This window comes from Salibacter sp. (assembly GCF_031581065.1).
Taxonomy (GTDB): domain Bacteria; phylum Bacteroidota; class Bacteroidia; order Flavobacteriales_G; family Salibacteraceae; genus Salibacter.
This window is the reverse complement of record NZ_JAVLBN010000015.1, coordinates 1-48,226: the sequence shown is the minus strand read 5'-3', so window position 1 is coordinate 48,226 and position 48,226 is coordinate 1. Positions and strand designations below refer to the sequence as shown.

At 41.0% G+C, this 48,226-nt stretch carries 51 protein-coding genes and 1 tRNA gene; 23 read left to right on the top strand and 29 right to left on the bottom strand.

All coding sequences use genetic code 11. The annotated features are described in order from the left end of the window. Window positions 1–1,303: transglycosylase SLT domain-containing protein (locus tag RI557_RS05705; RefSeq protein WP_310682665.1), on the bottom strand; the 1,303-nt coding region annotated here is incomplete at its 3' end. Between the two features lie 173 nt (window positions 1,304–1,476). Here RI557_RS05705 and RI557_RS05700 point away from each other — a divergent pair. Both RI557_RS05700 and RI557_RS05695 read left to right on the top strand, forming a co-directional pair. Further along, a complete protein-coding gene (locus RI557_RS05700) occupies window positions 1,477–2,367 on the top strand; it encodes a hypothetical protein (protein WP_310667595.1) in 891 nt (296 codons plus the stop codon). A 15-nt stretch (window positions 2,368–2,382) separates the two neighbouring features. After that, complete coding sequence (locus tag RI557_RS05695; RefSeq protein ID WP_310667596.1) at window positions 2,383–3,450, top strand: M42 family metallopeptidase; 1,068 nt, start codon at window positions 2,383–2,385, stop codon at window positions 3,448–3,450. Between the two features lie 143 nt (window positions 3,451–3,593). On the opposite strand, the gene RI557_RS05690 is transcribed toward RI557_RS05695, so the two are convergent. From RI557_RS05690 to RI557_RS05615, 16 genes are all read right to left on the bottom strand, one after another. Continuing rightward, window positions 3,594–3,866 (bottom strand): HU family DNA-binding protein, encoded by a 273-nt coding sequence (locus RI557_RS05690; protein ID WP_310682663.1) that lies wholly within the window; start codon window positions 3,864–3,866, stop codon window positions 3,594–3,596. A gap of 168 nt (window positions 3,867–4,034) precedes the next feature. Then, window positions 4,035–4,454: a cupin domain-containing protein gene (locus tag RI557_RS05685; RefSeq protein WP_310682661.1), complete on the bottom strand. Its 420-nt coding sequence runs from the start codon at window positions 4,452–4,454 to the stop codon at window positions 4,035–4,037. 1 nt (window position 4,455) lies between these two features. Continuing rightward, complete coding sequence (gene fmt / locus RI557_RS05680; RefSeq protein WP_310682659.1) at window positions 4,456–5,418, bottom strand: methionyl-tRNA formyltransferase; 963 nt, start codon at window positions 5,416–5,418, stop codon at window positions 4,456–4,458. Window positions 5,419–5,453: 35 nt separating this feature from the next. Next, window positions 5,454–5,849, bottom strand: coding sequence for a S4 domain-containing protein (locus tag RI557_RS05675; RefSeq protein WP_310682657.1), 396 nt, complete (start codon window positions 5,847–5,849; stop codon window positions 5,454–5,456). 262 nt (window positions 5,850–6,111) lie between these two features. After that, on the bottom strand, window positions 6,112–8,004 hold the full coding sequence (locus RI557_RS05670; protein WP_310667860.1) for an ATP-dependent DNA helicase RecQ: 1,893 nt from the start codon (window positions 8,002–8,004) through the stop codon (window positions 6,112–6,114). Between the two features lie 44 nt (window positions 8,005–8,048). Beyond that, entirely contained in the window at window positions 8,049–9,134 is a 1,086-nt protein-coding gene (locus RI557_RS05665) for an efflux RND transporter periplasmic adaptor subunit (RefSeq protein ID WP_310667859.1), read from the bottom strand. Between the two features lie 2 nt (window positions 9,135–9,136). Continuing rightward, window positions 9,137–10,384 carry an ABC transporter permease gene (locus tag RI557_RS05660; protein WP_310667858.1) on the bottom strand — a complete coding sequence of 416 codons (1,248 nt, stop codon included), beginning with the start codon at window positions 10,382–10,384 and terminating at the stop codon, window positions 9,137–9,139. After that, window positions 10,384–11,613, bottom strand: coding sequence for an ABC transporter permease (locus RI557_RS05655; RefSeq protein WP_310667857.1), 1,230 nt, complete (start codon window positions 11,611–11,613; stop codon window positions 10,384–10,386). Before RI557_RS05655 ends, RI557_RS05660 begins: the two co-directional genes overlap by 1 nt. Beyond that, window positions 11,606–12,274, bottom strand: coding sequence for an ABC transporter ATP-binding protein (locus tag RI557_RS05650; RefSeq protein ID WP_310667856.1), 669 nt, complete (start codon window positions 12,272–12,274; stop codon window positions 11,606–11,608). Before RI557_RS05650 ends, RI557_RS05655 begins: the two co-directional genes overlap by 8 nt. Before the next feature lie 84 nt (window positions 12,275–12,358). Then, window positions 12,359–13,477 (bottom strand): endonuclease/exonuclease/phosphatase family protein, encoded by a 1,119-nt coding sequence (locus RI557_RS05645; protein ID WP_310667855.1) that lies wholly within the window; start codon window positions 13,475–13,477, stop codon window positions 12,359–12,361. A gap of 10 nt (window positions 13,478–13,487) precedes the next feature. Next, window positions 13,488–14,396 carry a rhomboid family intramembrane serine protease gene (locus tag RI557_RS05640; RefSeq protein WP_310667854.1) on the bottom strand — a complete coding sequence of 303 codons (909 nt, stop codon included), beginning with the start codon at window positions 14,394–14,396 and terminating at the stop codon, window positions 13,488–13,490. Between the two features lie 20 nt (window positions 14,397–14,416). After that, window positions 14,417–14,602, bottom strand: coding sequence for a hypothetical protein (locus tag RI557_RS05635; protein ID WP_310667853.1), 186 nt, complete (start codon window positions 14,600–14,602; stop codon window positions 14,417–14,419). Beyond that, window positions 14,599–15,165 (bottom strand): zeta toxin family protein, encoded by a 567-nt coding sequence (locus RI557_RS05630; RefSeq protein WP_310667852.1) that lies wholly within the window; start codon window positions 15,163–15,165, stop codon window positions 14,599–14,601. The genes RI557_RS05635 and RI557_RS05630 overlap by 4 nt, the downstream gene beginning before the upstream one ends. A 22-nt stretch (window positions 15,166–15,187) precedes the next feature. After that, the gene (locus RI557_RS05625; RefSeq protein WP_310682655.1) at window positions 15,188–16,066 is read right to left on the bottom strand and encodes a rhomboid family intramembrane serine protease; all 879 of its coding nucleotides are present in this window, start codon (window positions 16,064–16,066) and stop codon (window positions 15,188–15,190) included. After that, the gene (gene mutL, locus RI557_RS05620) at window positions 16,066–17,940 is read right to left on the bottom strand and encodes a DNA mismatch repair endonuclease MutL (protein WP_310667850.1); all 1,875 of its coding nucleotides are present in this window, start codon (window positions 17,938–17,940) and stop codon (window positions 16,066–16,068) included. The genes RI557_RS05625 and mutL overlap by 1 nt, the downstream gene beginning before the upstream one ends. Window positions 17,941–17,963: 23 nt before the next feature. Continuing rightward, window positions 17,964–18,269 (bottom strand): hypothetical protein, encoded by a 306-nt coding sequence (locus RI557_RS05615; RefSeq protein ID WP_310667849.1) that lies wholly within the window; start codon window positions 18,267–18,269, stop codon window positions 17,964–17,966. Between the two features lie 138 nt (window positions 18,270–18,407). On the opposite strand from RI557_RS05615, the gene RI557_RS05610 reads away from it, so the two are divergent. Together RI557_RS05610 and bshA are read left to right on the top strand one after the other, a co-directional pair. After that, complete coding sequence (locus tag RI557_RS05610; RefSeq protein ID WP_310682653.1) at window positions 18,408–21,359, top strand: glycoside hydrolase family 3 N-terminal domain-containing protein; 2,952 nt, start codon at window positions 18,408–18,410, stop codon at window positions 21,357–21,359. Between the two features lie 11 nt (window positions 21,360–21,370). After that, entirely contained in the window at window positions 21,371–22,516 is a 1,146-nt protein-coding gene (bshA, locus tag RI557_RS05605) for an N-acetyl-alpha-D-glucosaminyl L-malate synthase BshA (RefSeq protein ID WP_310667847.1), read from the top strand. On the opposite strand, the gene RI557_RS05600 is transcribed toward bshA, so the two are convergent. Further along, a complete protein-coding gene (locus tag RI557_RS05600; protein WP_310682645.1) occupies window positions 22,491–22,919 on the bottom strand; it encodes a DUF6265 family protein in 429 nt (142 codons plus the stop codon). The genes bshA and RI557_RS05600 overlap by 26 nt on opposite strands. A gap of 88 nt (window positions 22,920–23,007) precedes the next feature. Here RI557_RS05600 and RI557_RS05595 point away from each other — a divergent pair, with 88 nt between their 5' ends. After that, window positions 23,008–23,217: a hypothetical protein gene (locus tag RI557_RS05595; RefSeq protein WP_310682643.1), complete on the top strand. Its 210-nt coding sequence runs from the start codon at window positions 23,008–23,010 to the stop codon at window positions 23,215–23,217. Here RI557_RS05595 and RI557_RS05590 read toward each other — a convergent pair. The 3 genes from RI557_RS05590 to RI557_RS05580 all read right to left on the bottom strand — a co-directional run bounded on the left by RI557_RS05590 (window position 23,214) and on the right by RI557_RS05580 (window position 25,855). Continuing rightward, on the bottom strand, window positions 23,214–23,561 hold the full coding sequence (locus tag RI557_RS05590; RefSeq protein WP_310667844.1) for a translation initiation factor: 348 nt from the start codon (window positions 23,559–23,561) through the stop codon (window positions 23,214–23,216). The genes RI557_RS05595 and RI557_RS05590 overlap by 4 nt on opposite strands. A gap of 69 nt (window positions 23,562–23,630) precedes the next feature. After that, window positions 23,631–23,987, bottom strand: coding sequence for a DUF3276 family protein (locus RI557_RS05585; protein ID WP_409079680.1), 357 nt, complete (start codon window positions 23,985–23,987; stop codon window positions 23,631–23,633). 77 nt (window positions 23,988–24,064) lie between these two features. Then, window positions 24,065–25,855 (bottom strand): ABC transporter ATP-binding protein, encoded by a 1,791-nt coding sequence (locus tag RI557_RS05580; RefSeq protein ID WP_310667842.1) that lies wholly within the window; start codon window positions 25,853–25,855, stop codon window positions 24,065–24,067. Between the two features lie 122 nt (window positions 25,856–25,977). On the opposite strand from RI557_RS05580, the gene RI557_RS05575 reads away from it, so the two are divergent. The 8 genes from RI557_RS05575 to RI557_RS05540 are packed head-to-tail and all read left to right on the top strand — an operon-like array spanning window position 25,978 to window position 32,472. Then, entirely contained in the window at window positions 25,978–27,084 is a 1,107-nt protein-coding gene (locus RI557_RS05575) for a Glu/Leu/Phe/Val dehydrogenase (RefSeq protein ID WP_310682641.1), read from the top strand. Next, window positions 27,084–28,043, top strand: coding sequence for a transcription antitermination factor NusB (gene nusB, locus RI557_RS05570; RefSeq protein WP_310667840.1), 960 nt, complete (start codon window positions 27,084–27,086; stop codon window positions 28,041–28,043). The genes RI557_RS05575 and nusB overlap by 1 nt, the downstream gene beginning before the upstream one ends. Before the next feature lie 9 nt (window positions 28,044–28,052). Beyond that, entirely contained in the window at window positions 28,053–28,517 is a 465-nt protein-coding gene (locus tag RI557_RS05565; RefSeq protein WP_310667839.1) for a DUF1573 domain-containing protein, read from the top strand. A gap of 14 nt (window positions 28,518–28,531) precedes the next feature. Next, on the top strand, window positions 28,532–28,843 hold the full coding sequence (yajC, locus tag RI557_RS05560; RefSeq protein WP_310667838.1) for a preprotein translocase subunit YajC: 312 nt from the start codon (window positions 28,532–28,534) through the stop codon (window positions 28,841–28,843). 33 nt (window positions 28,844–28,876) lie between these two features. Then, entirely contained in the window at window positions 28,877–29,848 is a 972-nt protein-coding gene (locus RI557_RS05555; RefSeq protein WP_310682639.1) for a YbbR-like domain-containing protein, read from the top strand. Further along, a complete protein-coding gene (gene coaE, locus RI557_RS05550) occupies window positions 29,845–30,441 on the top strand; it encodes a dephospho-CoA kinase (protein WP_310682637.1) in 597 nt (198 codons plus the stop codon). The genes RI557_RS05555 and coaE overlap by 4 nt, the downstream gene beginning before the upstream one ends. After that, the gene (locus RI557_RS05545; protein ID WP_310682635.1) at window positions 30,438–31,937 is read left to right on the top strand and encodes an NAD(P)H-hydrate dehydratase; all 1,500 of its coding nucleotides are present in this window, start codon (window positions 30,438–30,440) and stop codon (window positions 31,935–31,937) included. The genes coaE and RI557_RS05545 overlap by 4 nt, the downstream gene beginning before the upstream one ends. After that, entirely contained in the window at window positions 31,930–32,472 is a 543-nt protein-coding gene (locus tag RI557_RS05540; protein ID WP_310667834.1) for a DUF4136 domain-containing protein, read from the top strand. Before RI557_RS05545 ends, RI557_RS05540 begins: the two co-directional genes overlap by 8 nt. 18 nt (window positions 32,473–32,490) lie before the next feature. On the opposite strand, the gene RI557_RS05535 is transcribed toward RI557_RS05540, so the two are convergent. The 3 genes from RI557_RS05535 to RI557_RS05525 are packed head-to-tail and all read right to left on the bottom strand — an operon-like array spanning window position 32,491 to window position 35,755. Next, window positions 32,491–34,479: a TonB-dependent receptor plug domain-containing protein gene (locus tag RI557_RS05535; RefSeq protein WP_310667833.1), complete on the bottom strand. Its 1,989-nt coding sequence runs from the start codon at window positions 34,477–34,479 to the stop codon at window positions 32,491–32,493. A 21-nt stretch (window positions 34,480–34,500) separates the two neighbouring features. Then, entirely contained in the window at window positions 34,501–35,334 is an 834-nt protein-coding gene (locus RI557_RS05530) for a FixH family protein (RefSeq protein ID WP_310667832.1), read from the bottom strand. A gap of 52 nt (window positions 35,335–35,386) precedes the next feature. Then, on the bottom strand, window positions 35,387–35,755 hold the full coding sequence (locus tag RI557_RS05525) for a hypothetical protein (RefSeq protein ID WP_310682634.1): 369 nt from the start codon (window positions 35,753–35,755) through the stop codon (window positions 35,387–35,389). Between the two features lie 191 nt (window positions 35,756–35,946). Here RI557_RS05525 and RI557_RS05520 point away from each other — a divergent pair, with 191 nt between their 5' ends. The 3 genes from RI557_RS05520 to RI557_RS05510 all read left to right on the top strand — a co-directional run bounded on the left by RI557_RS05520 (window position 35,947) and on the right by RI557_RS05510 (window position 37,621). Then, complete coding sequence (locus tag RI557_RS05520; RefSeq protein WP_310667830.1) at window positions 35,947–36,306, top strand: hypothetical protein; 360 nt, start codon at window positions 35,947–35,949, stop codon at window positions 36,304–36,306. Between the two features lie 66 nt (window positions 36,307–36,372). Continuing rightward, window positions 36,373–36,777: a hypothetical protein gene (locus tag RI557_RS05515; RefSeq protein WP_310682632.1), complete on the top strand. Its 405-nt coding sequence runs from the start codon at window positions 36,373–36,375 to the stop codon at window positions 36,775–36,777. After that, window positions 36,761–37,621 carry a lipase family protein gene (locus RI557_RS05510; RefSeq protein WP_310667828.1) on the top strand — a complete coding sequence of 287 codons (861 nt, stop codon included), beginning with the start codon at window positions 36,761–36,763 and terminating at the stop codon, window positions 37,619–37,621. The genes RI557_RS05515 and RI557_RS05510 overlap by 17 nt, the downstream gene beginning before the upstream one ends. Here the strand turns inward: RI557_RS05510 and RI557_RS05505 are convergent. From RI557_RS05505 to RI557_RS05495, 3 genes are all read right to left on the bottom strand, one after another. After that, window positions 37,594–38,133 (bottom strand): hypothetical protein, encoded by a 540-nt coding sequence (locus tag RI557_RS05505; RefSeq protein ID WP_310682630.1) that lies wholly within the window; start codon window positions 38,131–38,133, stop codon window positions 37,594–37,596. The two genes, RI557_RS05510 and RI557_RS05505, sit on opposite strands and share 28 nt — an antisense overlap. Then, on the bottom strand, window positions 38,130–38,576 hold the full coding sequence (gene thpR, locus RI557_RS05500; RefSeq protein ID WP_310682628.1) for an RNA 2',3'-cyclic phosphodiesterase: 447 nt from the start codon (window positions 38,574–38,576) through the stop codon (window positions 38,130–38,132). Before thpR ends, RI557_RS05505 begins: the two co-directional genes overlap by 4 nt. Window positions 38,577–38,666: 90 nt before the next feature. Further along, window positions 38,667–39,002: a DUF6150 family protein gene (locus RI557_RS05495; protein ID WP_310667825.1), complete on the bottom strand. Its 336-nt coding sequence runs from the start codon at window positions 39,000–39,002 to the stop codon at window positions 38,667–38,669. Window positions 39,003–39,134: 132 nt separating this feature from the next. On the opposite strand from RI557_RS05495, the gene RI557_RS05490 reads away from it, so the two are divergent. Continuing rightward, window positions 39,135–39,947 carry an enoyl-ACP reductase gene (locus RI557_RS05490; protein ID WP_151167301.1) on the top strand — a complete coding sequence of 271 codons (813 nt, stop codon included), beginning with the start codon at window positions 39,135–39,137 and terminating at the stop codon, window positions 39,945–39,947. A 44-nt stretch (window positions 39,948–39,991) separates the two neighbouring features. Further along, entirely contained in the window at window positions 39,992–40,768 is a 777-nt protein-coding gene (locus RI557_RS05485; RefSeq protein WP_310682626.1) for a class I SAM-dependent methyltransferase, read from the top strand. Here RI557_RS05485 and RI557_RS05480 read toward each other — a convergent pair. Then, complete coding sequence (locus tag RI557_RS05480; RefSeq protein ID WP_310667823.1) at window positions 40,765–42,240, bottom strand: redoxin domain-containing protein; 1,476 nt, start codon at window positions 42,238–42,240, stop codon at window positions 40,765–40,767. The two genes, RI557_RS05485 and RI557_RS05480, sit on opposite strands and share 4 nt — an antisense overlap. A 227-nt stretch (window positions 42,241–42,467) precedes the next feature. Here RI557_RS05480 and RI557_RS05475 point away from each other — a divergent pair, with 227 nt between their 5' ends. From RI557_RS05475 to RI557_RS05465, 3 genes are all read left to right on the top strand, one after another. Further along, window positions 42,468–43,253: an MbnP family protein gene (locus RI557_RS05475; protein WP_310667822.1), complete on the top strand. Its 786-nt coding sequence runs from the start codon at window positions 42,468–42,470 to the stop codon at window positions 43,251–43,253. Between the two features lie 19 nt (window positions 43,254–43,272). Then, entirely contained in the window at window positions 43,273–44,253 is a 981-nt protein-coding gene (locus RI557_RS05470; protein ID WP_310682624.1) for a cytochrome c peroxidase, read from the top strand. Window positions 44,254–44,318: 65 nt separating this feature from the next. Further along, window positions 44,319–45,611, top strand: a complete 1,293-nt coding sequence (locus RI557_RS05465; RefSeq protein ID WP_310682622.1) for an oligosaccharide flippase family protein — start codon at window positions 44,319–44,321, stop codon at window positions 45,609–45,611. Between the two features lies 1 nt (window position 45,612). On the opposite strand, the gene RI557_RS05460 is transcribed toward RI557_RS05465, so the two are convergent. Beyond that, window positions 45,613–47,076 (bottom strand): GWxTD domain-containing protein, encoded by a 1,464-nt coding sequence (locus RI557_RS05460; RefSeq protein WP_310667819.1) that lies wholly within the window; start codon window positions 47,074–47,076, stop codon window positions 45,613–45,615. A gap of 77 nt (window positions 47,077–47,153) precedes the next feature. On the opposite strand from RI557_RS05460, the gene RI557_RS05455 reads away from it, so the two are divergent. Further along, the gene (locus RI557_RS05455) at window positions 47,154–47,906 is read left to right on the top strand and encodes an SDR family oxidoreductase (RefSeq protein WP_310667818.1); all 753 of its coding nucleotides are present in this window, start codon (window positions 47,154–47,156) and stop codon (window positions 47,904–47,906) included. A gap of 86 nt (window positions 47,907–47,992) precedes the next feature. Beyond that, window positions 47,993–48,080: transfer RNA gene (locus RI557_RS05450), tRNA-Ser, on the top strand. The last annotated feature ends 146 nt before the right edge of the window (window positions 48,081–48,226 follow it).

The following is a 48,226-nucleotide window of genomic DNA, read 5'->3' as shown; positions in this document are numbered from 1 at the left end:
CGTATTTCACCGCCAGTCTGCGAGCGTCTATTACGTGTCCTAAACCAACGTTATAAGAGGCAAGCGTAAATTTGATGACATCGGTTGTATCATCGAGTTCACGTTTCCAGTAATTTTCAATCCAATCCATGTATTGAGTTCCGGCAAAAATATTGGGTTCGGGCATGGCCAGTTGATGCGAGTCAACACCGTACTGAATGGCAGTTGCGGGTAATACCTGCATCAGTCCAACAGCCCCGGCCCACGATTTAACATTAGGATTAAAGTTACTTTCCTGCTTCACGACTGAAGCGAGTAGTGGCCAGTGCCAGTTGATCTTATTCGCATATTGTTTAATCACATTGTCGTAAGGAGAAATCATACCACCACCTTTTAAACTATACGAACTCTCAGCCTGTCTGCTTTTTTTACTCCATTTAAAATACTTGTTGTAGATGTAGGCGTAATCACTGGTGCTTTGCTCAGCAGTGATCCACTTATTTACGGTGTCTAGGAGTTTGTTTCCATTTTGAGGTAAAGCCCATGCGATATTCTGACTAAAAGAAACGGGCGTTTCAATATCCACATTTGGGTAAAATGGTTGAAAGAAACGAGCTACATTTTCATCCTCAATAGAGTATTTTATTTGTCCGCTACTCACCATTGCCAGGATACTATCGGCTTCAACAACACCTGCAAGCTTACCCACGTGAATGGTATCACCAATTTCATCACTTAAATTTATTAATCTCTCATAAAAGGAAGTTCCGGTTCTTACGTAAACCGTTTCATTGGCTAATTCAACGGGGTCGCGAATGAGTTCTCTCTCAACCTGGTTGCGCGTGAGTCTGCGAAAATCTTCTGGCATTCTCTGGATCAGAACCTGTTTGGTTCTTAGGTGAGGTTCTGAAAATAAAAAACGGTTTTTACGCGATGATGTCACCGTTAAGTTTGCTGCTGCAATGTGACCTTTTCCGGCATCCAAACTGTCGAGCAAGGCATCGATATCATCGACCACTTTTATTTCTAGATCTACATCTAGATATTTTGCAAAGAGATCGAGTAATTCGTACTCGTATCCCATTGGCTGACCTCTGTAAATAAAGTAGCTTGTAGCACTATTATCAGTTAGGGCGATGAGTTTATCCTTTTCCAGAATATCCTTTAGAACATTATTCTGTTCTTCCTGAGTTTTAGCTTCCTGTTCTTCCTCAATCGAATTATTACACCCTGTAAAAGCAAAAACGAAAAAGGCTATCCAAATAGCTTTACGGTTAAATAAAATATTCCAAAAATGATGACTATTACGAGTAAAAGTTTCCATGTTCCTTTAAAATATGCAGGTGTTCGTTTAAAATCTTTTCTATATGCCAGGCCGATGAAGATAATAAAAATTACGAACACCGCAACGGCAAATACGAGTTGACTATCTGAAAAGTTCATTATTAAACATTTTGGGCAAAACTATCTTTAATTTGCATAATTCTTTACAAGTGGATGAAAAATGCAGTACTTTGCAAGATTGATGGCATGAAATATACCGGTTACATAACGAGTTTGTACATGTTGTTGTTTTTGCTTTCCTGCGAGACAGAACAACCCGATATTCCGCAAACTGAAACGAACCCCAAAAGGGTGGGAACAAATATTGTGCTGAGCCTTCAATTTGCTGAATTGTTGAATGATATTGCATTTGAAGCTGCCACATCGCTGGTGGTTGATTCATCAAAAATTGAGCACGAGGGTAAATACATTGCTGCATGTTCTGACACAAACCTTACCCAAAAGGGAAATGGCCAAACAGAAATTGAAATCCAGTTTCATTCTTGCACGCTGGAAGGATCAATCAATCTCGATGGTCAACTCGTTGTAGAGGTGAGAGGAAACACACTTGAACAGGGAGCATTTTTCACGGTCAGAGCCGAAGACCTCAGAGTTGACGACTACGTATTGAGCGGATCGATGGATATTCAACATGCTGGCTACACTCAAGATGAAACAATGATTTTTAAAACCCGGGTTAAAGATCTCAAATACATGGGAATTGTAGGATATGGTGTTACATTCTCAGGTGAGTTTGACCGCGAGTTTAAAAGCGGCTATCATGACAATATCTTTTATGATGGTGAGGCTGCTTACGAAAACGATGAATTCGGCTTAACCGGAGGAGGTGAGATATTTGGTGCAGACTTTGATTCAACCATGGTTTTGATCGATAAAGAATTGGAAAAACGAAACGAATGTGTTTATTTTTCCAGAGGTGTTATCACGCTAACTACAAAAGGAAAACCCTCTCGCACACTCAACTGGGGAGATGGATCATGTGATAATAAAGTGAAAATGACAACCAACAAAGGAGAGTACGAAATAGAATTAATGAATCTTTAAAAACTTTGATAATCAATGGACAAAAAAGCACTTGAATTTCTTGAAAAGTATGTGAATACTGCTTCACCAACAGGATTTGAATCGCCCGGACAAGAAATGTGGCTCGATTATCTCAAGCCGCATGTTGATGAGTATTTTACTGACAATTTTGGATCGGCAGTTGGAGTTATTAACCCTGAAGCTGAATACAAAGTTGTTATTGAAGCACATGCTGATGAAATCAGTTGGTTTATTCACTATATCTCTGATGATGGTTTTCTTTATGTTCGTAGAAATGGCGGATCTGACCACATGATTGCGCCATCTAAACGCGTGAATATCCAGGGCGAAAAAGGAGTTGTAAAAGGTGTGTTTGGCTGGCCGGCAATTCACACACGCAAGAGCAAGGAGCAGTATCCTAAAGTTGATAATATCTTTATCGATTGCGGTTGTACCTCAAAAGAAGAAGTAGAAAAGCTCGGTATTCATGTTGGCAGCGTAGTGACGTTTGAAGATGAGTTTATGGAGCTCAACGATCGTTATTACGTTGGTAGAGCACTGGACAACCGAGTTGGCGGATTCATGATTGCTGAAGTCGCTCGTAGGTTAAAAGAGAACGGAGATGAGCTGCCTTTTGGGCTTTATGTTGCAAATGCAGTGCAGGAAGAGATAGGAACTCGTGGAGCTGAAATGCTCGTTGAGCGTATTAAACCTGATGTAGCGATTGTAACTGATGTTTGTCACGATACGCAAACACCGCTAATCAACAAGAAAACTGAAGGTGATCTTTCAGCTGGAAAAGGTCCGGTGCTCAGTTATGCGCCTGCGGTTCAAAACAATTTGCTCAAGTTGATCATTGATACGGCAAACAAGAACAAAATTCCTTTCCAGAGATTGGCAGCATCTCGTTTTACCGGAACCGATACTGATGCTTTTGCTTATGGAAATGGAGGAGTAGTAGCTGCATTGATTTCACTTCCATTGCGCTATATGCACACAACTGTAGAAATGGTTCATAAAAAAGATGTGGAACAGGTAATTGACCTGATTTATCACGCAGTTAAGTCGATCAAAAACAATCAGGATTTTCGATATATTAAGTAGTGAGTTCATAATAATTGAACTCTTTAGCCCTCATTAATTTTTAGTGAGGGCTTTTTTGTTGATCAATTTCTAGTTAAGTTTCTACCAAAAAAGAAAGCCCCTCGAAATTCGAGAGGCTTTACCAGCATGATATAAAAAAGTCCTTAGTTCACTGAATCTGATAATTCAGCACCAGCTTTGAACTTCACAACATTTTTTGCAGGAATTTGAATTTCTTTACCCGTTTGTGGGTTACGTCCTGTTCTCGCACTTCTTTTAGAGATTGAGAAAGAACCAAAACCTACTAGCGAAAGGCGATCACCTTTTTTTAGGGTTTTAGTAGTTGTGTCGATAAAAGCGTCAAGCGCTTTTTTAGCATCTGCTTTTGTGATTCCAGCACCATCTGAAATCGAGTCGATTAAATCTGCTTTGTTCATTTTGAATTAAAATTAGGATTAAACAATAAATTAATTTCAAATCGCTATCAAATTTATGGGAATAGCCAAGCTAGACAAGGGTTTAGACGAAAAACAGGCTTTTTTGTTAATAAATCGTGTGGTTTGTTAATAACTGGGCTTAAATTCAACCTCATTGCGGGTTTTAGCTCATTTTGGCGGCCAATTTTCCAATTCAACGAAATTCCGGTCCTTATTGAAAAATTCAGGTGACTGTATGCTGATTACTTTGAGTGGAATTTTGGATAGTGTTTTGACAGCGTGAACTACATTGGGCGGAATGGCTATTATATCTCCTGCTCTTACTTCTTTAAGTTCATCACCCAGCAGCATGGTTCCGTATCCTTCTATCAGATAAACATGCTCTACATGATTGCCGTGGAGATGAGGTTTAACTTCATTCTTTACCCAAATAACGAATGAGCTTACTTCTTCACTTGTATGCATCTTTTGAACATGTACGTTATCGTATTCTTCATTTGGAACTATGTCAGCCGCACTTTTCCAGAATTGACCAAAACCGATCTTGACAATAGAGATTAATAGAACACTGATGAATAATTGTTTCATATCAATTGAGTTTAAGGTTTTCTTTATCGTGTAAGCCTCGTAGGAAATCATTCGCTTTCATGCGTTTTTTTCCTTCTATTTGAAGTTCCTTTAATAGAATAGGTATGGATCCGGTTCCAACGATGAATTGATCGTTTTCGGTCAGAACCCTACCGGGGGCGAGCTTTTCGTAGTCATTAGCCGGCTCTGACCAGTAAAGCTTTAATGTTTTCTCTTTATCGCTTACACCTGATATTTTTGTCCATGCAGTAGGATAGGGGCTCAATCCGCGTATTTTGTTGTGAATTGTTTCACCATCTTGACTCCAGTCGATTCGGCAGTAGGATTTGAATATTTTGGGAGCCTTCCTGGGTTCACCTTCTATTTTAACCTCGCTTTGAGGAGTAGGTTCCAGATTGTTTTCATTATAGCGGTCAACCGTTTCAATGAGTAGCTTAGCTCCGGCTTTCATCAGTTTATCGTGAAGAGAACCGGCATTATCCTCAGGTGTGATTGCAACCTCCTTTTGTAGCAGGATATTTCCGGTGTCAATCTCATGTTTGAGCAAGAATGTTGTGACACCGCTGTATTTCTCGCCATTCATAACGGCCCAGTTAATTGGCGCTGCACCACGATATTGCGGAAGGAGTGAAGCGTGAACATTGATGGTCCCCATCGGTGGCATATTCCAAACTACTTCCGGTAACATTCTAAAGGCAACAACAACCTGCAAATCTGCTTTGAGATCTTTCAGATCCTTTATAAAGTCTTCGTCTTTCAGGTTTTTTGGTTGTAGAACTGGAATGTCGTTATCCAAAGCAAACTGCTTTACAGGGGATGCTTTGAGCTTGTGTCCGCGACCTGCGGGTTTATCGGGCATCGTGACGACTCCCACAACTTCGTGATCTGACCGATAAAGCGCTTCTAATGATTCAACTGCAAAATCAGGTGTCCCCAGGAAAACGATGCGTAGCGATTTGCTCATAGTCGATTGTTTTGCACAAAGGTGGTATTTTTGAGCTAATCATCTTCCCACCCGTCCCAGTAAGATAGGAAATCATCGAGTTCTCTGCGTTCTTTTTTAGTTGGCCTACCGGTACCCTTTTCACGATCAAATTGAACACGAGTTTGAATAACCTGTAATTTCTCTTTTTCCTCAGGCGGAGTAATATCTTCGATGTAATCAGGGACGAGCTTAGCGCCAACACGCTTTTTCAGCAACTCAAGCACGCGGTAGCGGAACCAAACTCCGCGCTTTTTTACATCGACTTCATCACCTACTGTGATTTCTTTAGCGGGTTTTACCACTTCGCCATCCATCTTCACCTTGTTGTTTTTACAGGCTTTTGTGGCAATTGATCGTGTTTTGAAAATGCGCGTACTCCACAGAAACTTATCGACTCGTACTCCTGCCATTCTTTTTTGTGTTTAAACTCTAAAGTATAACAATTACTCAAGTGTCAAAAACCAACTCTAAATAATTGTATGACTTTATTTTCACAAAATATGAAAGTGTTGATTGACAGGTTGTATAGTTTGTTGTTATAGTTAAAGCTAATTAATCGAAAAGAATAAAATGATGGATTAAGTTTGTGACTGTGAGAATTTTACTTCTCATTAGTTAAACATTAATTACCCTGTGGGAATTCAAAAGCTCTGCAACTATGCAGAGCTTTTCTTATTTTTTCTTCAATCTAAAACTGTTTGTTTCAACCTCTTCAATCGTTTGTTCATCGATCAATAGTCTGAGGTTTTCCAGCAGCGAATCCTTCCCGATGTTTGGATAAGCCTGCTCCGCTTCTTCGAGCGTGAAAGTTTTGTGAAGTCTCACGTATTCATTCAAATTAGCATAAGCGATGCTCCCTTTTTTCTTTTTGATGCAGTAGTCACAAATTCCGCATTCTTCGGTTCGGTTCTGACCGAAATAATTCAGCAACATTACAGACCTGCAGGTTTCTTTATTGCTCACGAAGTTTTCCATCGATTTGAGGCGTTTTTGAGCCCTTTCTTTCAGATCACTGTATGTCTCTGGCTGTAATCGGAATGAGGATGTGGAAATACGTTCGCGAGTGTAGGTGACAATGCCACTTTCGCTCTGCTCAGTGTAATCGACTATTTCCAGCTTTTTGAGGTATTTGAGTCCGGCTACGACTTCGTAGCGAGTTGATTTGAGCTTTTGTGCAATGCGTGATTCAAAAATAGAGATGTAGTCATCAAAGTAACCTTCATAGGATCTCAGGATTGTATCGATGAGCGGAGCCATTTTGGGCGTTCGCAATTTGAAGTCGTAAAGTGTTCGGTTATCGACCAGGAACATAAAGCGGGAAGTGTAAAAACCCGATTCGTTATAGCTGATGAGTCCTTCGCGCTGAAGTATTTTCAATGCACTAAAAACCACGAGCGGTTGTAAATCAAAATTGCGGGAAAACTTTTGAATATCGAGTTCGTGTGAAGTTTCAAACCCGCCACCTTCAGCAATTTGAAAGTAATTTCCCATGGCCTGGTAAATACGCTTTATTTCGCTGATGGGAGGGAAGCTCAACTCAAACCTGCGTTGTAACTCATCAAAATCGCTTTTGTGAAAGAGTGTTATCGCAAAAGACTTTTCGCCATCTCTTCCGGCTCTTCCGGCTTCCTGGAAATACGATTCAAGGTTATCGGGCAAATCGAGATGAAAAACCGTGCGTACATCGGGTTTGTCGATTCCCATTCCAAATGCATTTGTAGCACAAATCACTCGCGTTTTTCCCTGAATCCAGTCTTGCTGAATTTTTTGCCGATCATCACTTCTCAAACCTGCGTGGTAATAATTTGCGCTTATTCCCTGCCTGTTGAGCCAATCGGAGTATTCTCGTGTTTTCCTGCGCGATTTAAAATAGATGACTGATGATCCCGGGTTTTTTTGCAACGCTTTTAACAGGAGAGGATCTTTCTTTTCTGTCTCGGTGATAAAATAGGAGAGGTTTTTACGAGCAAAATCACCTTTGATAATATTTGATTGCTCAAAATGGAGTTTTTCCTGAATATCATCAGCTACTTCAGGTGTGGCAGTTGCGGTCAGAGCCAAAACCGGCACATCGGGCAGTAGTTCCCTTATCGATGCTATTTCCAAATAGCTGGGCCTAAAGTCGTATCCCCATTGAGAAATACAGTGAGCTTCATCGATTGCAAGGAGTTTGACATCCATTCTTTTGAGTCGCTCCGTGAAAAGATCAGTTTTGAGTCGCTCGGGAGAGGCGAAAATGAACTGGTATTTGCCGTGAACAGCGTTGTCGAGGACAATATCGAGCTGACGATAGTTGAGCTCTGAAGTGAGCGCAATAGCTGAAATTCCTTTTTTCTTCAACCCATCAACCTGATCGTGCATCAGTGCGATGAGCGGAGAAATAACAACCGTTAATCCGCCAAGCGCAATACCCGGAACTTGATAGCATATTGATTTACCGCCTCCTGTTGGAAGAAGCGCCAGGGTATCTTTACCATCGAGTACGCTCTTAATGATAGGGCGTTGCATGGCTCTGAACGAGTCAAAACCCCAGTACTTATTCAGTATGTTTAAAGGACTTTCCATTGTGAAAAGGCCAAATTACGAGAACGAACTGAGTTGCTCAACGATTACCGTTTTTCTTTTCCGCGCAGTAAAGCGTTTTCATCAATTCCGTTGATCACCTCTGTTTGGATGCCATCACTTAATCCGAGTTTTACGGGAGTACGCTCAAATACTTGTGAATCCTGCTGAACATAAACGTAAGCTTTGCCTTCTTTATACTCGACAACCGATTCACTTATCGAGAGAACATCTTTGCGTTCAGCAAGTGTAATTGATGCATTGGCAGAGTATCCTGCTCTTATGAAAGTTGAATCATCCTGTAATACTTCAGCCTTGATTTTAAACTGGATAGCTCCGTTTTTATCTTCGCCTTTTGGCGAAATGTGTTCCAGCTTGGCATCAATAGTTTTATTTTGAAGTGCGCCAATTGTGAGCGAAATATCCATTCCTTCCTGAACTTTTCCCACTTCAGCTTCATCCAAAAAACCTTCAAAGATCATTTCGCCCATATCGGCAACTGATGCGATGGTTGTTCCTTCATTAAAAGTGTTGGCTTCAATAACCTGGAAGCCGCGTTCTACTGGAACGTCTAATACCATTCCCGAAATAGTTGAACGCACAATTGTATTTGACGCTTCTTGTGAAGAGCTGTTAATTCCTTTTTGAATGATGGAAAGATTGTCTTTTGCTGCTTGTAGCTCGAGTTTAGCGTTTTCGTAAGCGATTTCAACTGGTTGAAAATCTGCTTTTGAAATTACGCCCTGGTCGTAGAGCTGCTGGTTGCGATCAAAATCCTGTTTGGCGTTATTGAGCTGAATTTCCGCCTGTTTAACGCGGTTTTGTGCATTGTTGAGATTCACCATGTCTGGGATGATCTTAATGCGTGCAATGCGATCGTTTTCGGTTACTCTGTCACCCGGTTCAACGTAGAGTTCATCGATGATTCCTGATACTACTGGTTTGATGAGAATCTCGTTGCGTGGAGTCACTGAGCCGGCTGCCACGGTTTGTTGCTTGATGGTTCTGACCGATGGCTTTACCGTTTCGTAAACTGTTGCAGGCTCCTGGTTTTTGTTGTAGAGGTAAAAAAGGGTGTACCCAAATCCTCCTAAAACTGCGAGTAACAAGATGGTGCGAATTGCTGTCTTCATATTTATTCAGTTCTTAATGCTTCAATTGGTTTAATTCTAACTGCTCGCGATGCGGGCATGATTCCGGCAAATACTCCTGAAATGATCAAAATCAATAGTGCCGTAACGGCTATTGTAAAATCGACTTCAGGGTTTGCGAAAAACTTGTGTTGTATGAGTTGGCTCGTTTGTTCCAGCAGGAAAACTCCTGCAATAAACCCTAAAATACCGGCTATCGTGGTCAGAACCATAGATTCTAAAATGATTTGCTGGATGATGTTGAGTGGAGTTGCACCCATTGCTCTGCGAACGCCAATTTCCTTTGTACGCTCTTTTACGATGACGAGCATGATATTTGATATGCCGATTACTCCGGCCAGTAATGTGAGTGTACCAACTGTCCAGGAGAGAATTTGAATTCCGGAGAACATATTGAGGAAACGCGTCATTTCGCGTTCCATATTCCAGGCTCCGATTGCTCGCACATCACCAGGATGAACAGAGTGTGCTTTTTTTAGAACTTGTTTAGCTTTTTCCTCAACTGATGAGGCTGAAACACCATCATCTCCGGTTAGTACAAACCAGCCGACTTCATTTCCTTTGTTGAAAGTGCGCTGAAATGTAGTGAAAGGGATGTAGATACTGCGGTCTTCATTCTCAGCTCTATCACCACTGAGTGATGATTTGAACTGGCCAATTACTTTAAAATACACATCATTGATCTCGATGTATTTGTCGAGCGGATCTTCTCCTTTTTCAAATAGCTCCTCAGCTACAATATCACCAACCACGCAAACTTTTCGGTAATCGGTCATGTCGCGTTCGTTGAGGAAGCGGCCTTTAGGGATTTGAAGTAGTTTTACGTCTTTAGCTTCAGGAGTGTAGCCGTTAATCTCAAATGCTCCAATTTTATCTCCTCGCGATACATTGTTAGCTCCTCGCCAACCGCCAAGTTGCAAACCGGGCGAGATGAGGTTGATTTCAGGAACCTGAGTTCTGAGCAGTTCTATATCGTCATTGGTAAATTGAATTCTGCGACCTTCCTGGTAGCCGGCATAAGGTTTGCTCGTGAACATTGACCACATGAAAACGCTGTTTGCCACTCTGCCCGAGAACATTTGAAGAGTTCCGTTTTTGAGTCCCTGTCCGGCTCCCAACATGATAATGAGCATGAGAATTCCCCAGCTTACACCAAAGGCAGTGAGAGCCGTGCGAAGCTTGTTGCGCGACAATGTAGCGTATATTTCGTTCCACTGGTCTCTGTCAAACATTACTCATCTCTTAGTGCAACAATGGGTTTTACTTTAGCTGCGTTCATAGCAGGGAACAGACCGGCAATTCCGCCAGCTATTACCAATAGAATCACTGCCCAAATAGCAGCTTGAAAATTCACTTCAGGGTTTTGGAACATAGGAGCCTGAACGACTGAAGACAAATACTCCAGAAGGGCAACTCCGCTGATCAAGCCGATGTAACCTGCAATGGATGTAATAATCACAGATTCCATTAGAACCAAAATCACAATGGAAAATGGTGTAGCGCCTAATGCTTTTCTGATTCCAATTTCTTTTGTCCGTTCTTTCACTACAATCATCATGATGTTGCTCACACCAATCACTCCGGCTATAACGGTCATGATACCAATTACCCAAATGAAAAGGTTGATGCCAGTAAAGATACTGTTGATCATTTGGTATTCTTCAGCAAGATTTCTCACGCGTAGTGCTCGTGTATCTGTGGGGTCGAAGAGAAGTTTTTTTGAAAAGTAATCGGTTACGCGTTCAGTCATGGAGTTTACTTCTTCGAGTGAAGCATCGCCAGTTGAGAAGATGATGCGCTGGAGTTGGTTCTGACCGTTATAAATTTTTTGAGCAACATTGACCGGGACGTAAACGGTGTTTTCCTCGCCTGATGAACCTTCATCAGTGAAGACACCAATCACTTTGAACATCGTGCCTGCCATTTGAAGATTTTCACCAACGGGATTGGGTCTGGTTGGAAAGAGTTCTTGCTGAACCTTACGGCCAATAACGATGACTTTTCGTTCATCATCGAGGTCTTTTTGGTTGATGTATCTGCCGCTTTCCACAATGGTGTTTTCCAGGAACTTGTGATCTGGATGGACAGAGCGAAGCGAGAAAGAGCCACTGTATTTCTCAGAGGAGACTTGTTCGCTCCATCTCATGAACCGGCCGGTAATGTGCTCAACACCGTCAATGTTGTTTTTGATGTACTCGTAATCTTCGTTCTTGAAAACGATATTCCGATTGGGCTGCATGCCCTTGTAAGCTTTGGAAGTACTTCCGGGAGTAATAAATACAGAATTAACCGCATCATCTTTAAAATCTTTTTCTACTCCGTTTTGTAAACCTTTACCTGAGCCGAGTAAAATAATAAGCATGAAAATGCCCCACGCCACGCTGAATCCCGTGAGAAAAGTACGCAGTTTATTTGTGCGTATGGTTTGTGCTATTTCAGCGAAGCTGTCGCGGTCAAACATTTTTTTCTATTCTGCCATCTTTTAAACGAATAATACGATCGGTCATTTCAGCAATGTCGTTCTCGTGCGTTACGATCACAACAGTATTACCCTGACTGTGAATTTCCTTGAGCATGTCCATCACGCTGTGTGATGTAGTTGTATCGAGTGCTCCTGTAGGCTCATCAGCCAATATAACTTTAGGGTTCGTAATGAGCGCCCTGGCTATTGCAACACGTTGTTTTTGTCCGCCCGAAAGTTCATTTGGCAAATGGTGAGCCCATTCTTTTAATCCAACTTTTTCGAGATATTCCATTGCCTTTTGATTTCGTTTTTTGCGCGATACTTTTTGGTAATAGAGTGGAAGAGCTACATTTTCAAGAGCAGACTTAAAACTTACGAGATTGAACGATTGAAAAATAAACCCGATAAAATGATTGCGGTATTTAGCTGCTTTTGTTTCGTTCAGATCCTTGATGAGCATGTCATCGAGCAGGTACTTGCCCGTGTCGTAATTATCCAGTATTCCGAGAATATTCAAAAGCGTAGATTTCCCACTTCCTGAAGAACCCATAATGGAAACCAACTCACCTTCTTTGATGTGCAGATCAATTCCTTTCAAAACCTTGAGCGAGTTAGCACCAGTCTTGTAGGATTTTTCGATATTCTCGAGTTTAATCATAAAAGCAAAAATAGCTTTTGAATTGGTACAGGAAACACATTTTTTGTCGGGCGGAAGCTTTGCGTGACAAGTGGCTGTATCGGTTTAATTGACCGTGAAAGTTGCACTGATAGGTCGGTGATCTGAAAAGCTTACAGAATGGGTACGGAAATTCTTAAACTGGACAGAATGACTGCCGTAGATATAGTCGATTCGCATACTGGGGATTGTTCCAAAACCTTCATAGGTTAGTCCAAAACCGTTTCCGGATTCTAAAAAGGCATCCTTCATGAGTTCACTCACTTGCTGAGTATTAAACGTAAAAGGCGTTTCATTGAAGTCTCCGGCAATGATCATAGGAAATGGACTTTCACTCATGTGCAGGAGCAATTCATCTACTTCTTGTGTTCGCCTTTCAGTAGCGAGGATCAACTTTTTCAAGATTGACTTTCCACCTTCAATGTTTTCGTTATTCGGTTTTTTGGATACATCTTTCAGGAACTCATAATCACGGTTGTTGAATCCGAGTGAACGTAAATGAACATTGTAAATACGAATAATTTTATTCCTGATTTTTATATCACTGAAAGTAGCATTAGCCTTAGAGTTTTGTTGGTCAGATCCGGGAACAACAACCCCCGATTTTACAATTGGGTACTTCGATAATGTAGAGAGCCCGAAAAAATAATTGGGCTTGTCGCCTTTGGTTTCCTGGTACTCAAAATAAGTATTGGTAGCATTGAGTCGTTTTGGTACGAGGTGGTAATTTTGAGTGTTTTCCCCTTTTTGACCGTGGTAAAACTCCTGTAAAAGATAAACATCAGCGTTTTGCCTACTCAAAAAACTCACAATACTGTCACGAGTTTTGAGGCTATCTTTCCAACTGTATTTATTGAAAAGACGAACATTATAACTGAGTAGCTTAATTTCATTTGAATTACCAGTTACACGAACTTCATCTTTGTTGTAAGCATATATTTCAAGAGGCTTAGGGAGTGTTCCCAAAATTGCCGCCAAGGGTAGTATAGCCAGCAATGGCTTAAAAAAGAGTGCAAGAATGATGAAAGTGAGATTAGCAAAAAGCAGGTAAGGGTAGAGCAGTCCTAAAACCTTGAACTCAGGAAGGAACTGTAAATCCACTTTAGCCGATAGATGGGATAGTAGAAGTACAAGAGCCAAAACGATACTGGCGATTAAAAAAATGGCGATAATTACTTTACGCATAACCGCAAAGTTAACGTTTGCTCATCTTAAAAAGGAAATCTTTTTCTTCAGAAGTTAAACTATCATAACCCGAGTGAGATATTTTATCGAGTATATCGTCTATTCTTTTCTGAACCTGATCATCAGTCATAGAAGAACGGTTAGAGCCTTTGGAAGCTGAAGCTTTGCGCTTCCCGGCCGACTTCTTTTTCGGGTTTTTGTGTACAACTTTCATCTTTGGTTTTGGTTGCAGCGCTTTCCAAATGTTTTCGAAGAAGTTGATTATCGGATCGGTGATTTCTTTTCCGTTTTTGAGTTGCATTCCGTAAAGCAATCCAAAACCGGCTCCACCAACGTGTGCTATTTTTCCTCCTGTATTGGCGTTTAGATCCAGGATTGTCGACAAAATGAACCCAACGAGAGCGAGGTATTTCAATTTGACGTTTCCAAAGAAAAGCAGCCTCAATTGAAAATCAGGAAGTAAAGTGGCAGTACCTATCATGACAGATAAAACTCCGCCCGATGCTCCTATCAAAAAGCTGGATTGAGGAATGATTGAAGGAAAAACTGAAGCGAGCACGTAGAGCAATCCGCCAGCTAAGCCACCAAAAATGTAGAGAATGAGGACACGGTTCTGACCGTAAATATCAGCTAAAATGCGGCCGAGCCAATAGAGCCACAACATGTTGAAGAGAAAGTGGAAAAAACCTTCATGCACAAACATGTAAGTGAAATACGTCCAAATGTGGATGAGTGAATTCAGGATTCCGGCCGGTAAACCAATAGCTCGCAAAATAGTCTCGTCAGTTGCCGGAGAGGCAATAGCCAACGCGATGTTGAGCACCAAAAATACAGCCGCGTTGATCAGTATCAATTTTGATAAATGATTGCGACCGTAAAGGACTTTCTTTAAATCTTCAACGATGAAATTATTTGTCATACGAATAAATCAGTGTTACCCTATCCTCTTTTATATTTAACCTTATCTGGTGCTTCGTAAGGATCGAGTTCAATTATCTTACCATTTTTTTCTATAATCAATGGACTGTTAATTTGTCGCTTGTATTTTACGAGTCTTTCGTAAGTGAGTTCAAGCCCCTTGACTATTTTGTCATTGACGTTATTTGATTTTTTTTCTTTTATCATATTGATGATATTATTTTATTCCACATTTCATCGATGTAGATATCTGTTTTTCCGCTTTGATTCTCAGCAATGACCTGGTGATTATTTCCTGAGTTATCGATAAAAATCCAATTATCTACTATTTTCTCATAAAATTCAAAAAAGTTGGCTATTCCGTTTTTGTAACATCTTTTGATAACATTTACCGGAATGTCGTGTCCGCCTTCTTTAACTCTTTGTTTCACGCGGCTAATTGCCAGCTCAGTAGATGATAACCAAAAAAAGATACAGGTTGTTTCATATCCTTCATCCTTAGCTCGTTTAATAATATTGAAATAGCTCTTTGTGGCTAAAGTGGATTCAAAAGAAAAACTGTTTCCGGCATCTATTAGGCTTTTAATCTTTTTCAACATTATTCTGCCAGCTTCAATTTTTGCTTTATCGGGATTGAAAGGAGATAAACCTCTCGCTATTTCATCAGCATTTATAAACTCTTCACAATCGAGAATATCAGGTAAAATAGTATATGAAGCAGTTGTTTTACCTGCTCCGTTACAACCTCCTATTATGTAGAGTTTTTTCATTTATATCAAAAACTTGATGAGCCTAATAATAATCGTTAAAAGAGTTGTTTTGGTTTCGGTTTTGCCAAATTTTAATCAAAATATAACCAAATAGCATTCCGCCAAGGTGAGCAAAGTGAGCTACATTATCACCCGGGCTATTCATAATTCCTGAAACAAATTCGATTAAACCATATCCAATAACAAAGTACTTGGCTTTTATTGGAATTGGAAGAAATATAAGAAATAGCCGAACGTTAGGGAACATCATTCCAAAAGCGAGTAACAACCCAAACAACGAGCCTGATGCACCTACCACATTTGGCAAATTGAGGAAATGCAAACGGTATTCATTCATGAATGTATAAGCCTTTTCCAGGTCTCTTTCAGAACCTACGCCATCAGCAACGCTTTGCAAACTTGGCTGAGCATTGCGAAACATATCGTACATATTTCCGTGAAATTGCTTGCTGATTTCAAACTTGTGCTCGGCAAGTAAGGCTCTGAGTGTATCTGATGAAGGATTGTTCAAAAACTGGTCGATTAAGCCAATTACCGGACCAATATCATTGAAGTATAGAATCACATAATGCAAGAATGCTGCACCAATCCCGGTAATGACGTAATATGTGAGAAATCGCTTAGATCCCCACGTGTTTTCGATGGCGCTACCAAACATCCACACGGCAAACATGTTGAAGAAAATATGTGAGAAACTACCGTGCATGAACATATAAGTCACTACTTGATAGATCTCGAACTTTTGAGAACCAACCCAGTGTAATCCCAGCATATCATTGAGGTTGATGCCGAATGAGGATTGCAACATCATTGTGGCCAGAAACATGAGTCCGTTTATGATCAGTAAGTTTTTAACTACGGGAGGCAACATTTGAAAGCCTCCAACTCTGTGTTGGTTCATCAATTAAATAGTTTGTCAAATTCTTCAATCGTAAAAGTATGAATAATAGGTCGGCCGCCCGGGGTGGTGTAGGGGTTTGAACAGGCAAAAAGCTCTTCGATCAAAACCAACATCTCGTCACGAGATAATTCTTTACCACCTCTAATGGCAGTTCGCTGCGCCAATGAGCGCGCAAAAGCTTCCTGCTTATCTAACTTTAATTCCTGTAAGTTGTTCTTGTAGTTCTCTAAAACAGTCTCCAATAATTCCTGAGGGTCCTGGTTGACAGCATAATCAGGCATTCCCTGAACAACAAATGTCGTTTTCCCAAATCCCGATAATTCAAATCCCAACATTTTCAATTCATCGCTCAATTCTTCAACCAATGTAGCATCCTGAGCTGAGAACTGAACTTGTTGCGGGAACAGTGATTGCTGCGAACTGGCCGGATTATCAGCCAAAAAATCAGTAAATCGCTCAAAGAGAATGCGTTCGTGAGCTCTCGACTGGTGAATCAAAACGGCACCAGACTTAATCGTTGAGAGAATGTATTTCTTGTGAAGTTGAATACACGGCATTTTGTGTTGTTCCTTTTCTTCAACTTCAAATGATTGTTGATGCGTATCACCGTGAGTTTCATTCTCCTGATCGAGGTGTTGAGCCGTCCATTTTGCCATTTCAGGATTAGCCTGAAAGAGCTTTTCGTAATTCTCTCGTTGCATCGCCTTTGATGCTTCAGAACCACTGAGTTTCTTTCGGTCAGAGCCGGGTTTCCCGCCAAACTGTTTGTTCTCTTCAAACGGATTGTAGCTCGTATCCACCTTAATTTGAGGAGGTGTAACCGGCTTATTTGTGGACGGACCATCAAAACTGGTTTCCTGTTCAAAATCGATGGTTGGTGTAATGTTGTACTGCCCGATTGCCTGCCTTACAGAGCTGCTCACAATTGCGTAAATAGCCCGTTCATCTTCAAATTTTATTTCAGTCTTTGTCGGGTGAATGTTGACATCGATAAAATCCGGTTCAACCTGAAGTTCGATGAAATAGGAAGGATGATAACCTTTTGGAATGAGCTCTTCCATTGCCTCACTAATAGCGTGATGCAAGTAGTGTGATTTGATGAAACGTCCGTTGACAAAGAAAAACTGCTCACCTCGAGTTTTGCGGGCAGACTCCGGTTTTCCAACAAATCCGCGCAAGTCCAAAATATTCGTCTTTTGCTCAACAGGTACCAGTCGTTCCCTGAACTTTTTCCCAAACACAGCTACAACCCGTTGCCTAAATGAACCCGGATCCAGGTGAAACAATTCGTTATCGTTGTGATGAAATGTAAACTTGATGTGCGGATTTGGCAATGCAACGCGTTCAAATTCATCGATGATATGGCGCAATTCAACCTGATCACTCTTGAGGAACTTTCTGCGTGCAGGAACATTGTAAAACAGGTTTTTAACAGCTATTGATGTTCCGTTTTTGGTTTGAGTGGGTTCTTGTTTTTTCACTTCAGATCCCTCCACTAAAACCTGAGAACCAAGGTCGTTATTGCGCTCTTTTGTTTTGATCTCAATATGTGAAATCGATGCGATTGAAGCGAGAGCTTCACCGCGAAATCCCATTGTTGTGATGGAAAAAAGATCATCTGAGCTGCGAATTTTGGATGTGGCATGGCGTTCTAGAGCCATCCTGGCATCTTCGTCACTCATTCCGCTACCGTTATCGATTACGCGAATGAGTGTTTTGCCGGCATCTTTCACAATGAGGTCAACCTCAGTTGCGTCAGCATCTACAGCATTTTCAAGTAGTTCTTTAACTACAGATGCGGGTCTTTGAATAACTTCACCCGCGGCTATTTGATTGGCAATGTTATCGGGTAACAGTTGAACGATATTCGCCATTCTGATTTTTTCTCAGTTTAGTGTTAAAATGGTAATTGGAAATCTGTAAAAATGAACAGATAGAAGAGGAGCACAAGTACTCCGGCTATGAGCGCGATCCTGAAGTTTGACTTCTTGTTGGCTCGTTTACGGCTCTGACCGTGACCCCATTGAGACTGAATCTTAGACCTGAGGTCACTGGCATCGGCATTTTTGCCTTCCTTCTCCAGTGCTACCTGCTTTTCAATTTCAGCTACGCGTGCATCGAGAGCTTCTTTCTCAGCATCGTAATAACGCGGTTTAAAGCCAAAGCCGCGCGGTTTATTTTGTTTGAAAATCGTATATCGCATACTGATGGCCAAAAATACAAAATGATTTTGTGACTATGTACGTTGTTATGCACATCGAATGTTGGGGAAATTCATCTGTAGGTTCATTTTTGTGAAATTGGATTGGCTAAATTCGCAACGTTAATTTCAATTTGATTTATGAATAAGCTACATCTGTCGATTACACTTGTGCTTGCGTTTTTTGCTGTCTCTTTTCACGACTGGCAAAAAGTACAGGTTGACCCTGATTTTGAAACTGCAAAATCTCCCTGGGCCGATAGTGTACTCAACGGGCTTACGCTGGAGGAAAAGATAGGCCAGCTATTCATGGTGGCCGCTTATTCCAACAAAGATGAACAGCACGCTGAAGAAATTGATAAGCTTATTGAAAAACACAACATTGGCGGACTCATCTTTTTTCAGGGAACTCCTTACAAACAAGCCAAACTGACGAATCGTTATCAAAAAAAGTCAACTATTCCATTGCTCATCGGGATGGACGCAGAATGGGGACTTTCAATGCGTTTGGACTCTGCCATGCGCTTCCCTCGCAGTATGATGGTTTCAGCGGCAGATAATGATTCGCTCACAACTGAACTGGGCCGTGCTATGGCGCAACAACTCAAGCGAATTGGTGTACATGTGAATTTTGCCCCAGTCGTTGATGTCAATAACAACCCCGATAATCCGGTGATCAATTCAAGATCGTTTGGTGAGGATAAGTTGAGAGTTGTTAGAATGGGGAAAGCACTTTCAAAAGGGTTACAGGATGAAGGTGTTATTGCTGTTGCCAAGCATTTTCCCGGTCATGGTGACACGAAGACAGATAGCCACAAGGAATTGCCGAAATTACCATTTGACCGTAATCGACTGGAAAGCCTGGAGTTATTTCCGTTTCAGGAGATGATCGATCATGGAGTTGGAGGGATTATGGTTGCTCATTTGAATGTACCGGCTTTGGTTGATGAACCAAATATTCCCACAACATTGAGCAAAAGTGTTGTGACCGATTTGCTCAAAAAAGAAATGAATTTCAATGGTCTCACATTTACCGATGCTCTCAACATGAATGGTGTTACCGAAGGCCGTGATGGTGCTGATGTCGCTCTTGAAGCTTTTTTAGCCGGGAATGATGTATTGCTGTTTCCTACTGAAATTCCGTCAGCTATCAAGGCGATAAAGAATGAAATAAAACGCAACGGTTCGCTCGAAAAGGATTTGAATGAACGAGTTCTGAAAATACTGAAAGCCAAAGAATGGACAGGCGCTACAAAGTTTGATTCAATCAATTTGAAAAATATCGGTCAGAGCCTCAACCAGCCAAATCACGTTCAACTTAATCGAGACCTGAACGCCAGAGCGCAAACTCTGGTTCACAACAATGGAAAAATTCTGCCTTTTGGAAGGTTAGACTCTCTCAACATTGCGAATCTTTACTTTGGTGAAAACGATCGTTTTGCTTTTCAGGATGAGTTACAACTCTACGGAAACATCAAAACTGTTTACAGCAATAAAAAACCAACTTCATTTGAACGAAAATTGATTCGGGAAGAGTTGCAAAGTGCTGATGTAGTAATTGCATCGCTACACAACACGCGACTTTATCCTACAGGTAATTTTGGAATAACGAATGAGTCGCTGTCCTTCATCAAAGAATTGGCAAAAGAGAAAGAAGTAATTCTCGTTCACTTTGGAAATCCTTATGCGTTGCGCAATTATGATGCTTTGGATTCACTATCTGCAATTCTCGTGAGTTATGAAGAGAGTGAGTTTGCACAGCATTATGCAGCAGAGGCACTTTTTGGAGCAGTTCCGGTTTCGGGTAAGCTGCCTGTAACAATTGATCAGCATTACATTGTGGGGAGTGGCGCTCGCACAAAAAAGATAAAGAGATTTACCTATTCAGAACCACAAACAGCAGGCTTGAATCCGCAGGTTTTGTCCAGAATTACCTCAATCGCCCAGCACGGCATTGATGAACAGGCGTATCCCGGTTGTCAAATTTTAGTAGCCAGGAAAGGGAAAGTCGTTTACCACAAGGCAATGGGTAAGCATACCTACGAAGACAATGCTCAACGCGTGGCTCTGACCGATATTTACGATCTCGCATCAATTACGAAGATAGCTGCTACAGTGAGTTCTCTAATGATACTAACTGATAGAGGAGAGCTCAATGTGAACAATACACTGGGAGATTTTATTCCGGAGTTTGTAGATGGTACGGATTATGAAAATCTCAAGATCAAAGATATTTTGACTCACCATGCTGGCTTAAAAACCTGGATTCCATTTTATAAATCTACACTGTCAAATGGCGTTCCGCGTTACGATGTTTACTCGGTTGTACAAAGTGAGATGTATCCGCATCGCGTAGCAGAGAATTTCTATATCGAAAAATCTTATCCTGATTCTATCATAAAACGAATTGTTGAAACTCCGCTCAGCAAAAATCAAGACTACTTATACAGTGATTTGGGCTATTATTTCATGCAACGGATTATTCAAAAGGTGACAGGTCAATCGCTCGATGAGTTTGCAACTGAAAATATCTACATGCCTATCGGAATGGGAACTACACGTTATCTGCCACGGGAGCATTTTGATTTGGATAGAATTGTACCAACAGAATACGATGTTTATTTTAGGCAACAACTTATTCACGGTGATGTGCACGATCCGGGAGCCGCAATGTTAGGTGGTGTAGGGGGACATGCCGGTTTGTTCAGCAATGCCAATGATTTGGCCAAGTTGATGCAAACCTTTTTGAACAATGGAAGCTACGGAGGCGTTAATATATTTTCTGATTCTGTTATCAAGAATTACACTGAGTGTTTATATTGTGAAGATCCTGAAGTTGAAAACAGGAGAGGAATTGGATTCGATAAACCTGTAAGAGATGATGATGGCGGACCAACTTGTCAATGCGTGAGCTACGCTAGCTTTGGTCACACCGGGTTTACGGGAACAATGGCCTGGGCAGATCCTGAACAAGACATTGTTTACGTGTTTTTATCGAATCGAATTTATCCTTCAGCAGCTAATAAAAAGCTGATCACAATGGATATCAGAACAGATATAATGCAGGTTATTTACGACTCAATTGAGTACTGATTTTTGAAATTATGAACATTGGAATCGTTTGTTACCCAACTTATGGTGGTAGTGGAGTAGTCGCTACCGAATTAGGAAATGCGCTTGCCAAAGAAGGCCATAAAGTACATTTCATTACTTACAGCCAGCCCGTTAGATTAGATATACTTGAAGAGAATATTTACTATCATGAAGTAAATGTTGAGGATTATCCTCTTTTTCATTATCAACCTTATGAACTCGCTTTGGCGAGCAAAATGGTGGACACAGTTAAAAATGAAAAGTTGGATATTTTGCATGTTCATTATGCCATTCCGCACGCTTTTGCTGCTTACATGGCTAAAAAGATTTTGATTGATGCGGGAATCAATGTGCCTGTCATCACGACACTTCACGGTACCGATATTACACTTGTTGGTAAGAACCCGAGCTACAAACCGGCTGTGAAGTTTAGTATTCAGCACAGTGACTATGTAACAAGCGTGTCAGAACACCTCAAAGAGGAGACAATTGAGTTTTTTGATTGCTCAACGCCTATTGAGGTGATTCCAAATTTCATCGATTTAACTCTCTATCAGAACCGCAAGAATTGCGAAAAAGCGAGACTTGCTGAAGATGGACAAATGCTTATTACACACATCTCTAACTTTAGAAAAGTAAAGCGCGTCCACGATGTTGTTCGCATTTTTAAAGGAATTCACGATCAGATCCCGGCTCGTTTGGCTTTGGTTGGTGACGGCCCCGAGCGTTCTAAAACGATTGATGAGGCAAGAGAACTCGGTTTGGGAAGAGATGTCATTTACCTCGGAAAAACAAAAGAGGTAGAACGCGTATTGTGTATGAGCGATTTGTTTTTACTTCCTTCAGAAACTGAGAGCTTTGGTTTGGCAGCTCTAGAAGCGATGGCTGCTAAAGTGCCTGTTATTTCATCGAATACCGGTGGTTTACCTGAGGTGAATATTGATGGCAAAAGCGGTTACACGAGTACGGTGGGAGATGTAGAGTCGATGATCGCCAATAGCCTTTCGGTTCTGACCGATAAAAATAAACACGAAAAATTCAAACAAGGAGCTTTTGATGTAGCTCAAACATTTGATATTCAAAAGATTTTGCCTCGCTATGAGGAACTCTACGAAAGAGCGATGAGAGAATCTAGTTCGAAAGGCGTCCAAACTTAAACGCAGCAGATTTTGGTATTTTACCAGCAGATCCATGAACGATTTTCACGAGAGAATCTCCTGAAGTGCGGTAGAGAATCTCTTTAGGGAATTGGTATTCAGGATTGTGGAAGATGATTGAAGTGTCGTTCTTTTTCTTGATCGTGAAGCGGTAAGGCTCTATCGTTTTGTCGTTTACGAGTTCGAGTGTCATGCCATCTTCTTTGTATATTTTTGAGAGCCACATGATTGAAGTGTCATTGCCATTCGAGTATTTTACTTCACCGTAAATCGTGTCGTTACGCAATTTCCAGGACTCCATTTGGTTCGTATTATTAAAACTGCGCTCCCAATCGCCAGTGAGCCAACTCAACTCTTTGAGATCATGGGATGAACAGCTCGAAAGAAAAAAGGTTATGAGCAAAGCGCAGGCAATAAATTTTACGGGTGAATGTTTTATTTGTGGCATTGAAGTTGTGATGCTTAAATTTGTAATCGAAAAATCAAAAGTGATGAAAAATATCTTTACATTCTTATTAGTAGCTTCTTTTTTTGGAATAATTGGCACATCATGCTCTAAGTGTTACGATTGCAGCCGATCAGTTGTGATTGAAGATTCGCAGGGTAATCCAATTGACACAACTAACTCTAGCGAAGAAGTGTGTACTGCTGATGAAGGTGAAATAGACAACCGCGAAGCTGAAGGGTATAGCTGTTCTTAACCACCGGCTTGCTTAGCGTTGTAGCCTTCTTTTTTAAGAACCTCCAGCACTTTATTGCGCATTTCGCCCTGAATAATGATTTCACCCTCTTTTGCAGAGCCACCTGTACCACATTTTGTTTTAACCGTTTTGGCCAGGTCTTTTAAATCATCTTCAGATCCGATAAATCCTTTTACCACAACAGCGGTTTTACCGCCTCGTCCTTTCTTTTCAATGCGCACTTTCAGGTTTTGCTCCTCAGGAGGAAGTGTTTCTTCCACACTTTCACCTTCGTAGTCGTATTCGTAATCAGGGTTTGTTGAATAGACTACATCAACACGTTTTTTCTTGTTCTTTTTGCTCATATCATCAAAAGTATAACAATAAAAAAACCGCTCATCAAGCGGTTTTTTCACAATGTAAGAGAAGTGAGTTTAGCTTTTTTCCTGTGGTTCACCGTTGTCGCCAAGTTCGTCAAAACTCACTTCAGTAAACTGGTTTTCAAATTTGTCGTTCAGGCGTTCGTTTTGTTCCTGCTTCAATTCAATAATTTTTTGGAAAGAATCGCTCAGCGCATCACTGAACTTTTCAAAATCCTCTTTGTAGAGAAAGATCTTGTGTTTTTTGTAGTGAACAGATCCGTCTTCGTTGAATTTTCGCTTACTTTCAGTAATCGTCAAAAAGTAATCGTTGCCTTTTGTAGAACGCACATCAAAAAAGTATGTACGCTTGCCTGCTCTCACTCTTTTAGCGTAAATCTCTTCTTGTTCAAAATCCTTGTTGTCTTCCATGGTCCGTTTAGCTTTAAATCTCATCAATAATAGAGATTTCAAATGTATTGAAAAAAGACCTACGGAAAAAAATGGGGTTAAGCTTCCTGTTCTTCTAAAAGTTGTTGTTCGTACAAGTCGCTGTAAACACCTTTTTGAGAGAGCAATTCAGCATGATTGCCACGCTCAACAATTTTGCCGTCATCCAGCACTATAATTTGGTCACAGTGCTTCACCGAAGACACCCTGTGAGAGATAATAACAGAAGATCTCCCTTTCATAATGCGTTTGAGATTCGTTAAAATACGCTCTTCAGTTTGAGTATCAACTGCTGACAAACAATCGTCAAAAATGAGAATATTGGGTTTTTTGATCAGAGCCCTTGCAATGGATAGCCTCTGTTTTTGTCCGCCAGATAAAGTGATACCGCGCTCACCAAGTTCAGTTTGAAAACCTTTAGGAAACTCAGCAATATTATGATAAACCTGTGCATCTTTAGTGGCCTGTTCAACCGCCTCTAAATTATTTTTGGTCAGATCCAGCCCAAAAGCAACATTGTTTTCTATCGTATCAGAAAAGAGGAAAACCTCTTGCGGAACGTAACCAATTGATTTCCTGAGTTGATTGAGGTTGAACTCCTTAATAGGTTTGCCGTCAACGCGAATTTCACCTTGAGTAGGGTCAAACAATCTACCAATCAAATTAGCGATTGTCGTTTTACCTGAACCTGTTCTACCAATAACTGCCAGAGATTCACCAGCTTTAATCGAGAAGCTAACACCTTTTAGCGCTTCAATTCCGCTATCAGGATAGACGAAATGAACATCTTTAAACTCGATATTTCCTTCAACAGGTGTATCGGTGTGAACGTGGTTTTTGATTTCCGGTTCTGACTGTAAAAATTCATTGATACGTTCCTGAGATGCCGCAGCACGCTGTGTAAGCGATGTCACCCATCCCAGAGCTGCCACCGGCCAGGTGAGCATATTCACATAAATCACAAACTCGGCAATATTACCGGTTGTGATTTCGCCAGAAATGGCGAGTTCACCACCTATGTAAATCGTTAGAATTGTACTAAGACCTATTAGCAAAATCATTAAGGGTTGGAACAGGGCATTAACTCTAACAAGTTCAAGATTTTTATCTTTATAGGTTTCAGTTTCTTCTAAAAAAGCCTTTTCGCGATCCATATTGATGTTGTAGGCCTTCAAAACACGAATACCTGAAAAAGCTTCCTGAACAAAAGTTGAAATGTTCGAGAGTTGTCTCTGCACTTTTTCACTTTTGATATTGATAATGTTGCTCACATAATAAATCGAAATGCTGAGCAGCGGGAGTGGAGTGAGCACATAGAGAGTGAGCTTGGCGTTAACTGAAATCATTGTACTGATGACTAAGACAAAAAGCACAATGAGATTGAGCGTGTACATAATAGCCGGACCCAAATACATCCTTACTTTACTCACATCTTCACTGATACGATTCATGAGGTCCCCGGTGTTATTGCGCTTGTAAAAGGCCAAACTCAAATCCTGGTAGTGCTGGAAAACCTCATTTTTTAAGTCGAATTCGACAAGTCTCGACATCACGATAATCGTTTGACGAGTAAAAAAGAGGAAGAGTCCATTCATTAAAGCCATGAGTAGAACAAAGCCTCCAAAGAGCAATAGCATTTTACTCAAAACCGCATAGAAGTCAGCATGAAAGTAAGTTCCGTTCAATACTTGATACTGGACAATTGTCTCCTTTACAATATCAAATGCGTAGCGAATTATTTGAGCGGGAAAGATTTTGAAAACATTCGATATAGCAATGAATAAAATGCCCAGTAACAGGCGCCATTTGTATTTGACTAAATATTTATTGAGGTATCGAAGTGATTTCATTCAGTTGAGTACTTTCCTACATTAACAAATCCCGAGAAAAAAGCTACATTTGCCGTCCCAAATAACGGAGCAAATGTATAGTAAATTTCGTCTCTGAATATTAACGTTCTAATACAATAAACATGGATGTGAATACAGTTTCACCGGCCGATAAAACACAAAACCCTGTAATTCAGGAAATGTTTCAAATGGGACATGAACAGGTGGTGTTTTGTCAGGATGATGCAACCGGTTTAAAAGCGATCATTGGAATCCATAATACCACATTAGGCCCTGCACTTGGCGGTACCAGAATGTGGACTTACGACAACGAACTTCAAGCTATAAACGATGTTTTGCGCCTATCGCGCGGTATGACTTACAAAAATGCAGTAAGCGGCCTCAACCTGGGTGGTGGAAAAGCTGTAATAATTGGTGATTCTCGCACGATGAAAAACGAAGCGCTCATGAGGCGTTTTGGAAAATTTGTTGATTCACTCAATGGAAAATACATCACTGCTGAGGATGTTGGAATGACTACTCAGGATATGGAGTTTATCAGCAACGAAACAAATCACGTTGTCGGTAAACCTAAAGAGCTAGGTGGAGCAGGTGATCCTTCTCCGGTAACAGCTTACGGAGTTTACCTGGGCATGAAAGCTGCTGCAAAAGCCGCTTACGGATCTGACGATTTAGGCGGTAAAAAGGTAACTGTTCAGGGAGCAGGAAACGTTGGTCGTTATTTGATCGATCACCTTATGAAGGAAAATGCTCAGGTTTCTATAGCTGATATTTTTGACGATAAAATCAAACTCGTTACTGATAAACATTCATCAGTTAATGTTATCGATTCTGATAAGGTTTACGAAAATGATATGGATATTTACGCTCCATGTGCATTGGGAGCTACTGTCAATGATGAATCACTCCAAAAACTAAATTGCAATGTGATTGCCGGAGCTGCCAACAACCAGCTCGCTGATGAAAAGAAACACGGTGTGGCAGTTAAGGAGAGTGGTATTATTTACGCTCCTGACTACGTGATTAATGCCGGTGGAGTAATCAATTGCTATTCAGAACTCGAAGGTTATAACCGCGACAGGGCGATGAATAAGTGCGAAACGATTTACGACACGACTTTACGTATTTTTGAACTTGCCAACGAACAAAATATCCCTACCTACGAAGCAGCTAATAAATTAGCTGAGCAGAGAATTGAGCAAATCGGAAAGATAAATAAGACCCGTTAATGCAAGAAGGGATGATTAACAGACGCTACCTACGCGTCAAAGGACTACAGGCTATTTACGCATTTGAGAGCGATAATGCTGATATGACTGTTGGTGAAAAAAACATGCTCACTAGCATCAATAAAATTTACGACCTGTATCTCTATGTTCTTGAACTCACTAACGAAGTTGCTGAGAAAGCGCGTAGGAATATTGAACAAAACAAAGAGAAGCGACTGGCAACTGATGAGGATCTCAATCCAAATCTCAAGTTTGTCAACAATGCTATTGTTCAATTGCTGGACAACAACACTATTTTTAGAGCCGAGGTTGAAAAGAAAAAGATCAACTGGTCGCTCGAGTCAGACAATATCAAAAAGTTGTGGCGTCAAATTCGCGATAGTGAAGAGTATGCCCAGTACATGCAAAACCCGGAGCAGTCCTTTGAGGAAGACCAGGAGTTCATGGTTAAAATCTTCAAGCGCTACATTGCCAGCTTTGAAGTGATTCACGACTTTTTTGAGGACAAGAGCATCTACTGGAGTGATGATTTAGCACTCATTATTTTAAGTGTTATCAAGACATTCAAAAACATGACACCTGAAATGGGAGAGCAAAGTAATTTTCTCCTTCCGCTTTTCAAGGACAGAGATGACGATCTCAAATTTGTAAGAGAACTGTACAAGCGAACAATCGTGAACAAGGAATCGCTATCTGAACGTATTTCTCAAAACACCACAAACTGGGAGTTGGAGCGTATAGCAAAGCTCGATGTTGTACTGATGAGAATGGCTTTGTGTGAATTATTATATTTTACGGGCATTCCTGTAAAAGTGACTTTTAACGAGTACATCGAGCTGGCAAAAGATTACAGCACACCAAAATCAAAAGTATTTATCAATGGAGTGCTCGATAAACTAGTTGCCAAACTCAAAAAAAATGGCGAAATTTCGAAAACAGGTAGAGGTCTAATCGAATAATTGAAAATTATGAAAAAGCTATTGTTTATCACACTATTAGGATTGGTAGCCTGGAGTTGTAATAACTCCGGATCTGACCAGGAATCAATTACACCTGATATGGTGAAGAATAATGCAACTGCTTCGTCAGACTCAACGAAAAAAAGCAGTGAAGCACCCATTATGGAATTCGATACACTAGTTCAGGGATTTGGAACAATCACACAGGGTGAGAAAGTGACTAAGATGTACAGGTTTCAAAACACGGGTAACAAAGAGCTGGTGATTACTTCAGCTCGTGGCTCATGCGGATGTACCGTTCCTAAATATCCGCGCAAACCAATTGGTCCGGGAGAATCTGGTGAGATTGAAGTTATGTTCAATAGTAAAGGGAAAGTAGGACGCATTCACAAAAAGATTTATATCGTTGCAAACACAACTCCTGCAACAAACACGCTGGCTATAACCGGTGATGTTGTGGGGCCATCAAAATAAAAAACGCAAGAAAAATGGAAAATTTACAGGGATTATTAGAAAACTTTGGACCGCTACTTTTGATTATCGTGGTATTTTACTTCTTCATGATCAGACCCCAAATGAAGAAAGCAAAAGAGGCAAAGAAATTCAAGGAAAACCTCAAAAAGGGCGATCACGTGGTAACAATTGGCGGTATTCACGGAAAGCTTGACGAGTTGAATGATACGACTGTTGTTATCGATATCAACGGAAAATTCAAATTGACTGTTGAGCGTTCAGCAATTTCACCTGAATACTCTAAAGGAACAGGTGAATCAACATTAGCGCAACAACCGAGAAAATAATATCTTCGGGGAGGCGATTAATAGCACCGAAGTATGAATAGAATCAAAGCACTCATAAAAAAACCGGGAAAGCGTTTTTACGTTTTCCTGGTTTGTTTGCTTATAGCCACCTTTTTTTGGGTTCTCAACGCTCTCACAAAAGAGTATTCTTTAACCATTTCTGTGCCGGTTGAATATGCCGGTGTCTCCAGTGAAAAAGTAATCGTCAACACACCGCCTAAAGCAGTTTCTTTTAGAGTTAGAGGAGAAGGGTTTAATCTTTTAGGCGTGTCTAAAAAAGATGAATTTGAGCCCGTTACAGTTGATTTAAGTAATTACTCAACATTTGGTGATGACGAAGTAGAACGAAAGGTTGTGGATGCAGGATCTATCCGTAATTTAGTAAACGATGAGCTTGGCGACTACCTCGATATCGATCAATTATCTGCTGACTCTATTCAAATCCTCATCGAGGAGCGAATGTCCAAAAAAGTTCCGGTTGAACTCGATCTCAACATCCAGGTAAACGATCAATACACATTACAGTCAGAACCATTTTCAACTCCCGATTCCGTAGTGGCAAAAGGTCCAAAATCTGAGGTAAAGGTTTTGAAAAGTGTGTTCACAAAAAGACTTGAACTCGAAGATTTGGAAACCACCGTGAATGAAGCGTTGCCCATTGTAAGCGCTTCAAGTAAAATGAACTTTGAACCTGAAAATGTGAAAGTAACCGTACTGGTAGAGCAACTCACACAGGGATCCACAAAAGTGAAGATCGAAACAATCAATTTGCCCGATTCTCTCACGCTCTCAACTTATCCGCGTGTCGTAACCGTCAACTTCAAAACAGGCCTGTCGCATTTCGACAGCGTTGACGATAACCAGTTCACAGCCCAGGTCGATTATCGTTCGGTTCTGAAAGACCACCCACCAAAACTCTATGTCAATGTTGTTTCAAAAGATGACTTCGTCAAAGTGATCAACTACAGTCCTGAGAATGTCGAATACATAATCAGATCGCGATGATTGTTGGCGTTACAGGCGGAATTGGAAGTGGAAAAAGTACGGTTTGTCGCATATTTCAGTCTTTTGGTATTCCCGTTTTCGATGCCGATCAACGTGCTAAAGCGCTCTACATTGAAAGTGAAAATGTAAAATCTCAGGTAATTGAACTTTTAGGTGAAAGGGCTTACAAAAGTGATAAGCCTGATAAAGAATACATTGCCAATCAGGTTTTTGGCGACAAGTCAAAACTGGAAAAACTCAATCAAATCATTCACCCGGCAGTAAAAAGTGATTTTGAAGACTGGTATCACAGTCAGAACACGACCTACGTCATCAAGGAGGCCGCAATCATGATCGAGAGTGGCAGTTACAAACAGTGCGATAAACTGATTTTAGTTACCGCTCCAAAAGAGCTCAGGATAAAACGAGTAGTGGAGCGTGACAACACATCTGCTGATGAGGTAGAAAAGCGCATGAGTAACCAGATGACTGATGACGAAAAACGCAAATATTGCGATTTTGAGATTTTAAATGACGGAAATTCGTCATTGATCGAGCAGGTTCGCGATATTCACAGACAATTGCTATCTTTTGGCCAAAAGCCGAAAAAATGAAAATACTATCCGCTGATCAAATCAGAAAAGCTGATCTATATACAATACAGAACGAACCTATTTCAAGTGTAGACTTGATGGAGCGAGCCGTCACCAATGCCAAATTGGCTATGCCCATTTTTTATATCAATCAAAAGATACTGATCGTTTGCGGCCTGGGAAATAATGGCGGTGACGGACTTGTCATTGCTCGCCATTACAGTGATCAAGACGAAGTAGAAGTCGTTGTGCTCAACTTCAATGACCAGTATTCAGATGATTTCAAAACGAATTTTGAAAGACTGAAGGAGTGCAACGTCAAAATCACGACAATCAAATCGGCTGATGAATTCGAGATCAACGAGCCGGATTTCATTATTGACGCGATTTTTGGATCTGGACTAAATAGACCCGTTGAAGGATTTCCCGAAGAGGTCATCGAGAAACTCAACAATTACGAAGCAAAAAGACTGGCAATTGATATTCCATCAGGACTTTTTGCTGATGACAATGACGAGAACGATGGAACCATATTCAAAGCTGACGAAACGATTACTTTTCAGTTACCAAAGTTATCATTTCAGTTTGCTGAATATGCAGAGTTTGTAGGCCAGGTAACGGTTCTCGATATCGGTTTACTCAAGAGTTTTATTGAAGACGAAAAGACAGATCATGAGGTTCTGACCGAAAGAGGTGCACGAAAGATATTGAGAAACAGAAAAGGCTTTTCGCATAAAGGAACTTACGGCCATGCATTGATAACGGCAGGTGGAAAAGGAAAAGTTGGAGCAGCTGTACTATCATCAAAAGCAGCGCTAAAATCTGGTGCAGGGTTGGTTACTGCACATATTCCAAGATGTGGCTATGATGTTATGCAAACTGCTATTCCTGAGGTGATGTGCATTGTTGATTCCGGTGATGAATGTTTAAAAGATGACATTGATTACTCAAATTTCAATGCTGTTGGAGTGGGTCCCGGAATCGGTCATCACGAGGAAACGCGATTTGTCGTGGAAGAGTTGATCAAAACCACAGAGAAACCGCTGGTACTCGATGCTGATGCACTCAACTTACTTTCAGAACACCCGCAATGGCTCGATCATCTACCAAAAGGAAGCATTTTAACTCCACATCCGGGTGAATTCAAAAGATTATTTGGCGAAATAAATAAGCCGATTAAACGTCTTGAAAAAATCAAAGACTGGTGCTCAAAAACAGAATGTTACCTCCTTTACAAAGATCATATCAGCTTTTTGGTTACACCCGAACGCAAAGTGTTTTTCAACAGCACGGGAAATTCGGGAATGGCAACTGGCGGTAGTGGAGACGTGCTCACTGGAATTATCACAGGCCTGCTCGCTCAAAAATACAGCAGTTTTCAAGCAGCACTTTTAGGAATGTTTGTTCATGGTAAAGCCGGAGATGCCGCGCTTGAAAAAGAGTCGTTTGAATCGCTAACTGCATCTGACATCATCAATAATTTGGGTGAAGCCTTTAAATCGATCAGACATGAGTAGAGCTTTTGTTTTTCTTTTTGGTTTGATCCTGATCACAGCATGTGCCTCACAACGCGATGTAAGCATACAAACCGCTGAAAATATCGAATTTAGATCGTACAAAACATTCATGGTCAAGCTCGATCCCGAAAAGGAATACGCTGATTTTGCCGATCAAAAGATCGAGGAAGTTCTCGAGGATGAAATGAAGCTGCGCGGACTCAAAAAAGACACTGTCAACCCTGATCTCTGGATTATGTACGATACCAGGGTAAGGCAAAAAACAAAACTCGAGCGTTCATCATATCCTTATGATTATTACTATCCGTGGGATTGGGGTTACAATCGCTATCCCTACCGCGAATACACTTACCGGGAGGGTACGGTGATCATCGATATTGTGGATGTGAAAAAGAAACGCCTAATATGGCAGGGTTGGTTGAGCGAATCGGTTGATGATAAGCGCGACATGGAAGATGTGGAAATGGATATTCGTTCTATTATGGCTCGTTTTCCGCTCAAGGCATCAAAAACCGCTACCGAAAACAAAAAATGATTCCGGCAGCGATTTTAATTAAAATTTAAAACCAACGGTCAGAGCCCCGTTAAAGCCGGCTCTCGGGACATTTCCCCAGTCGAGGTGATCCCAGTATTGCCGGTTGGTGAGGTTTCGCAAATCTGCGCGAACAGTAAGTTCATTCTTTCCAACTTCAAAAATGCGTTGAGCACTGGTGTTGAAAATCACGTATCCGCTCGTTTCATCTTCACCATAGATTGGGTTTACTCTGTTTTGATCAGCAGTAATATTTGAGCTCACTTCAAAGAACCATTTTTCTTTTTTGTATTGAGCTGTTAAATCCACTTTCAACGGTGCAATCAATGGGATAGGAGTTCCGTTGTGATCCTCAGCATAGCGGTACTTGAGTCGCTCTTTTAACGAAATATTTTTTGTGATTTGCCAAAAAGCACTTTGCTCAAATCCGGTAATGTAAGCATAATCCAGGTTTTCGTAAAACTTGACCCCGTTTCCTCCAATGGTCATGACTGAAAGCGATGAATCCCAAACACCAAAAACATAGTTTTCAATGTAGTGAACGAACGGACTCAAACTCAACTGAACGTCACCAAATGATTTTCTCATTTCATAGCTCAACTGATACGAGTTTTCCATCTCTAAATCAGGATTTCCCATATAATCGAATCCGTCCTGAGCGTTGAATAGGTAGAAGCCGTAGAGTTCACTGAGAGTAGGAACCCGCTGACTCACTTTCATGCTCAACGAGTGATTGAAAATAGTTGGATTGTGATTGATTACCAATCCACCACCCATCGTTAAATCTTCTCTGTCTGTATTATCAAAACCAAAAATGGAGATCTGTTTCATGCCAAAGTCGCTCAGCATTGTATTTTGGTAGTAATTGGATCTGAAAAAGAGTGTAGTATTCAGTTTATCAGTCCATTTTGAGCTCAATTCACCTTCACCACCAAATCCAACGCGCGTTGATAACGGCCATGTTTCCATGAACATTTCCTTTTCATTTTCGGGGTACATGATCATATCAGCCCAGCGCTCGTTGTAAAAACCATCAGCTTTGAGTTTCACTTTATGTCGGCTGCCCAGGTTCTGACCGTAATGGGCATAACCGCCATAAGTGGTACTTCCACCCGGCATATCCATGTGCATAGGGACATTGGGTCTTTTTGTGTCATCCATCACATGCTCGATGTCATTTCCATAAGCCTTGATCTCGAGATGAGACTGGACTGTGTTTGTGAAATAGCGATGATACGACAGGCTGTAAATTTGACCTTTAGCCGATGAAACATCCATTGGTAAAGCGGTGTAGCCAACATCCCAGGCATCATCTAAAATGAATTGAGCTTCAATCCACTCGTTTGATGATAATCTGTACTTCGCATTTGCAGCCAGGTTGAGCTTGTGAAATTGTGTGTAGAGAACCTCGTTACCGTTTCCATCATTGTAGGGATCAGCATCACGGTAAGAACCGGATACTCTCAACCCAAACTTCGATGATGAGTAATCGAGCGATCCCTGAGCTACGTTCCCCAATCCGTTAAAGCTCAAACCGTACAATCCATTTCCCGTGAATTGCGGCTCACCGGTGAAGCGGGCTTTTTTGGTTGCCAGGTTCAAACCAACTGGTGAAGTGCCACCAAATGCACTTGAATTTTGGCTCTGACCAGCAGTAATACCGGACAGATTATTCGTTGAAACATAAGAAGTGACCGGGTCCATTTTATCAGTACAGGCGCCAAAAACGCGCATTCCATCTAGCGTGATATTCATGCGTTCCATTGTGAGTCCACGAAAAACTGGTTCGTAAGCGTAATTTCCACGCCTGATGAAATCTGCTCCTGAAATTTGCCTGATTGCTTCTCCGGGTTTGTTTACTGAAGAATAATTTTGGTTGGTTTTAGACAAAACTTCTTCAATCTCTACTTCATTGAGGTTTTTTACGCGTAATGAGTCATTACGAACCTCACTCACCTGCGCCAAAACTGACGCAGGGAGTAAGGTAAGGACAATGAATTGCCTTAGCATATCAATATGTTTTAGAGATTCTTAGAACGTGATGTCAAAGAAAAGGTCGTCTTTGATGACGTTACCGTTCTTTTTGACAACCATATTGACTTTCCAGTAGCCTGTCATCGTGAAGTTCACCTTTCCAACGTAGTGACCATCAGTTGTTTCAACCGGATTTTCATTATCTGGTGAACCGTGGCCCATTGTAGGCATTTCCGGCTCTATTTCCATGGTTAATCCGTTTACTGCCGGCCATGACATCATCGTTTTGCGTTCGTGAACCACAACTTCGTAATCGTTGATTCCAACTTTAGGTTCTGATGGTTCAATAAGCGATACGAAATAGCGAGCACTGTCAGGAGTGTAAAAGCTCTTTGTTCTCGTTTCTTGAGGTTCAACAACACTGTTTATTTTCACACGATGTGTTTCTGATTCGTTATCATCAGTAAGTGTAACATCAATGTACCAGTCACCAGCAGTTGTTGGCATCACAAACACGACTGCTGCTTCACGCGCACCGTTTTGATCAGGTGTGCCCGGTTGTTCTGCCGGAGCACTGTGCGTGTGCATAGGCATATCCATAACCGGATTTATTGTCACCTGGTCATCTAAAAAGCTGTCATCAACAGTTCCGTCATCGTCTCTTTCAACGATCCAGATTTTGTTGTATCCCACAAAAGCTTCCTTTTCACCGTAAATCACGATGTCATCATCGTTATTGTCGTCATCACTGGTTCCCAGGACTACATAGTTTTCAAAGGGATTAGTTGAAGGGGTGGGAGTGTTGTCATCATCGTCATCGTCTTTACACGATGTACTTGCTCCAATAATTAGCGCCATTAAGGCCCAAACTTTAATATTCTTGAGTAACATAAGTCTTTGATTTTAAATGAATAAATACAGTAGGAGGTGAAATGTATAAGACTTATGACCTGGGTGGATGAAACACCTCAATTGGTGCTAAAAAGGAATATGAATTTTGATAAAAGAAGTTTGAAGAGCTCTCTTTTTGGTCAAATACGCTGGTGAGTTTTTCACTGTCAGATCCAAAATAAAGCGTTTGCTCAGGTAAGAATGTCACTTCCTGCGGAGCTCTTTTTTCATCTGTTTCACCCATGAGTTGTTTGCTGAAGTGACATTTACCATTACAGTGGAGTTCAGGTTTATCTTTGTTTTCACAAAACAACTCCGTGATCTCTTCCACATTCATGCGGTAATTGACAAACAGCACAGCATTATAAAACTGTGTAAAGCCAAACAGTGTAATCAACAATATGGATGAAATGATTTTCATTTGGTACAAAAATAGCCCTTTTTGTTTTTGTGTATTATGACTTTTGTCACAATAGCTAATTATTAAGAACCGGGCATGAGATGGTGTTAAAATGGTATTAAGTTGGTCAAGTGTTCTTATAGTATGTTTACAATGTTAACTATAAAATTTGTTTATTTTTCTTACATTTGAATAAACCAACACCTGCAGCTATGAGTGAACGTACTTGTTTGGAATGTGGTGAAAAGTTGAGAGGCAGAATTGATAAACGCTTTTGCGATGCCGATTGCAGGAGTAGTTATCACAATCGCAAACACCGTGATGAAGATGCTTACTACCGCAAGATCAACAAAAGACTCAAGAAAAACCGCTGCATACTCAATGATCTCAATGATGGAGGTAAGACTAAGATCTCCAAATTAAAACTCTTACAGAGCGGTTTTAACTTCAATTATTTTACTCATATACTTCGCACCAAAAAAGGTGGTATTTATTTCTTTTGTTACGATCAGGGATATATTGAACTGGATGAGAATATGTTCCTACTCGTTGAAAATAAAAGTGAGGATTAACAGTCTTTTTAATGCTCCATCTGTCGTTTCAGAATTGTATCTTAGTAGCAACAGAAATGACATATTATGATCTATAAAAACTTTTATGCAGAGCTAGGGAAACTGCTCTATGCTGTTGCAAAATCTGACGGGAAGGTTGCCGAAAAGGAACGGAAAGCCATGCACGAAAAAGTTGTGAAAGATCTCGTTCCGGTAGAAAATTCAACTGATGAGTTTGGAACAGACAGCGCTTTTTACGTGGAAATGCAATTTGAAAGTTGCCAGGAACAGTCTGCCGATCCTGAAACATGCTTCATCGATTTTATCAGCTATGTAGATGATCACCATTCTGCTTTTGATGCAAAATTGCGCAGAGCCACTGTAGAAATTGCCGATGCTGTTGCCGGTGCGTTTTACAATACCAACTCTAAGGAACGCGATATGCTGGAAAGACTCAAACACAAAATACAGGAGTTTGAAAAGCAACAATGAGTTAGCCGGTTCTGACCAAAACGAACTTATATCAAGCGAGCAGAAAATTGAGTACCGTTTTTTGCTCGAATTGATTTGTGGCGTTTATGCCGAAGCTTTTTCTGCCCGGTTTGGCGACAATCAAAAGAAATGGACGCTCATCGGGAAGGAAGAGTTTGGGCCTTATTTTCCATTTGAATTACCTGAAAGTTTTGAGAGACTGGCAACTTTCAATGTTGAAAATAACCTGTTGCCGTGGAAGAGTAGGTTTAACAAGGTTTTGCCGATTGGCGTTTTGCTCCGCAATGGATCTGACCATTACTTGATTTTCAGGGGCACACTCGCAGCGATGGAATGGTACCACGATATGTTGTTCACGCAAAAACCCTGGTCAAATAGCAGTAGCGAAAAGTTGCTGGTTCACAGCGGTTTTAACGATTTATTTGACACGGTCAGAACCGCAGTCGATTTAGCGATTGACGGTGCTCAAATTAGAGAAGGAAAGTTGACAATCACAGGGCACAGCCTGGGAGCAGGCCTGGCTAACTTATCAGCTCTCGAATGGTGCGAGCTCAAACCCCGGCTCATCACGTTTGGATCTCCGCGTGTGGGGAATGCGGCTTTTTCTAAAAAGCTCGCGAAATGTGTGTCATTTCACCAACGCATTGAACACATTTTTGACCCGATACCCAATTTACCTCCCGAAAGTGTCAAGCCTCTTTACAGCGATTATGCACATGCCGGAGAACAATTATTGATCAAGGGATTAATCGACACGATTTCAAGTTACAGGGATTTGAAAAAGAGGGAAGTTTTGTTGGGGCATTTACCATCAGCTTATTTTGATGCCCTCGACCGCTTGTGAAATAGCTTGTCTATTTTTCGCTGAATCGTTTTAGCGTAGTGCGGTTTATTTCGGCTAATGATTTCCATAATTTCATTTTCTAATTCGGGATAGCGTTTCATGAATCGGTCAAGTAGCTCGAGACTGTAGTTGTGAATAGCAATCGCCTTAGCCGGGTTTTCGATGTTCGATAAACAGGTGCCCAGGACTTTACCTTCGCATTTTTCAGGAATATGAGAATCTTTAGCCATGCGCAAAATCTCGCGTTCCTCACCGCTCGTTTTGCAATCTTGAATAAAATCGAACAGTTGCTCCCCGTATTTTTTGAAGAGCTCTTCATTTCTCATGACAGCATGTGAAGCTACCCAGGCTGCATAATTTGGGTGAATATCTCCGCGCTTCCAAATACCTATTAACAACTCAAAGTATTTATCATTTTGCGCTATTTCAACAGCCAATTTATCGCGATTGTCTTTTGTACGATGTGAGGTCAAAAAGTCTTCAATCCTCCTGGCAAAATCTTTCTCCTTCATGGCAATTGAAAATGATGAACGGGCTCATATTCGGCACCTTCTTTCTTCAACAAAGATTGCATTAAAATCAATTCATTCGGTTCTACGGTCAGATCCATTTCACCGCTTACATCAGGGCACTGAATCGGTTTTTTGTCGTAAACGCGAGCCATCGTCACGTGCGGACTAAAAACTACGTGATCGGGTTTTCCTTTCCCGATAACCGCGTAGTACAAATTGTCGCGCAATGTTTGCCATTGTTTGCTGTGTTTATAAGCAGCCCAAATCATTTTGGGTTTGTTCCCGTGAACGGTTTTAAAACTATCAAACGTTAGCGTAGGTAGTGGAGGAGTTGAGTTTAAAATACTTTCAACAGCCTTTTTGATTTCAGGAACCGATTGCTCACCTGTTTCTCCCATAAACAAAAGTGTAATGTGGTAATTCGCAGGCGGAATCCACCGCAATTTGTGACCGTCAGGAAACGACTAAATGCAACTCGTCAGCTTAACAGCCACTTTTTTACCGATTGGTATGGAGAGGAAAAGGCGCATTTGTCAATAAAATAAATGTTTCTTCGATTTATCATTCCAGCCGCTTTGGTGGCTGTATTCTACAAAATAAATGGTGACATCGGCCTGGTGCTTGTAATCAACGAAAAAAATCTTTTTATCAGCCTGGTGGGCGTATTCCACGAAAAACCATTTACCCTCGTTGCCATCAGCCTGATGGCCGTAATCGACCTTGAAAACGCTTAAGTCTGCCTGGTGCTCGTAATCCGCTACGAAGACTTTCACATCAGCCTGATGGGCGTATTCGACTGAGAAAACCTCCTGGGATCTGACCGTAACGGCCAATACAATAAAGAGAAATAGGATGAAAGTTTTTTGCATTGTGCGAAGCTTACGAACCGAAAGTAACAAAATTTTGAACTGTTTGCCAGCGATGTTCAAAAACGTTCTTTTCGCGGTCTTACTCAAAAGCGGTAATTCCTTACTTTTGGCCCAATAAAAATGCATTAGATTATGGCAACTGATTTATTAAAGGGAAAAAAAGGAATCATTTTTGGCGCGCTCAACGAGCAGTCTATTGCCTGGAAAGTGGCTGAAAAAGCACACGAGCAAGGAGCTGAATTTGTTTTGACAAACGCACCAATAGCACTGCGAATGGGCGAAATCAACAAACTGGCTGATGCTACCAACAGCGAGGTGATTCCAGCCGATGCTACCAACATGGAAGATCTCGAAAACCTGTTTACCAAAGCTCAGGAAATTCTTGGCGGTAAGGTTGACTTTATTTTGCACAGCATCGGGATGTCACCCAATGTGAGAAAGAAGAAACATTACACAGAAAATAACTACGATTTTTATCACAAAACGATGGACATTTCAGCGATGTCACTTCACCGCACACTGAGCACTGCTATGAAAATGGATGCGCTCAACGAGTGGGGAAGCGTGGTAGGGTTGACTTACATCGCGGCACAGCGTGTATTCCCTGATTACAACGATATGGCTGACGCTAAATCTCTTTTGGAGAGTATTGCGCGCAGCTTTGGCTATCACTACGGTGAAAAGAAGAAAGTGCGTATCAATACTATTTCTCAATCGCCAACTCCAACAACTGCCGGAACGGGTGTGAAAGGATTTGACGAGTTTATTTCATTTGCTGATTCTATGTCGCCACTGGGCAACGCATCGGCTGATGAATGTGCTGATTACACGATCACGCTCTTCAGCGACTTTACGCGCAAAGTAACCATGCAAAACCTTTACCACGATGGCGGCTTCTCCAATACCGGAGTGAGCAACAAGGTCATGGAAAAATTCACAAAATAATCATCACGTCCCCGCTTTTTGCGGGGATTTTTTTGGACAGAGCCGTGCACACAGCAATCGAGTTTTTCAAATACCTGGCAACTGCCAAAACCCGCCACGGCATTCATTCCCCGTTTGTCTATAACTTTTTAGAGGAAGTACTTTATTCCAAAAAAGAATTCTACGTTTTTGATGAACTCATTGAAAAACGAAAACAGTTACGGTCAGATCCCTCGACCATCGAAGTAACCGACTTTGGAGCTGGCTCTCGGGCAGGACTCACAAAAACGAGATCTCTCTCCGGGATAGCCAAAAAGGGGAGTCCGGATAGGAAATTCCTCAAACTCCTGTTCAAGATCGCCCATTATTACGATTCCAAAAATATTTTGGAGTTAGGAACATCACTCGGCATTTCAACTTCCTTTTTAGCCTCAGCTCATTCAAAGAGTAAGGTGGTAACGATTGAAGGCTGCCCGCAAACAGCTAAAGTCGCTCAGCAAACATTTAACGACCTCAAATTGCGCAACATCGAACTCATAGTTGGCCAGTTTGATGAAAAGCTGGATTCGGCTCTGACCGAAAACCAACCGTTTGATTTGATTTATATTGACGGAAATCATCGTGAAGAGGCTACAGTTCGCTACTTTGAACAGATAGAAAAACACGCGGCTAAAGAAGCCATTTTCGTTCTCGATGATATTTATTGGTCGGCCGGAATGACGCGTGCCTGGGAAAAAATAAAGGGCCACAAAAATGTTTCTGTGACCCTTGACTTATTTAGGATGGGGGTTGTTTTCACCGGAGTGAAAATGCCTCGTTATGATTATCGGTTCCGCTTTTAACGCGTTTGTCCTTTTGCTTTTACGTTGATACTTTCATTCTCGCGGTGCGAGTTGATGATATCAGGCAATTGCTGCGAAGTAATGCGTTTGGCGATGATTTCTTTGTTTTCATCGAGCAGGAAAATTTGCGGAGTACTGAAGATGTCCCAGTAATCGCGAAAGTTGAGACTGTTGAGAGTCGTTTTACCTGCACGGATGTATTTTACCGCATTCTCATTGATCTCTGGCGTGTCAGAAACATTGAGGAATGTGATGTTCTTTTTCTTAAGGAATTTCTTGAGATCTCCGTTTTTGAGCTCAGTACTCACACCAAACATCTCAACTCCATTATCCTTATTCTCTTCGTAGAACTTTTGAAGTTTAGGGAGTTCTTTTTTACAGTGTCCGCAATTAGGGTCCCAAAAAACCAATACGGTATATGGCGATTTGATGTCATACATTGAGTGCCATGTTCCGCCCGTATCAGGCAGAATGATGTTTTCAGCCGTTACGCCAATAATTTGTCTTTTGCGTTTCGTGTACGATTCTTCCAATTCAGCGTATTGAGTAGAATCGATCCAAAAGGCTTTATCTTTCATGTAGTACTGCTCAGCCATGCACACGAAAACACCGTCCATTCCCATGATCTTAGACTTTTCGTAAGTATTTGTCACATGTTGAACGACATATTTATAGATGAGGTTTGAGTCATTTCCGGTCAGATCCGTCATGCGTTTCGCGGCTGCGCAAATCGAGTCGGGAATTTGCGGAACTACTTTTTGCAAGTAATAATCCAGCTTTTGGTGAAGGATAGGAGTGCGCAACATGCGATCATCTGTCATGTCGATGTTATCGAAATAGTGTTTTTTGTAATACTTGTACTGCGCAGTAGAATCTGAACTGTTTTTAACTTCTTCAGGAACTTGTGGCTCAATAGAGGCTCTCATCACCTTAGCGATAAAGAGGTCTTCGTTCTCATTCACAAAGTCATCGCGGAATCCCTTGAGTTCATCAGCCGTTTCATCGATTTGTTTCTGGAGCTTTTTCTTCTTTTTCTTGCTCGTTTCCTTTTGTTTTTGCTGAGCAAGTTGTTGCAGTTTAGGTTGCAGGCTATTCATTTTACGCATATATTCGTAAAAAGCCTCGTTTTCAGGTGAGTTTTTGATTTTAACAGAATTCATGAGGTCGTCCTTATCAGCTTCAATGTAAAAGGAGTTCTCGGCAATTACGATTTGCAAGTAAGACTTTTTGTCGGGCATGATCACCGAGTATATACCACCCGGTTTCATTTCTTCTTTTCCGGTGAATTCAAATTCACCTTTAGAATTTACGTAAGCCGTATCGTTATAATACTGGCGAGCACCGTAAAAATTGGCCATTTTGATGGTAGTATCAGCAAGGCCGTTGATCTTAAATTTGTATGAATAGCCGTCTTGTGAAAATCCCGGTAAAAGGGACAAAACGAATAGCGCGAGTGTTATTGTCGATCTCATATTTCTTTAGTTTATTTTCTATCAGACTCCCAAAAATGCTAAAAGCGTGCCACAAAATTGGTATTTAAGATTACTTTAACAAGCTTTATAAGAGTAAAGCGAACTTGTGAAAGATTTTTATTTCTTGTAATACGTATATAAACAGTGGGATGAGAATTAATCAATTGTAACAAAAGTCACTGTATAGCGATATTTTTATTGCTACTTTTATTATCAAATTAAACGCGATGAAAAAGAATAGAGTAAATTTTAAAAAGTATTTATTGTTGCTGACTTCAGTTGTTGTTATGGCAGGCTTGAGTTTTAGTTGCAATGACGATGACGGAGATGACAATGATAATAATCCGCAGCCTGTTGAAAAAGGTCAGGTTACAGTTAATTTTGATATTGAGTACAACGATGCTCCAATGAACTTTGATGAAAAGTACGACTACAATAATGAATACGAATTCAATCTAACAAAGCTCCAGTTTTATTTGAGTGATGTTGGGGGAATTAATCAGTCAGGGAAGATAAAAGTAGGAAAGGATATCGAATTTATTGATATGAGTCCGTACGCTACACGATACGATGACAAGGTTACTTTTGACTTACCGGTTGGTACTTACACACAGGTTAGGTTTGATCAGGGTGTAAAGGACGAACTCAATAGTGCAGATCCGGCTGATTACGGACCTGAGCATCCGCTACACAACAGTAATACGATGTACTGGACGTGGAAAACCATGTATATTTTCCAAAAGGCTGAAGGTTTTGCTTATACTCAAAACGACACGGTTTCATGGTTATACCACACAGGAACAACTGATCTCTACAGAGAAGGTGTAGAAGTAGATCGCAGTTTTGATGTGAAGAAAGGTGAAAATACTGACATCACGATTACAATCAACTTCAATAAAGTCTTGAACAGCAATGCTGAGCTGGATTTAGTCGATGATGGTCAGAGCCACACGATGGATAATATGCCGGCAGCAACAGACTTTGTAAACAACTTTGAAATTGCATTCGAATAAAGTTAAAAACTCTGTCTTTATGGCGGTACTGGTTATCATCAGTATCGCCATTTTTTCGTGTTCTGACCAAAAGGAGGAATATCACCTGAACGTTCCCGGCTGGTTTCCCAAACCAGAAATACCGGATGATAACCAATTGACGAAAGAAAAAATAAATTTGGGTAAGCGCCTCTTCTTCGACAGTAGGCTTTCATCTGATTTTTCTAAATCTTGCGCTTCATGTCATTTACCACAACACGCATTTAGCGATACGGTAGCGTTTAGCAGTGGCGTTCATGAGCGAGCCGGTGAGCGAAATTCGCCCTCACTTGTCAATGTTGCATACAAACCGCATTTTTTTAAAGATGGCGGAATAGAGTCGTTAGAATTTCAGGCTTTGGCGCCAATTGATCATCCTAACGAAATGGATATCAGTTCTACCACTATTGTTCAACGATTGCGTAAAGATTCACATTACAGGCATAGTTTTAAAGAGGTTTTCAATAGCGATGTAACGATGAGAGGGATTACACATGCACTGGCAGCTTATCAACGCACGCTCATTTTTGGCAACTCGAAATATGACAGAGCAATTTTTGAAAAAAAGGTGTCTTTATCAGATCTCGAAACTCGCGGACTCGATCTCTTCAAAAGCGACTCACTCAACTGTTCAAAATGTCACAGTGGTGTTTTCTTTACTGATTATTCATTCCAAAACAACGGACTCAAAGCTCATTATGCTGATTCGGGAAGGGCAAAGGTGACTTCAAATCCTGATGATGCGGGAAAGTTTGTTGTTCCTTCATTGCGCAATGTAGAAGTAACTGCTCCTTACATGTATGACGGAAGCATTAAATCACTTTCTCAAGTGATTGATCATTATGCTTCTGGTGGATCTGACCACCGCAATAAAAGCGAGTTAATTACCGGGTTTTCGCTTTCCAAAAATGACAAAGAGGCATTGATTGCTTTTCTCAAAACACTCACTGATAAGGAATTTCAGCAAGACCCCAATCAATAACTTTGATAGAAACTCGTTGATTACAGACTGCAACTTGCGCGAATTAACCTAAATTCGGGCCGTTCATGAAGCTGAAATACGACCAGTACATAAAGCAATTGATGGGAGTTACCGGGATTCATGGTATCTTTTTAGTTACCAGTTTCCTCACACACATCTTGCTATCCAATTATTTGCCTGCTTCACAGTTTGGTGAGTACAGCTTTTACAGTTCGCTCATTCAGCTTTTTGTCGTAATTGGTCTTTTTGGCCAGCACAACTTTTTGACACGGGAATTACTAAAGGTCAGAACCGGATTCAGCAAAGGCTTTAGCGGAATCACCCGCAAGAGTCTCGGTTATAGCGCTATTGCCTGGAGTTTATTGGCTGCGGTTTTCCTCGGTGCCAACGCAATTGGCTGGTTTAATATCGAATGGCCAATTACTGTATTGATTCTGTTGATAACCGGCTTTATCGTTGTAGGAACAATCAGGCAGGCTGTACAAAAAGCTTTTGACCAGGTGGGAGTGAGCCAACTTCCTGAGAAGTTACTCTTCTCGGCTGTTTTCCTGCTTACATTATCTACGGGTGTTTTTTGGCTAAAACTGGATCTGACCATTTTGAAAGTCATGTTTTTTAGTGCTTCGGCTTACTTTATCAGTCAAATTGCCGGAGTGATTATTTACGCTTCACTGAAAAAAAAGCAACCTCCCAAACCGATTGAAAAAGCATCTGAAACATCAAATGAAAAGCCGGCTACGCGATGGTATTTCTATTTTATGTCTGTTATCGATATTATTGATAGTAACGTTGATATTTACCTCATCAAGTATTTTGAGGAGTATGAAACCGTTGCGATTTATTCGGTTGTGAAACGCGTTGCAATGTTGCTCCACACGATAATTTATATTTCTAATTACGCCCTGGGGCCGGAGGTTAGCAAGTTGTATTATAGTGGTCAGATCCAAAAACTACAGTCTACCGTAGCTCGCATTGTGCTAATGAACCTGAGTTTTGGAGCAATTGCATTGATCGTTCTCATTTCATTCAAGAACATCATTTTATCACTGTTTGGCGATTTTTACCATGAAAATATCACCTGGGCATTGTATTCGGTGATGATGCTCGCTCAATTTGTGAATGTAGCACTGGGAGCGCCCAATCAGGTGCTATCATCAACCGGCTTTGAGCGTTACAATTTATGGGTATACGCAGGCGGTGTATTGCTACAGGTAGTTTTGGGAAGCATTGCACTGCATTATTACAACATCACAGGAATGGCAATCGTCACACTCATTTCAGCATTTTACTGGAACGGACTCACACACTTCATCATGGAAAGGAAAGTGGGGGTTAAGATTCTTGGATTTAAACGATAACTTACCTCGGTTGATTGAAAAAGTCTTCACTCTGGTTACCCCAATCGCTGGCGTCACCTTCAAAGTCAACATCTCCGTATGGCGTGTTTCTTCTTTGGAGCTCGTATTTCCATCTTGGGTTGTTGATTTCGCCAATCACATTTGAGTGTAAAAGCATGTAATTGTTTGTCGATTTGTCTTTGTTGTAAAACACGTAGCGAGCATCTGATCTTTTTGGGTGCTTGTAATAATGCCAAATGTGATAGGGGTAATTACTGGGCTCGTTATCTCTACGTACAATCGTATTGGGCTGACCGTATTTCAAATATGTGAGTCCGCGGTCTGTTTCGTATCCCTTCTCAACACGTGTTCCAAATTGCTGATTCACATACTCAACTTTTTTGCGGTATTCTTTCCACGCCTCGTAAGGATCTCTCGGATTTTTATCCATCCAAAAGTCGATGAAGAAGTTTTCAAGCTTGGCTTTATCCACATTTTCAGCATGCAACCTTATGAATGATTTTTCAGGAACTGAAGCAATTGGTTTCATGCAATAGATGTGTTCCAGTAATTGAGGTTGTGGCGTTTTTTGCAACATATCGGCCAGTGCGTCATACTTGTTAGTTGGAGCGTTTTGTTGTGGGAGCGCTTTGTTGACATTCAAAAATTCGAGCTCTTCAGATCTCAATACAGTTTGAGTACTGTCTAACAGATCAATTTTCAACTTAAAGTTACCGGTTGGCAAGTTTGAAATATCAAAATCTTTAGCCAAAATTGTAATATCACCGGCTTTTTCACGCTGATAGGCTGTAAATTGAGGCAAGTGATCTCCGTACTCATTCACAATTCCGTAGCGGATTACATATGGAGTTTCCTCACCAATCGATTTGCCTGCATTGTAAATCTCAGCATAAAAAGAGAGTGTATTAATTTCATTGGGATAGTAATCGTAAACGTAGGGGATGAACTTGAGTCCGTTTTTGACAAATGGGCCATCCTGGTTTTTGGCTACAGCTTTATCGGCAACGAGTTCAATATCTGAAATTGACAATTCATTTTCAGGATAATTGACATTGACAGTTTGTGATCCTTTGTATTCATGGTCAGATCCGTATGCATCGCGGAGCTTGATTTCCAAATCGTAAACACCGTTGTCTATGGCAATACGTTGCAAATCCATGAACGATCCCTTTGCTGAGTCTGGATCAGTAACGGTTGGACTCAAAATTTCGAATTTCTTGAAGGCTCTGACCGTATCACCCTGAGAGAAAGTGTAAGTCACGATGAGTTTTCCCTGATATAAACTATCGTTGTTCTTTTGGTAGTTTATAGATTTCGCCTGAATTTTGAGATAGTTTTCCACGTATGGCTTCTGAGCCGGAGTTGAAAACGTAGACAATGCGAATTGTGCATCCAGCCCGGTAAGGCTCTGACCGAAAACAACAGATGATAGAAGTGTTATAAAGGCTGTTATTGTCAATTTCATAATGAGCAAAGGTAATGACTAGAACAATGTTGCTCAAGTAAACGATTAATAATTAAAAATAGATACAAATCAATTTTATGGAGATTAAAGGAAAAACATTTTTAGTAACCGGTGGAAGCTCCGGTTTAGGAAAGGCTACAGCTAAGCTATTGGCCGATAAAGGCGGTAAAGTTGCAATTACGGGAAGAGATCCTGTAAAGCTTCGTAGAGTGGCTGAGGAAATCAATGCATTTGCCATTCATGCTGATGTTGCCAAAGACGAAGACATTGCAAAGACTTACGAGACTTTTCTGGAGGAATTTGACCACCTGGATTGTTTGGTCAACAATGCGGGAATAGGGGCGAGACAAACTCTCACAGAATACGAAAAGAAAAACGGCAACAAGGTCAACAAGCGCAAAGAATTGACAGATTTAAAACGAGAAGATTTTCAGGCAGTTTACGACATCAATGTTATGGGAGCTGCCATGATGGGAGCTAAGGCCGCTGAGCTGTTTAAGGAGCAGAAGCATGGAAATATTGTAAACCTGGGTTCTACAGCTTCTTTGAAGGGATATCCAACAGGATCGGTTTATGTTTCATCAAAGTTTGCGTTGAGAGGAATGTCGCAATGCTGGCAGGCAGAATTGCGTCCTTACAATGTTCGCGTGATTCATGTCAACCCGAGTGAAGTTCCCACAGCCTTTGGGCAGGAGACCAGGGAGGAACGCCCTGAGGAAGCGAATAAACTCTCCTCAACGGAGATTGCTCATGCTATAGTAAGTAGTTTAGAAATGGATAACCGCGGATTTATTCCTGAGCTAACCGTTTGGGCCACAAATCCTTTTTGATGAACAATTGCTGGAAGTCCCGTATTCCCTGAAATTTTTTTGAATCGGGGGCTTGCAGGTTTAAAAAGCGATATTACATTTGCAGCGGAGAGTTGGCAGAGTGGTCGATTGCGGTGGTCTTGAAAACCATTGACCTTCACGGGTCCGGGGGTTCGAATCCCTCACTCTCCGCCAAAAGAATTAAAAGCTCAGTGCGATTAGCACTGGGCTTTTTTCGTTTTCACGAAGTCTGAACACGCAGTGTTCAAGCGAAGTGAAAACGAAAAAAGGCCAATACTGAACGAAGTGAAGTGAGTTTTTAATTCTTTTGGACCAACCCC

What these genes read in the sequence shown, in the direction of transcription:
- RI557_RS05700 (WP_310667595.1), top strand. Translation starts at nt 1,477, where the DNA reads ATGAAAAATGCAGTACTTTGCAAGATTGATGGCATGAAATATACCGGT.
- RI557_RS05695 (WP_310667596.1), top strand. Translation starts at nt 2,383, where the DNA reads ATGGACAAAAAAGCACTTGAATTTCTTGAAAAGTATGTGAATACTGCT.
- RI557_RS05690 (WP_310682663.1), bottom strand. Translation starts at nt 3,866, where the DNA reads ATGAACAAAGCAGATTTAATCGACTCGATTTCAGATGGTGCTGGAATC.
- RI557_RS05685 (WP_310682661.1), bottom strand. Translation starts at nt 4,454, where the DNA reads ATGAAACAATTATTCATCAGTGTTCTATTAATCTCTATTGTCAAGATC.
- fmt (WP_310682659.1), bottom strand. Translation starts at nt 5,418, where the DNA reads ATGAGCAAATCGCTACGCATCGTTTTCCTGGGGACACCTGATTTTGCA.
- RI557_RS05675 (WP_310682657.1), bottom strand. Translation starts at nt 5,849, where the DNA reads ATGGCAGGAGTACGAGTCGATAAGTTTCTGTGGAGTACGCGCATTTTC.
- RI557_RS05670 (WP_310667860.1), bottom strand. Translation starts at nt 8,004, where the DNA reads ATGGAAAGTCCTTTAAACATACTGAATAAGTACTGGGGTTTTGACTCG.
- RI557_RS05665 (WP_310667859.1), bottom strand. Translation starts at nt 9,134, where the DNA reads ATGAAGACAGCAATTCGCACCATCTTGTTACTCGCAGTTTTAGGAGGA.
- RI557_RS05660 (WP_310667858.1), bottom strand. Translation starts at nt 10,384, where the DNA reads ATGTTTGACAGAGACCAGTGGAACGAAATATACGCTACATTGTCGCGC.
- RI557_RS05655 (WP_310667857.1), bottom strand. Translation starts at nt 11,613, where the DNA reads ATGTTTGACCGCGACAGCTTCGCTGAAATAGCACAAACCATACGCACA.
- RI557_RS05650 (WP_310667856.1), bottom strand. Translation starts at nt 12,274, where the DNA reads ATGATTAAACTCGAGAATATCGAAAAATCCTACAAGACTGGTGCTAAC.
- RI557_RS05645 (WP_310667855.1), bottom strand. Translation starts at nt 13,477, where the DNA reads ATGCGTAAAGTAATTATCGCCATTTTTTTAATCGCCAGTATCGTTTTG.
- RI557_RS05640 (WP_310667854.1), bottom strand. Translation starts at nt 14,396, where the DNA reads ATGACAAATAATTTCATCGTTGAAGATTTAAAGAAAGTCCTTTACGGT.
- RI557_RS05635 (WP_310667853.1), bottom strand. Translation starts at nt 14,602, where the DNA reads ATGATAAAAGAAAAAAAATCAAATAACGTCAATGACAAAATAGTCAAG.
- RI557_RS05630 (WP_310667852.1), bottom strand. Translation starts at nt 15,165, where the DNA reads ATGAAAAAACTCTACATAATAGGAGGTTGTAACGGAGCAGGTAAAACA.
- RI557_RS05625 (WP_310682655.1), bottom strand. Translation starts at nt 16,066, where the DNA reads ATGAACCAACACAGAGTTGGAGGCTTTCAAATGTTGCCTCCCGTAGTT.
- mutL (WP_310667850.1), bottom strand. Translation starts at nt 17,940, where the DNA reads ATGGCGAATATCGTTCAACTGTTACCCGATAACATTGCCAATCAAATA.
- RI557_RS05615 (WP_310667849.1), bottom strand. Translation starts at nt 18,269, where the DNA reads ATGCGATATACGATTTTCAAACAAAATAAACCGCGCGGCTTTGGCTTT.
- RI557_RS05610 (WP_310682653.1), top strand. Translation starts at nt 18,408, where the DNA reads ATGAATAAGCTACATCTGTCGATTACACTTGTGCTTGCGTTTTTTGCT.
- bshA (WP_310667847.1), top strand. Translation starts at nt 21,371, where the DNA reads ATGAACATTGGAATCGTTTGTTACCCAACTTATGGTGGTAGTGGAGTA.
- RI557_RS05595 (WP_310682643.1), top strand. Translation starts at nt 23,008, where the DNA reads ATGAAAAATATCTTTACATTCTTATTAGTAGCTTCTTTTTTTGGAATA.
- RI557_RS05590 (WP_310667844.1), bottom strand. Translation starts at nt 23,561, where the DNA reads ATGAGCAAAAAGAACAAGAAAAAACGTGTTGATGTAGTCTATTCAACA.
- RI557_RS05585 (WP_409079680.1), bottom strand. Translation starts at nt 23,987, where the DNA reads ATGGAAGACAACAAGGATTTTGAACAAGAAGAGATTTACGCTAAAAGA.
- RI557_RS05580 (WP_310667842.1), bottom strand. Translation starts at nt 25,855, where the DNA reads ATGAAATCACTTCGATACCTCAATAAATATTTAGTCAAATACAAATGG.
- RI557_RS05575 (WP_310682641.1), top strand. Translation starts at nt 25,978, where the DNA reads ATGGATGTGAATACAGTTTCACCGGCCGATAAAACACAAAACCCTGTA.
- nusB (WP_310667840.1), top strand. Translation starts at nt 27,084, where the DNA reads ATGCAAGAAGGGATGATTAACAGACGCTACCTACGCGTCAAAGGACTA.
- RI557_RS05565 (WP_310667839.1), top strand. Translation starts at nt 28,053, where the DNA reads ATGAAAAAGCTATTGTTTATCACACTATTAGGATTGGTAGCCTGGAGT.
- yajC (WP_310667838.1), top strand. Translation starts at nt 28,532, where the DNA reads ATGGAAAATTTACAGGGATTATTAGAAAACTTTGGACCGCTACTTTTG.
- RI557_RS05555 (WP_310682639.1), top strand. Translation starts at nt 28,877, where the DNA reads ATGAATAGAATCAAAGCACTCATAAAAAAACCGGGAAAGCGTTTTTAC.
- coaE (WP_310682637.1), top strand. Translation starts at nt 29,845, where the DNA reads ATGATTGTTGGCGTTACAGGCGGAATTGGAAGTGGAAAAAGTACGGTT.
- RI557_RS05545 (WP_310682635.1), top strand. Translation starts at nt 30,438, where the DNA reads ATGAAAATACTATCCGCTGATCAAATCAGAAAAGCTGATCTATATACA.
- RI557_RS05540 (WP_310667834.1), top strand. Translation starts at nt 31,930, where the DNA reads ATGAGTAGAGCTTTTGTTTTTCTTTTTGGTTTGATCCTGATCACAGCA.
- RI557_RS05535 (WP_310667833.1), bottom strand. Translation starts at nt 34,479, where the DNA reads ATGCTAAGGCAATTCATTGTCCTTACCTTACTCCCTGCGTCAGTTTTG.
- RI557_RS05530 (WP_310667832.1), bottom strand. Translation starts at nt 35,334, where the DNA reads ATGTTACTCAAGAATATTAAAGTTTGGGCCTTAATGGCGCTAATTATT.
- RI557_RS05525 (WP_310682634.1), bottom strand. Translation starts at nt 35,755, where the DNA reads ATGAAAATCATTTCATCCATATTGTTGATTACACTGTTTGGCTTTACA.
- RI557_RS05520 (WP_310667830.1), top strand. Translation starts at nt 35,947, where the DNA reads ATGAGTGAACGTACTTGTTTGGAATGTGGTGAAAAGTTGAGAGGCAGA.
- RI557_RS05515 (WP_310682632.1), top strand. Translation starts at nt 36,373, where the DNA reads ATGATCTATAAAAACTTTTATGCAGAGCTAGGGAAACTGCTCTATGCT.
- RI557_RS05505 (WP_310682630.1), bottom strand. Translation starts at nt 38,133, where the DNA reads ATGAAGGAGAAAGATTTTGCCAGGAGGATTGAAGACTTTTTGACCTCA.
- RI557_RS05495 (WP_310667825.1), bottom strand. Translation starts at nt 39,002, where the DNA reads ATGCAAAAAACTTTCATCCTATTTCTCTTTATTGTATTGGCCGTTACG.
- RI557_RS05490 (WP_151167301.1), top strand. Translation starts at nt 39,135, where the DNA reads ATGGCAACTGATTTATTAAAGGGAAAAAAAGGAATCATTTTTGGCGCG.
- RI557_RS05480 (WP_310667823.1), bottom strand. Translation starts at nt 42,240, where the DNA reads ATGAGATCGACAATAACACTCGCGCTATTCGTTTTGTCCCTTTTACCG.
- RI557_RS05475 (WP_310667822.1), top strand. Translation starts at nt 42,468, where the DNA reads ATGAAAAAGAATAGAGTAAATTTTAAAAAGTATTTATTGTTGCTGACT.
- RI557_RS05470 (WP_310682624.1), top strand. Translation starts at nt 43,273, where the DNA reads ATGGCGGTACTGGTTATCATCAGTATCGCCATTTTTTCGTGTTCTGAC.
- RI557_RS05465 (WP_310682622.1), top strand. Translation starts at nt 44,319, where the DNA reads ATGAAGCTGAAATACGACCAGTACATAAAGCAATTGATGGGAGTTACC.
- RI557_RS05460 (WP_310667819.1), bottom strand. Translation starts at nt 47,076, where the DNA reads ATGAAATTGACAATAACAGCCTTTATAACACTTCTATCATCTGTTGTT.
- RI557_RS05455 (WP_310667818.1), top strand. Translation starts at nt 47,154, where the DNA reads ATGGAGATTAAAGGAAAAACATTTTTAGTAACCGGTGGAAGCTCCGGT.